This is a genomic window from Bhargavaea sp. GQ12 (genome assembly GCF_059758705.1).
The window spans coordinates 1-57516 of the sequence record NZ_JCAXEU010000007.1 but is presented as its reverse complement, the minus strand read 5'-3'; the positions used below and the strand labels follow the sequence as shown (position 1 = coordinate 57516).

At 54.9% G+C, this 57516-nt stretch carries 53 protein-coding genes and 1 riboswitch (1 of these 54 only partly in view); of the genes, 14 read left to right on the top strand and 39 right to left on the bottom strand.

Annotated elements, in window-relative coordinates:
* Positions 1-329: the 5' portion of a peptide-methionine (S)-S-oxide reductase MsrA gene (gene msrA / locus AC6CHQ_RS08455; protein WP_251240207.1), read on the bottom strand. Its footprint begins 208 nt before the window's first position; only the first 329 of its 537 coding nucleotides appear in the window; it begins with the start codon at positions 327-329; its stop codon lies beyond the left edge, outside the window.
* Positions 330-455: 126 nt separating this feature from the next.
* On the opposite strand from msrA, the gene AC6CHQ_RS08450 reads away from it, so the two are divergent.
* The 6 genes from AC6CHQ_RS08450 (at position 456) to dapB (ending at position 6618) form a co-directional block, all read left to right on the top strand.
* Positions 456-1442, top strand: coding sequence for an LCP family protein (locus AC6CHQ_RS08450; RefSeq protein ID WP_251240206.1), 987 nt, complete (start codon positions 456-458; stop codon positions 1440-1442).
* Between the two features lie 23 nt (positions 1443-1465).
* Positions 1466-2677 (top strand): AI-2E family transporter, encoded by a 1212-nt coding sequence (locus AC6CHQ_RS08445; protein ID WP_498081325.1) that lies wholly within the window; start codon positions 1466-1468, stop codon positions 2675-2677.
* Between the two features lies 1 nt (position 2678).
* On the top strand, positions 2679-3083 hold the full coding sequence (locus AC6CHQ_RS08440) for a sporulation protein (RefSeq protein ID WP_251240204.1): 405 nt from the start codon (positions 2679-2681) through the stop codon (positions 3081-3083).
* Between the two features lie 84 nt (positions 3084-3167).
* Positions 3168-3584, top strand: a complete 417-nt coding sequence (locus AC6CHQ_RS08435) for a MarR family winged helix-turn-helix transcriptional regulator (RefSeq protein WP_251240203.1) — start codon at positions 3168-3170, stop codon at positions 3582-3584.
* Between the two features lie 1076 nt (positions 3585-4660).
* Positions 4661-4839: riboswitch (Lysine riboswitch) on the top strand.
* Positions 4840-4997: 158 nt separating this feature from the next.
* Positions 4998-5879 carry a 4-hydroxy-tetrahydrodipicolinate synthase gene (dapA, locus tag AC6CHQ_RS08430; protein WP_092051032.1) on the top strand — a complete coding sequence of 294 codons (882 nt, stop codon included), beginning with the start codon at positions 4998-5000 and terminating at the stop codon, positions 5877-5879.
* 1 nt (position 5880) lies between these two features.
* Positions 5881-6618, top strand: coding sequence for a 4-hydroxy-tetrahydrodipicolinate reductase (gene dapB, locus AC6CHQ_RS08425; RefSeq protein WP_498081324.1), 738 nt, complete (start codon positions 5881-5883; stop codon positions 6616-6618).
* 306 nt (positions 6619-6924) lie between these two features.
* Here the strand turns inward: dapB and parC are convergent, their stop codons facing one another.
* Entirely contained in the window at positions 6925-9375 is a 2451-nt protein-coding gene (parC, locus tag AC6CHQ_RS08420) for a DNA topoisomerase IV subunit A (RefSeq protein ID WP_498081323.1), read from the bottom strand.
* Positions 9372-11333 (bottom strand): DNA topoisomerase IV subunit B, encoded by a 1962-nt coding sequence (gene parE / locus AC6CHQ_RS08415; RefSeq protein WP_251240239.1) that lies wholly within the window; start codon positions 11331-11333, stop codon positions 9372-9374. Before parE ends, parC begins: the two co-directional genes overlap by 4 nt.
* 264 nt (positions 11334-11597) lie before the next feature.
* Here parE and plsY point away from each other — a divergent pair, with 264 nt between their 5' ends.
* Together plsY and AC6CHQ_RS08405 are read left to right on the top strand one after the other, a co-directional pair.
* Positions 11598-12200 carry a glycerol-3-phosphate 1-O-acyltransferase PlsY gene (plsY, locus tag AC6CHQ_RS08410; protein ID WP_092051040.1) on the top strand — a complete coding sequence of 201 codons (603 nt, stop codon included), beginning with the start codon at positions 11598-11600 and terminating at the stop codon, positions 12198-12200.
* A 36-nt stretch (positions 12201-12236) separates the two neighbouring features.
* Positions 12237-12533 (top strand): HesB/YadR/YfhF family protein, encoded by a 297-nt coding sequence (locus AC6CHQ_RS08405; RefSeq protein ID WP_092051042.1) that lies wholly within the window; start codon positions 12237-12239, stop codon positions 12531-12533.
* A 14-nt stretch (positions 12534-12547) separates the two neighbouring features.
* Here the strand turns inward: AC6CHQ_RS08405 and AC6CHQ_RS08400 are convergent, their stop codons facing one another.
* From AC6CHQ_RS08400 to acnA, 3 genes are all read right to left on the bottom strand, one after another.
* Entirely contained in the window at positions 12548-12865 is a 318-nt protein-coding gene (locus AC6CHQ_RS08400) for a hypothetical protein (protein ID WP_092051044.1), read from the bottom strand.
* Positions 12865-13290, bottom strand: a complete 426-nt coding sequence (locus tag AC6CHQ_RS08395) for an acyl-CoA thioesterase (RefSeq protein ID WP_092051046.1) — start codon at positions 13288-13290, stop codon at positions 12865-12867. Before AC6CHQ_RS08395 ends, AC6CHQ_RS08400 begins: the two co-directional genes overlap by 1 nt.
* 124 nt (positions 13291-13414) lie before the next feature.
* A complete protein-coding gene (gene acnA / locus AC6CHQ_RS08390) occupies positions 13415-16147 on the bottom strand; it encodes an aconitate hydratase AcnA (protein ID WP_498081322.1) in 2733 nt (910 codons plus the stop codon).
* 570 nt (positions 16148-16717) lie between these two features.
* On the opposite strand from acnA, the gene AC6CHQ_RS08385 reads away from it, so the two are divergent.
* Positions 16718-16969, top strand: coding sequence for a GlsB/YeaQ/YmgE family stress response membrane protein (locus tag AC6CHQ_RS08385; protein WP_008298338.1), 252 nt, complete (start codon positions 16718-16720; stop codon positions 16967-16969).
* Positions 16970-17018: 49 nt separating this feature from the next.
* Here AC6CHQ_RS08385 and AC6CHQ_RS08380 read toward each other — a convergent pair whose 3' ends face one another.
* The 5 genes from AC6CHQ_RS08380 to AC6CHQ_RS08360 all read right to left on the bottom strand — a co-directional run bounded on the left by AC6CHQ_RS08380 (position 17019) and on the right by AC6CHQ_RS08360 (position 19128).
* The gene (locus AC6CHQ_RS08380) at positions 17019-17705 is read right to left on the bottom strand and encodes a lytic transglycosylase domain-containing protein (RefSeq protein ID WP_498081321.1); all 687 of its coding nucleotides are present in this window, start codon (positions 17703-17705) and stop codon (positions 17019-17021) included.
* A 46-nt stretch (positions 17706-17751) separates the two neighbouring features.
* On the bottom strand, positions 17752-18351 hold the full coding sequence (locus AC6CHQ_RS08375) for an SCO family protein (protein ID WP_498081320.1): 600 nt from the start codon (positions 18349-18351) through the stop codon (positions 17752-17754).
* Positions 18352-18450: 99 nt separating this feature from the next.
* Complete coding sequence (locus tag AC6CHQ_RS08370) at positions 18451-18579, bottom strand: YvrJ family protein (protein ID WP_008298335.1); 129 nt, start codon at positions 18577-18579, stop codon at positions 18451-18453.
* 70 nt (positions 18580-18649) lie between these two features.
* Entirely contained in the window at positions 18650-18868 is a 219-nt protein-coding gene (locus AC6CHQ_RS08365; RefSeq protein ID WP_251240199.1) for a DUF2922 domain-containing protein, read from the bottom strand.
* Positions 18869-18906: 38 nt separating this feature from the next.
* Positions 18907-19128, bottom strand: a complete 222-nt coding sequence (locus AC6CHQ_RS08360; RefSeq protein WP_251240198.1) for a DUF1659 domain-containing protein — start codon at positions 19126-19128, stop codon at positions 18907-18909.
* A 117-nt stretch (positions 19129-19245) separates the two neighbouring features.
* Between AC6CHQ_RS08360 and AC6CHQ_RS08355 the strand changes: the two genes are divergently transcribed.
* On the top strand, positions 19246-19686 hold the full coding sequence (locus tag AC6CHQ_RS08355; RefSeq protein WP_177168294.1) for a DUF2621 domain-containing protein: 441 nt from the start codon (positions 19246-19248) through the stop codon (positions 19684-19686).
* 228 nt (positions 19687-19914) lie between these two features.
* Here AC6CHQ_RS08355 and AC6CHQ_RS08350 read toward each other — a convergent pair whose 3' ends face one another.
* The 12 genes from AC6CHQ_RS08350 to AC6CHQ_RS08295 form a co-directional block, all read right to left on the bottom strand.
* Complete coding sequence (locus AC6CHQ_RS08350) at positions 19915-20430, bottom strand: CcdC family protein (RefSeq protein ID WP_498081319.1); 516 nt, start codon at positions 20428-20430, stop codon at positions 19915-19917.
* Complete coding sequence (locus AC6CHQ_RS08345; RefSeq protein WP_092051060.1) at positions 20423-20752, bottom strand: thioredoxin family protein; 330 nt, start codon at positions 20750-20752, stop codon at positions 20423-20425. Before AC6CHQ_RS08345 ends, AC6CHQ_RS08350 begins: the two co-directional genes overlap by 8 nt.
* 46 nt (positions 20753-20798) lie before the next feature.
* Positions 20799-21509, bottom strand: a complete 711-nt coding sequence (locus AC6CHQ_RS08340; protein ID WP_092051062.1) for a cytochrome c biogenesis CcdA family protein — start codon at positions 21507-21509, stop codon at positions 20799-20801.
* A gap of 219 nt (positions 21510-21728) precedes the next feature.
* Positions 21729-23522 carry an ABC transporter ATP-binding protein gene (locus tag AC6CHQ_RS08335; protein ID WP_092051063.1) on the bottom strand — a complete coding sequence of 598 codons (1794 nt, stop codon included), beginning with the start codon at positions 23520-23522 and terminating at the stop codon, positions 21729-21731.
* Entirely contained in the window at positions 23522-25276 is a 1755-nt protein-coding gene (locus AC6CHQ_RS08330) for an ABC transporter transmembrane domain-containing protein (protein WP_251240195.1), read from the bottom strand. Before AC6CHQ_RS08330 ends, AC6CHQ_RS08335 begins: the two co-directional genes overlap by 1 nt.
* Before the next feature lie 81 nt (positions 25277-25357).
* Positions 25358-25690: a YolD-like family protein gene (locus tag AC6CHQ_RS08325; RefSeq protein ID WP_177168296.1), complete on the bottom strand. Its 333-nt coding sequence runs from the start codon at positions 25688-25690 to the stop codon at positions 25358-25360.
* A gap of 240 nt (positions 25691-25930) precedes the next feature.
* Positions 25931-27184, bottom strand: coding sequence for a Y-family DNA polymerase (locus AC6CHQ_RS08320; RefSeq protein ID WP_498081318.1), 1254 nt, complete (start codon positions 27182-27184; stop codon positions 25931-25933).
* 276 nt (positions 27185-27460) lie between these two features.
* A complete protein-coding gene (gene argH / locus AC6CHQ_RS08315; protein ID WP_251240191.1) occupies positions 27461-28852 on the bottom strand; it encodes an argininosuccinate lyase in 1392 nt (463 codons plus the stop codon).
* Positions 28849-30075: an argininosuccinate synthase gene (locus AC6CHQ_RS08310; protein ID WP_092051070.1), complete on the bottom strand. Its 1227-nt coding sequence runs from the start codon at positions 30073-30075 to the stop codon at positions 28849-28851. Before AC6CHQ_RS08310 ends, argH begins: the two co-directional genes overlap by 4 nt.
* 136 nt (positions 30076-30211) lie before the next feature.
* Positions 30212-30772: a hypothetical protein gene (locus tag AC6CHQ_RS08305; protein ID WP_251240190.1), complete on the bottom strand. Its 561-nt coding sequence runs from the start codon at positions 30770-30772 to the stop codon at positions 30212-30214.
* A gap of 51 nt (positions 30773-30823) precedes the next feature.
* Positions 30824-31576, bottom strand: coding sequence for an SDR family NAD(P)-dependent oxidoreductase (locus AC6CHQ_RS08300; RefSeq protein ID WP_251240189.1), 753 nt, complete (start codon positions 31574-31576; stop codon positions 30824-30826).
* Positions 31563-32510, bottom strand: coding sequence for an MBL fold metallo-hydrolase (locus tag AC6CHQ_RS08295; protein ID WP_251240188.1), 948 nt, complete (start codon positions 32508-32510; stop codon positions 31563-31565). Before AC6CHQ_RS08295 ends, AC6CHQ_RS08300 begins: the two co-directional genes overlap by 14 nt.
* Before the next feature lie 388 nt (positions 32511-32898).
* Here AC6CHQ_RS08295 and proC point away from each other — a divergent pair, with 388 nt between their 5' ends.
* Positions 32899-33708: a pyrroline-5-carboxylate reductase gene (gene proC, locus AC6CHQ_RS08290; RefSeq protein WP_498081317.1), complete on the top strand. Its 810-nt coding sequence runs from the start codon at positions 32899-32901 to the stop codon at positions 33706-33708.
* A gap of 51 nt (positions 33709-33759) precedes the next feature.
* Entirely contained in the window at positions 33760-34776 is a 1017-nt protein-coding gene (namA, locus tag AC6CHQ_RS08285; protein ID WP_498081316.1) for an NADPH dehydrogenase NamA, read from the top strand.
* A gap of 117 nt (positions 34777-34893) precedes the next feature.
* Here the strand turns inward: namA and helD are convergent, their stop codons facing one another.
* The 6 genes from helD to mce all read right to left on the bottom strand — a co-directional run bounded on the left by helD (position 34894) and on the right by mce (position 42912).
* On the bottom strand, positions 34894-37230 hold the full coding sequence (helD, locus tag AC6CHQ_RS08280) for an RNA polymerase recycling motor HelD (protein ID WP_498081315.1): 2337 nt from the start codon (positions 37228-37230) through the stop codon (positions 34894-34896).
* A 211-nt stretch (positions 37231-37441) separates the two neighbouring features.
* The gene (gene rnz / locus AC6CHQ_RS08275) at positions 37442-38386 is read right to left on the bottom strand and encodes a ribonuclease Z (RefSeq protein WP_251240298.1); all 945 of its coding nucleotides are present in this window, start codon (positions 38384-38386) and stop codon (positions 37442-37444) included.
* Between the two features lies 1 nt (position 38387).
* Positions 38388-39599 carry a DNA polymerase IV gene (locus AC6CHQ_RS08270; RefSeq protein WP_251240299.1) on the bottom strand — a complete coding sequence of 404 codons (1212 nt, stop codon included), beginning with the start codon at positions 39597-39599 and terminating at the stop codon, positions 38388-38390.
* A gap of 160 nt (positions 39600-39759) precedes the next feature.
* The gene (locus AC6CHQ_RS08265; protein ID WP_498081314.1) at positions 39760-40881 is read right to left on the bottom strand and encodes a M20/M25/M40 family metallo-hydrolase; all 1122 of its coding nucleotides are present in this window, start codon (positions 40879-40881) and stop codon (positions 39760-39762) included.
* Positions 40882-40944: 63 nt separating this feature from the next.
* Entirely contained in the window at positions 40945-42492 is a 1548-nt protein-coding gene (locus tag AC6CHQ_RS08260) for an acyl-CoA carboxylase subunit beta (protein WP_251240301.1), read from the bottom strand.
* A gap of 9 nt (positions 42493-42501) precedes the next feature.
* Positions 42502-42912 carry a methylmalonyl-CoA epimerase gene (gene mce / locus AC6CHQ_RS08255; RefSeq protein ID WP_251240302.1) on the bottom strand — a complete coding sequence of 137 codons (411 nt, stop codon included), beginning with the start codon at positions 42910-42912 and terminating at the stop codon, positions 42502-42504.
* A gap of 128 nt (positions 42913-43040) precedes the next feature.
* On the opposite strand from mce, the gene prli42 reads away from it, so the two are divergent.
* A complete protein-coding gene (gene prli42, locus AC6CHQ_RS08250; protein WP_157295552.1) occupies positions 43041-43136 on the top strand; it encodes a stressosome-associated protein Prli42 in 96 nt (31 codons plus the stop codon).
* Positions 43137-43532: 396 nt separating this feature from the next.
* Here prli42 and AC6CHQ_RS08245 read toward each other — a convergent pair whose 3' ends face one another.
* The 10 genes from AC6CHQ_RS08245 to AC6CHQ_RS08200 all read right to left on the bottom strand — a co-directional run bounded on the left by AC6CHQ_RS08245 (position 43533) and on the right by AC6CHQ_RS08200 (position 57147).
* On the bottom strand, positions 43533-43973 hold the full coding sequence (locus AC6CHQ_RS08245; protein WP_092052110.1) for a BrxA/BrxB family bacilliredoxin: 441 nt from the start codon (positions 43971-43973) through the stop codon (positions 43533-43535).
* A gap of 70 nt (positions 43974-44043) precedes the next feature.
* A complete protein-coding gene (meaB, locus tag AC6CHQ_RS08240) occupies positions 44044-45087 on the bottom strand; it encodes a methylmalonyl Co-A mutase-associated GTPase MeaB (protein ID WP_498081359.1) in 1044 nt (347 codons plus the stop codon).
* A gap of 23 nt (positions 45088-45110) precedes the next feature.
* The gene (scpA, locus tag AC6CHQ_RS08235; protein WP_498081313.1) at positions 45111-47267 is read right to left on the bottom strand and encodes a methylmalonyl-CoA mutase; all 2157 of its coding nucleotides are present in this window, start codon (positions 47265-47267) and stop codon (positions 45111-45113) included.
* A complete protein-coding gene (locus tag AC6CHQ_RS08230) occupies positions 47264-48955 on the bottom strand; it encodes a methylmalonyl-CoA mutase family protein (RefSeq protein WP_498081312.1) in 1692 nt (563 codons plus the stop codon). The genes scpA and AC6CHQ_RS08230 overlap by 4 nt, the downstream gene beginning before the upstream one ends.
* 198 nt (positions 48956-49153) lie before the next feature.
* Positions 49154-50494 (bottom strand): dihydrolipoamide acetyltransferase family protein, encoded by a 1341-nt coding sequence (locus tag AC6CHQ_RS08225; RefSeq protein ID WP_251240305.1) that lies wholly within the window; start codon positions 50492-50494, stop codon positions 49154-49156.
* Positions 50495-50514: 20 nt separating this feature from the next.
* Positions 50515-51498 (bottom strand): alpha-ketoacid dehydrogenase subunit beta, encoded by a 984-nt coding sequence (locus AC6CHQ_RS08220; RefSeq protein ID WP_092051101.1) that lies wholly within the window; start codon positions 51496-51498, stop codon positions 50515-50517.
* Complete coding sequence (locus tag AC6CHQ_RS08215; RefSeq protein ID WP_251240306.1) at positions 51498-52505, bottom strand: thiamine pyrophosphate-dependent dehydrogenase E1 component subunit alpha; 1008 nt, start codon at positions 52503-52505, stop codon at positions 51498-51500. Before AC6CHQ_RS08215 ends, AC6CHQ_RS08220 begins: the two co-directional genes overlap by 1 nt.
* Positions 52506-52526: 21 nt before the next feature.
* Positions 52527-53954: a dihydrolipoyl dehydrogenase gene (gene lpdA / locus AC6CHQ_RS08210; RefSeq protein WP_251240307.1), complete on the bottom strand. Its 1428-nt coding sequence runs from the start codon at positions 53952-53954 to the stop codon at positions 52527-52529.
* A 45-nt stretch (positions 53955-53999) separates the two neighbouring features.
* The gene (gene bcd / locus AC6CHQ_RS08205; protein WP_251240308.1) at positions 54000-55103 is read right to left on the bottom strand and encodes a branched-chain amino acid dehydrogenase; all 1104 of its coding nucleotides are present in this window, start codon (positions 55101-55103) and stop codon (positions 54000-54002) included.
* 28 nt (positions 55104-55131) lie between these two features.
* On the bottom strand, positions 55132-57147 hold the full coding sequence (locus AC6CHQ_RS08200) for a sigma 54-interacting transcriptional regulator (RefSeq protein WP_251240309.1): 2016 nt from the start codon (positions 57145-57147) through the stop codon (positions 55132-55134).
* A 130-nt stretch (positions 57148-57277) separates the two neighbouring features.
* Between AC6CHQ_RS08200 and AC6CHQ_RS08195 the strand changes: the two genes are divergently transcribed.
* Positions 57278-57516, top strand: a 239-nt coding sequence (locus AC6CHQ_RS08195; RefSeq protein ID WP_251240310.1) for a DUF2627 family protein, incomplete at its 3' end; no start/stop codon positions are given.

The following is a 57516-nucleotide window of genomic DNA, read 5'->3' as shown; positions in this document are numbered from 1 at the left end:
TGCTCTTCCGTTGTATAGAATATTGCTGTCCTATAAGAGTCGCCTCGGTCGTGGAACTGGCCGCCGTCATCTGTGGGGTCGATCTGCTGCCAATAGATATCCAGCAGTTCCGCGTAAGGGAATACTTCCGGATCAAATTCGATCTCGACTGCTTCGTAGTGACCCGTATCACCGCGTTTAACGTCTTCATAGGTCGGATTTTCCAGTGTTCCTCCGGTATAGCCGGAAATCAGGTCCGAGACACCATCCCATTCCTTGAACGGCTTCACCATACACCAGAAGCATCCGCCGGCGAAGATGGCTTTTTCGTTGGTATTTTGTCCCGCCATTTCTGCACCTTCTCTTCCTGTAATTGACTCGGTTTGTATTGTAGCACCCGGGTTACGGGGCGGCAAGATGCAACCACCGGAAGGGAAATGGCGTCCTATACACGAATCAAGAAGTTTGGAGGAATCATGATGGATACACCGCATCCGAGGAGGAGCAGAAAGCGGCGGCGCAGGCTTCGTCCGTTCAGGACGCTGTTCGCGCTGCTGACGGTCGGCGTGATCGCCGCAGGACTGTACTCCGTTTGGCAATATAACCAGGGCCGTGATCTCGCATCAGGTGAAAAGCCCGATTCCGGGCCGTTCAGCGGCGATCCGATCGACCCGCAATACCCGTACATCGAGAACTTCCTGCTTCTCGGGATCGATAATGACGGATCGGGCCAATCCCGCTCCGATACGATGATCGTGGCATCTCTCGATAAGGAAAACAACCGTGTGAAGCTGGTCTCGTTCATGAGAGACATTTATGCGGACATTCCGGGCTATCAGTCCTATAAGCTCAATACCGCCTATTACCTTGGGGGTGTTCAGCTGGCCAAGGACACGATCTCGGGAATGTTCGGCATTCCGATCCACCACTATGCGGTGACGGATTTCGATAATTTTGAGAAACTGATCGATATCGCTGCCCCGGAAGGTGTGACCATCGATGTGGAGAAGCCGATGTCCGAGAAAATCGGCGTGTCGCTCACACAGGGAACCCATGACCTGAACGGCAAGGAACTCCTGGGTTATGCACGGTTCCGGGCGGACAGCGAAGGGGACTTCGGAAGGGTGGAACGCCAGCAGAAAGTGATCTCGGCACTAAAAGACGAGGTGTTGGCACCGGGTACGCTTCCGCGGCTTCCAAAACTCGCAGGAGCCGCGACCGGCTATGTCGAGACGGATGTCGGTGGGGTGGACGGGCTCCGCAAAGTGCTGAAAGCGGCAGTCACCGGAAAAATGGAGCTCGACAGGATGACTGTCCCGGTGGAAGGGACCTACCGATTTGGCAGCTATTCTCATGCAGGTTCAGTCATTGAATTGGACCTGTCCGCGAACAGGGAGGCGATCAGTGAGTTTCTCGGAACTCCAGGAGCTATGAAAGGCGCCTCCGCCCGGCTTACACCATAAAAGAGAGAATGAGGGGGAAGCAGATGGAAGGAGAAAAGGGGAATCTCGGCCGAAGCCGGGTGATCCGCTTTTTGGGCGGGCGCACGACGCTATTCGTCCTCGGAATCATCCTGCTGGCCGGACTGATCGTTCTGGTCTTTAACCAGATTCAATTCGTATTCACGCCATTAAAGGTACTTGTTCAGAACGTTGTCTTGCCTGTCTTGCTTGCGTCCGTACTGTTTTACCTTCTCCGGCCGGTGCTCCGGCTGCTTGAAAAGGCGAAAATCCCCCGGGTGTGGGGGATTCTTATTATTTATGTAGGCGGTATCGGACTGATCTCGCTTGCCATCTTTCTGATCTATCCGTTCCTGAAGACTCAGGTCATCAACCTGGTCCGTGAATTCCCGGATTACTTTAGGCAGCTGATCCTGAATATCGATGCTTATCTGAGCACATCACTGTTTTCCAGTTATTATAATGAGCTGGACGTCAACCTGGATTTGCTGATCGATTCGGTGTTTGAAGACATCTCCGGATTCTTCCGTGACACCGCCGGCGGCATCGCTTCGGGCGTCACGAACTTTATCTCTACGCTGACCGGAATCGTCATCTCAATCGTTACGGTGCCGTTTATCCTTTTCTACTTGCTGAAAGATGGGGACCGGCTGCCGGACTATATCATGAAACTGATGCCACCCCGCATGCGTGATGATGCCGGAGAAATCTTTGGTGAGGCGGATCAGCAGCTCAGCAACTATATTCAAGGACAGCTGATTGTCTCATTCTGCATCGGCCTTCTGATTTATATCGGGTTCGTGATCATCGGCATGGATTATGCGCTTGCACTTGGTGCGCTGGCTGCTGTAACGAGCGTTGTCCCTTATCTCGGCCCTGTGATTGCCATCACCCCGGCCCTGATCATCGCACTCGTCACTTCGCCATTCATGATTCTGAAGCTTGCTGCAGTCTGGACGATCGTTCAGCTCGTGGAGGGAAAGTTTATCTCTCCTCAAGTTATGGGTAAAACACTCCATATTCATCCGATTACCATTATTTTCGTTTTGCTTACCGCCGGTTCTCTGTTCGGAGTACCAGGAGTGATTCTGGGAATACCGGGTTATGCACTACTAAAGGTGATCGTGTCCCATCTGTTCAAACTGTTCAAGAAGCGCTACGATGAACATGAAAACAATCCTAATATGAAATACCAGACGGACAGCAGAAGGATTATCGAAAAAACGGGGAGAGAGTAACATGCTGAAATCATTCCTATCCAAAATTGGCATCGGAGGCCTGGAAGTCGACACGGTCGTGGACAATCAGACGCTGGAAGAAGGCGAAGTACTGAACGGTACGGTTTATATTGACGGCGGCGATGCCGATCAGATCATTGACTATATCACGCTTGAAGTGTTTGTGAGGATCCACCGGGAAGATGCGATGAGCGACTTTGAAGACGTGGACAAGACTCTTACCAAGCACTCAATCGAACTGATCGGAGACTCGAAGTCGAAGGAAACCCGGATGATTCCGTTCGAAATCGTCCCGGATGACCGCTGGCTGATCAATAAGGACAACGAAAAGCTGCTGCTGAAGACGACTGTCCATATTGAAAACGGCGTCGATGCCTATGATGAAGATGAATTCCATTACGCCTGAATCTTTCGCGGAACGCGCACCCAATCGGATGCGCGTTCCGTTTTTTGAATGTACAATCAATTCAAAGGGGAGGGGGGATCAGGCATGGAACAACTGCTTGCGACATTCCATTCGCTGAACGGGGAGCTCAATAAGATCCACAAAGAGGCCTGCACGGAAATTTCTGTGCAGCAAAGCACCATCATGCATGAAATCCAGTCAAGAAATGAACCGTCCATGCAGGAGACCGCGCGCGGGCTCGGCATGGACATCACAACGTTTTCAAGACAGGTCCAGACACTTGTGAACGGTGGCTATGTTAAACGGAAACCATACCCGGGAGATCGAAGGATCCAGATTCTTTCACTGACCGATAAAGGCAGCAAGAAGGTACAACAGGTGGATGCGGATATACTGAAACAGATGAAAGAGGCCCTTGCCTCAATGGGAGAATTCGAACAAGAAATCATTGTCCGATCCCTGCGGCAATTACATCGGATTCTTGGCGGAAACAACGGCTGATTTCCGCCTGACTAATAGATGCAATATGCAAATTCAATAATTGCAGAAAGAAAGCATTGGGGTTGAGAGCGTGAAAACCCTAAGTGATATTCTGATAATTGTAATTCGCAAGTATAATGGTTGCGTTAACGTGAGTATTTGATTTTGATTTGCAAACAAGTTGCAAATAATGATTGCATGCAGTGTTCAGCTAAGTAACTTCTAAATAACTTTGTGCAGCCAGCTAAAATATGAATCATACAAACAGCGGCTGAATATTGAGTGATACACAGCAAAACGACAAAATGAGAAACTGGCTTTGAGATATAGATCATATAGGGCGGGCCACCGAAATCAGCAGTCGTAAAGATTTTTATCTTAGTCCAAGTGCGTCAGAACTCGGAGTACTGAATTCACAGCGGACACTTATTTTATAGATCTGAATTCGGCAAAGCCATCAGTCCGGCTGATCATCAACAAGACAGCTATGCAGACGGGCAACTCAAGGAGCCATAAGACGTGAACAGACGGCAAACTTATAAAACTGGTCAGCCTTAAGGTTGGTGACTTAAAGACAAATGTATGTATGATGGGAGAGCAGCTTGAATGCTGTAAAGGGCTTCTCTTATTTTTAGTTTACATAATTTCTATTTTCGGAAGTTACGTATCATTAAGTAGTATACTTAAGACAGTGAGACGAAATTGAATTTTCGGGCCTGAAATCGGTTTTAGATACTGGGCTTCGCTGTTGTATGTACTATTATAAGACCCCATGGTGTCATGAACCCGGGTTCTTTTGGTCTCACAACTCAGATCTGGTGCTTCATCTCAATACCGTTTAATTGCTGCAGTCCCGTCTCATTTCTATTTGAGACGCATTCTGAAGTCGATTCAGCCTTTTTCTTTGCTGCATGATCTTAAATACCGATCCACCATGTTTCTGTCCGGACACTTGTTTTTACGGTCCTAACAGCTGTTTTCCATCTCATAAGTCGTGTTCTTTGATTTCTTTCGCTGAAAGTTTGCACAAAACACGTTGCATTCTTTGTTTCTTCATGTTAACGTAGTACACAAGATTCGAAATAACAAAATTTAATAGCAATGGATGAGGAGCAAAGATCATGAGTACCCCGCTGCAACGGCTGCAGACCGGTAGCGGGCGGAAAGGGAGATTTGCCGAAACGGGGTTTGGTTTGCAGACTGTCCCCCGTTGGACTGCATATGAACAATATGCAGGCTGTCATTATTCTCGTAATAATGGAGTGCTTCCACTTGTGACCTCAGGGTCGTGCATCATCGCCTATCACAAGCCGGAAACCTACCGTTTCCGGCTTTTATTTATGCCGATGCATGGGACATTTCATCCATTGTCCGGGCGTTTGTGCCGGAAACCGGGAGACCGGAATACATTATGGATAGAAAGAGGGATTTTACATGACACATCTATTTACTGGAGTAGCCGCAGCAGTCACCACCCCATTCACGAACGAGGAAGTCGATTACAACAGCTTCCGCCGCCACCTGGAGTTTCTCATCGAGAACAATATCCAGGCGCTCGTCATCAACGGCACGACAGGAGAAGGCTCGACGCTCACTGCCGAAGAAAGCAGACGTCTCCTTGAAATTGCAGTAGAAACGGCTGCAGGCCGTGTTCCGGTCATCGCCGGAACGGGTTCGAACTCCACCGCCGAGTCGATCCGTGCTTCCCGCGAAGCGAAGGAGATCGGTGCGGACGGCCTCATGCTGATTACCCCTTATTACAACAAGACGAGCCAGCGCGGCCTGATCCGCCATTTCGAGGCGATCGTGAATGCTGCGGAGCTCCCGGCCCTCCTCTATAATGTCCCTTCCCGCACAGGTATGACGATCACTTCTGAAACGGTGCTCGAACTCAGCCGTCATCCTTATATTGTCGGCTTAAAAGATGCCACCGGTGACCTTAATTACATGTCCCAGGTGCGCCTCGTGACGGATCCGTCATTCGCACTGTACAGCGGAAACGACGATACGGCGCTTCCGTTTACTTCCCTCGGCGGCCAGGGGGTCATCTCGGTTGTGGCAAACGCGGTGCCCGCCCAGTTCCAGGAAATGTACGAACAGACATTCACCAATCTGACGCGTGCACAGGAGCTTCACTACCGCCTGACCCCGCTGATCAGCGCGCTGTCGGTTGATGTGAATCCGATTCCGATCAAGGTGCTCACATCGCACCTCGGCTTCGGCGACTATGAAGTACGCCTCCCTCTCCTGCCGCTGGAAGAGGAGGAGCAAAGCCGCCTGATCCGGCAGTTTGAATCAATGATGATGGAGGTTTGACATGAAATTGCTGCTTTGCGGGTACGGCGCGTCGAACAAACGCGTCGCCGCCCTTGCCAAGGAACGGGGACATGAGATTGTGGGTGTGCTGCTTTTGCGCGGCCAGTCGGCTGACGGCTATCCGGTTTACCGGCCGGATGAACGCCTTCCGGAAGCCGATGCGGTCATCGACTTTTCGCATCCTGTCCTCACGAAAGCCCTGCTTGCTGCGGACACCGGACTGCCTCTGGTGATCGCAACAACAGGAGAAAAGGAAGTTCTGATTGAACAGATGAAGGAAAAGGCGGATCGCCAGCCGATTTTCTTCAGTGCAAACATGAGCTACGGGGTGCATATCCTGACGGAGATTGTCCGCTATGCCACCTCCCTCCTTCCTGCCTTCGATATTGAAATGACCGAGCGCCATCACCGCAAAAAGGTCGATGCACCAAGCGGGACGATCATCAAGCTGTATGATGCCATCGCATCTGCCCGGCCATCTGTCCATCCCGTGCATGACCGTTCCCAGACGGAAGGCGCGCGTACCGACGAGGAGATCGGCATCCATGCGGTACGCGGCGGCACGATTACGGGAGACCATGAAGTCCTCTTTGCCGGGCACGATGAGACAATCACCATCGCACACCACGCCCAGTCCAAGGACATCTTCGCATCCGGCGCACTTAATGTTGCAGAGCGCCTGATCCATAAGGAAAACGGCTATTATACTTACGATAATCTCGGAATCGGCGATTCCTGAAAAGATTAAAAGCGGAGGGCGCTTGCCCTCCGCTTTTTCTTATGCCTGGTAACATTGCTGCTGCGATTTCGTCATTCGTTTCAATAGTTTCGTCATTCGGCCTTCTGATTTCGTCATTCCACCGGATGATCTCGTCATTGGAGTTCCCGACTGGGGCGAATGACGAAATTGAGCCCGTGAATGACGAAATTGCGGGCGCGAATGCAGAAACCGACCCTATGAATGATGAAACCGGCAACATAATGATTCAACATAAACTCCCCCTGCCCGCTGCCTTGGTGGCCTGCGGACAGGGGGAGTATTCATTTATGCCTGTTCATTTTCTTTAGTTTCCATGTCGACGGCCAGATAGACCGCAGTGACATAACCGTCCTCTTTCTGGTCGACGGCAAAGCTGCCGTTTGAATAACGGTCGGCCATCCGGTAAGCATGAGGCAATACGGGTACTTCCGCATCCTTGTCCGTTCGCAGGATGACGGTGTCCTGTTTGTCGGCGAGGACGACACCTGCAATCCGATGCGGGTTGGATTTGAGTTCTTTTAATGACACGAGTCCCCGTTTTGCACGTGAACCGAGTTCATATTCACTGATCGGCATCCGTTTGACGGCACCCCGATGTGTTGCAAGAATCAGCGAGCGCTCATCATCCGCCGATCGGAGAATGGAAGATACGACATAATCGCCGTCTTTCAGGTTAATGCCTTTGACCCCCGCAGTACGGACACCTGTCGGAGCGACTTCCTCAAGCGGGAAGCGGAGCCCGTAGGTCAGATGGGTAAAGAGCAGCACTTCGTCCGAGGCCCGTGCAAGGTGGACAGACTGCAGGGCATCCCCTTTTTTGATGGACACCGCCTTGTACAAGCGGTTAGTGCGCTTAACCTGATAGTCGGCAAGTGCGGACCGTTTGATGAATCCGCCTTTGGTGACAGTGACGATATCGGTGTCCTCCCTGTCAAATGATTCGATGCCGATTGCGGCAATGATCTCTTCTTCAGGACTCAGCGGGATAATGCTCGAGATGTGCTGGCCGAGGTCTTTCCAGCGGATATCCGGAAGCTCATGGACAGGCTGGGAAATGTAATTGCCGGAAGACGTGAAGAGCAGGAGTGACTGCTGGGTGTTGAGCGTGCCGCCGTACAGCAGCCGGTCGGTCTCCTTCATCTCGAAGTCACGGCCGCCCGATGCCCCGTACGAGCGCTGGCTCGTGCGCTTGACATAGCCGTCTTTCGTGACCGTGACGACGACGTCCTCGCTCGGGATCAGGATATCGAGGTCGACCTTGATTTCCTGGATTTTCGCCTCGATCACTGAACGTCGGGGTTCCGAGAAGCGCTTGCGGATATCTTTGAGTTCGGACTTGATGACCCGCATCAGTTTTTTCTCGGAGCCGAGGATTTCCGTGAGTTCCTGAACGAGCGCTTTCAGCTCTCCTTCTTCCTTTTTCAGCTCGGTGATATCTGTGTTTGTCAGACGGTAGAGCTGGAGGGAGACAATCGCTTCAGCCTGCGGTTCAGTGAAGCTGTACGATTCGATCAGATTGTTTTTAGCGTCCCGCTTGTCCTTGGATGCCCGGATCGTCCGGATCACTTCATCAAGGATGGAGAGGGCCTTCATGAGCCCTTCTACGATGTGCAGACGGTCCTTTGCGCGCAGAAGGTCGTATTCCGAACGCTTCGTGACGACTTCTTTCCGGTGAGCGATATAAGCATCAAGCAGCATGCCGAGCGACATCAGCTTCGGACGGCGTTCATCGATTGCAATCATGTTGAAGCTGTAGCTTACCTGAAGGTCAGTGTTCTTGAAGAGGTATTGGAGTATGGCTTCCCCGTCGATGTCTTTCTTGAGTTCCACGACGATCCGGAGGCCGGTGCGGTCTGATTCGTCACGGACTTCCGAAATGCCTTCAAGCTTGCGGTCGATCCGGAGCTCGTCCATCTTCTTGACGAGATGGGCCTTGTTCACTTCGTACGGGATTTCGGTGATGACGATCTGCTGCTTGCCTCCGCGGATCTTTTCGATTTCGGTCTTCGAGCGGACAATGATCTTTCCGCGGCCCGTCTCGTAAGCTTTTTTGATGCCTTCCGCACCCTGGATGATTCCGCCTGTCGGAAAATCCGGCCCCTGCAGGACGGTCATCAGTTCATCCGTCGTCACGGCAGGATTATCGATCCTCATAAGAACCGCATCGATCACTTCGTGGAGGGCGTGAGGCGGGATATCTGTCGCGTATCCCGCTGAAATGCCCGTCGAACCGTTGATGAGCAGATTCGGCAGCATTGCAGGGAGAACTGTCGGCTCATTTTCGTTATCATCGTAGTTCGGGATAAAGTCTACGGTGCGCTTGCCGATATCACGCAGCATTTCTGAAGCGATTGCGGAAAGCCTGGCTTCCGTATAACGCATGGCAGCAGCGGGGTCGCCGTCGAGCGAGCCGTTGTTCCCGTGCATCTCGATGAGCGGATGCCGGAGTTTCCAGTCCTGGCTCATCCGGACCATGGCTTCGTATACGGAAGAGTCGCCGTGCGGGTGATATTTACCGATGACGTTCCCGACCGTTTTCGCCGATTTCCGGAAGCCCTTGTCGTGTGTATTGTTTTCTTCCATCATTGCGAACAGGATGCGCCGCTGGACCGGTTTCAGTCCGTCCCGTGCATCGGGAAGCGCGCGGTCCTGAATAATGTATTTACTGTAGCGCCCAAAGCGGTCGCCGATGACCTCTTCTAGCGGGAGGTCCTGGTATCGTGCTGTTTCCGTCATGCCTGTTCCTCCTCAGCTGTCTCGGCCGTCAGGAATTCATTTTCCAGGATCGTCGCGCCGTCTTCCATGCCGAAGTCGACGTTGTCCTCGATCCACTTCCTCCTCGGCTCAACTTTGTCTCCCATGAGCGTCGTGACGCGCCGCTCGGATTTTGCCCCGTCCTCGATCGTAACGCGAATGAGTGTACGGGTCTCGGGATTCATTGTCGTATCCCAGAGCTGGTCGGCATTCATCTCGCCGAGACCTTTATAGCGCTGGAGGATATAGCCTTTTCCGACTTCCTGGATGGCTGCATCCAGTTCGCGCTCTGTCCAGGCATAGGCCATCTTCTCTTTTTTGCCGGTGCCTTTGGAAACTTTAAAGAGCGGAGGCAGTGCGAGATAGACTTTTCCAGCCTCGATGAGGGGTTTCATGTAGCGGTAGAAGAAGGTCAGAAGCAACACCTGGATATGGGCGCCGTCGGTGTCGGCATCGGTCATGATGATGATCTTGTCATAGGCGATATCATCGACATTAAAGTCGGAGCCGACGCCCCCTCCGATCGTATGGATGATCGTCGAGATCTCTTCATTCTTCATGATGTCCTCAAGCTTCGCCTTTTCCGTGTTGATGACCTTGCCCCGAAGCGGCAGGATCGCCTGGAAAGTACGGTCGCGTCCCTGTTTTGCCGAGCCGCCGGCAGAGTCACCCTCGACGAGGTACAGTTCATTCTTCGCTGCATTTTTCGACTGCGCCGGGGTCAGCTTGCCGGACAGCAGCATTTCGGAGCGCTTCCGCTTCTTTCCGGAACGTGCGTCTTCCCGTGCCTTACGGGCCGCTTCGCGGGCCTGCTGGGCACGGATCCCCTTGCGTACGAGTGTCGCAGAAAGTTCTGCATGCTCCTCCAGGTAGTACATGAGTTTCTGCGATACGACGGCGTCCGCCGCTGCACGCGCCTGGCTGGTGCCGAGCTTGCTTTTGGTCTGCCCTTCGAACTGGAGCAGTGCTTCCGGTACCCGTACGGAGATAATCGCAGAAATCCCTTCACGGATGTCCGCGCCGTCCAGGTTTTTGTCCTTTTCTTTCAGCAGTCCCGCTTTCCGGGCATATTCGTTAAAGACCCGCGTCATCGCAGTCTTGACACCTGTCTCATGCGTCCCGCCGTCCTTTGTCCGGACGTTGTTGACGAAGGACAGAATCGTCTCTGAGTAGCCGTCGGTGAACTGGAAAGCGAATTCGAGCTCGATCCCGTCCTGTTCCCCTTCGATATAGGCTACTTTATGCATCGTATCTTTCTCTTCATTTAAATATCCGACAAACTCCATGATGCCGGATTCATAAAGAAACTCATCCGCCCGTCCGCTTTCCTCATCAGACAGGGTGATTTTCATTCCTTTTAGCAGGAAGGCCGATTCGCGCAGCCGTTCGCTCAGGATTTCATAATTGTATTTTACTGTCGAGAAAATGGTCGGATCCGGCTTGAACCGGAGAAGCGTCCCGCGCTCGCGTGTCTTGCCGATCTCTTCCAGTGTCGTGACGGGATGCCCCCCGCCCTCAAAACGCTGGCGGAACTTCTTGCCGTCCTTGAAGACGGTCACCTCGAGCCATTCAGAGAGGGCGTTGACAACCGATGCGCCGACGCCGTGCAGTCCGCCGCTTGTCTTGTATCCTCCCTGCCCGAATTTCCCGCCGGCATGCAGGACGGTCAGAATAACTTCCGTCGTCGGTTTACCGGTGCTGTGGGTGCCCGTCGGCATTCCGCGCCCGTGGTCCCTTACGCTGACGCTGCCGTCTTTATGGACGGTGACATTGATCTCTTCTCCGAATCCTGCCAGCGCCTCGTCGACCGAGTTGTCGACGATTTCATACACAAGGTGATGAAGGCCGCGTGTATCGGTCGAGCCGATGTACATGCCGGGCCGTTTGCGTACAGCCTCAAGTCCCTCAAGCACCTGGATCGAGTCGTCGTTGTATTTCATGGTTTTTGTAATTTTGGCCAAGAGGATTCCTCCATCAAACGTTTGTTCGTATATGTTCCTATTGTACTTGTTTCGCCGGCTTGTGTCCAACTGCCGGTCCGATAGTCCCGCACTTCATTGTAGACTACTGAAGCCCGCCGTTGCAATGTTTGCTGGGGATTCCAGTCGTTTGACCCTGTATTGAGGGCATTGTGCGTGTGTCTTGGATGATGTAAACTGAGACTGACTGTTAAGACCAACCCTTATATCGAAAAGAGGTTTGCTATGGATACGGCAATTGTGCTTCTCATCGCATATTTACTTGGCTCTGTGCCTTCGGGGCTTTGGATCGGGAAGCTCTTCTACAACAAAGACATCCGTGAATCGGGCAGCGGCAACCTCGGTGCAACCAACACTTTCCGCGTGCTGGGAAAGCCGGCCGGCATTGCGGTCACGCTCATGGACATCTTCAAAGGGACCGCTGCTGTGCTCCTTCTGCTGATACCGGCATTTGCGGATTCGGGTATCCATCCGCTGACACTGGGCATCGCGGCAGTTGTCGGCCATATGTTCCCCGTGTTTGCGAAATTCAGGGGAGGAAAGGCTGTTGCGACGTCCGGAGGCGTCATTCTCGGTTATAGCTGGCCGTTTTTCCTCGTACTGATCGTTTCTTTCCTCGTTATCCTGAAGCTGACGAAGATCGTCTCCCTCACCTCGATGGCAATGGGTGTCATTGCGCTGATTTATGCGATCATCAACTACGTCAGGACGGGCGATCTGTACCTGCTGATTGTCATCATCGTCCTGTCCGCATTCATCTTTTACCGCCACCGGGCGAACATCGGCCGCATCAAGGCGGGAACCGAGCCAAAGGTGAAGTGGCTTTAGTATACTGTAGGGAGACCACGGAAGGCGGTGTGTTCCATGGAGATCAGAATTTCCGATGACGCGCAGAAATGGTTTTATGAAGAAATGGGCTTGGAAGCTGGCGCTTCAGTACGATTCACGGTCCGCTACGGCGGCTCGGGCCTTCAGCCGGGCTTTTCACTCGGGCTGTCGGTGGAAGAACCGGAAAACCCGTCCGCGCAAGCGGAGTCGGACGGCATCACCTATTTTGTCGAGTCCGACGATGAATGGTACTTTGACGGACATGACCTCGTTGTCGGTTATGATGCCGCATTGGACGAACCTGAATACGGATACGAAAAAGAGAAAGCGTGAATCCCGCAGCGGATTCACGCTTTTTGTATACCGGTCAGCCTGAAGCGTTCAATCAGGTCTTCCCTTCCCTCTTTCTTCAGGATTTCATATTCCCTTTCTCCGAACAGGTCAAAGTGCGGATAACGCTCCTTGTGGTCGATCCAATCCGGATGAAGTCCGTACTGCCTGCCCCAGGCTTCCAGCTTCGCCAGATCTGCGCACCCGGCCTTGGTGACGGTCCGGCAGCCCGGAAAACGGTCATCAAGCCAAAAATGCGTCAGGAATGCAATTTCTCCCCTGCTGACGGCTTCTTTCCACTCGGATACTTCCTGCCGCTTGACGCCGAATGCCATCACACAAGCTCCCTGGCGAGTTCCCGGTATTTTGCATCCCATTCCGGATCGGCCTTGCGCAGTCCGACCGGCCGGAACGTTTCCTTATGGACAAGCGTGTGTACGGATTGTCCGGTCGCGGCAACCGTGCCGTCCCCGTGAAGGATCTCATAGCCGTATGTCGTCCGCAGCCGTCCGTGCGACTGGATCCACGTACGGATGATTGCAGATTCCCCGTAGCGCATTGCGTTTTTATAGCTGATGTTCAGGTCGATCACCGGAGAAAGAAAGCCTTCTTCCTCCAGCTTATCGTAGCGGAAGCCGATATCCTCGATCAGTGATGTGCGTCCGATCTCCATCCATACCAGGTAGTTGGCATGGTATACGACACCCATCTGGTCGGTTTCCGAATAACGTACCTTAACTGACGTTTCATTGACATACATCATCTTCACCTCCCTGCCATTATACCGGATAGCAGCCGGCGATGTCCGGAGCAGCATGATCTCGCCGCATACAAAAACAGCCTGGAGAGGATGTCCTCTCCAGGCTGTTGGTCACTCAGTTTGATCAGTTGGCTTTCAGGCGGTTACGGAGAACCATCTGAAGGATGCCGCCGTGGCGGTAGTAGTCAACTTCCACTTCGGAGTCGAAGCGTGCAAGTGCCTGGAACTCCTTGACGGAGCCGTCCGGAGCAGTCGCAGTGACCGTGAGGACATCGCGCGGTTTCACGTTGTCAGTGAGGTTGACGCTGATCGCCTCTTCGCCTGTCAGGCCGAGGGATTCCACGCTGTCGCCCTTCATGAACTGGAGCGGAAGTACGCCCATCATGACGAGGTTCGAACGGTGGATACGCTCGTAGCTTTCGGCGATGACTGTCTTGATGCCGAGAAGGTTTGTGCCCTTCGCAGCCCAGTCACGTGAAGAGCCCATGCCGTAGTCTTTGCCTGCGAGAATCGCGAGGCCCGTACCGTCTTCCTGATACTTCATCGCTGCATCATAGATCGGCAGGATCTCTTTGGTCGGCCAGTAAGTCGTGTAGCCGCCTTCTGTGCCTTTCGCGATCTGGTTGCGGATCCGGATGTTCGCGAATGTACCGCGCATCATGACCTCGTGGTTACCACGGCGGGAACCGTACGAGTTGAAGTAGCGTGGCTCTACGCCGCGCTCACGCAGGTACTTGCCTGCCGGCGTATCTTTGCCGATCGCGCCTGCAGGGGAAATGTGGTCAGTCGTGATCGAGTCGCCGAACTTGCCGATGACGCGGAGGTCTGCAAGCGTCTGGATCGGGCTTGCTTCCTTCGACAGGCCTTCGAAGAACGGCGGGTTCTGGATGTAAGTCGACTCTGGGTCGAAGTCATACAGGGAGTCATCCGTTGTTTCGATTGCGTTCCAGCGCTCGTTTTCCGTGAAGACATGTTCGTATTCTTTGCGGAAGAGGTCAGGTGTGACCGTCTTCTCGATTTCAGCCTTCACTTCTTCAGTGGATGGCCAGATGTCTTTCAGGAAGACGTCCGTTCCGTCCGCAGCGCGTCCGATCGGCTCTTTCTCGAAGTCGATGTTCACTGTGCCTGCGAGGGCATAAGCGACGACGAGCGGAGGCGAAGCCAGGTAGTTTGCCTTGACGAGCGGGTGGATCCGGCCTTCGAAGTTCCGGTTACCCGAAAGGACGGAGGATACGAGCAGGTCGTTGTCCATGATCGTCTTTTCGATTTCCGGAAGAAGCGGACCGGAGTTACCGATGCACGTTGTGCATCCGTAGCCGACTGTGTTGAAGCCGATCTGGTCAAGGTACGTGTTGAGACCTGCGGATTCGAGGTAGCCTGTAACGACTTTCGAACCTGGTGCGAGCGACGTCTTGACGTATGCCGGCGGGCGGATGCCCTTTTCGACCGCTTTTTTCGCAACGAGTCCGGCGCCGAGCATAACGTAAGGGTTCGACGTGTTCGTGCAAGATGTGATCGCTGCAATCGCGAGGTCACCGGTCTTCATTTCGACTGTACGGCCGTCTTCGAACTCGACTGTGCCTTTTTTGTCGATTTCTTTTTCGCTCAGACCGAAGCCTTGGTTGCCCATCGGAGCCGTGATCGCCTTGTTGAACTCTTCCTTCATGCGGGACATTGGGATGAGGTCTTGAGGACGCTTAGGGCCCGAAAGGTTTGGCTCGATTGTGGAAAGGTCGAGTTCGACCGTGTCTGTATATGTCGGGTCCACGTTGTCTGGAGTGAAGAACATATCGTTTTCCTGAAGATATTTCTTCGTGACTGCGATATGTTCTTCTTCACGGCCTGTCAGGCGCATGTAGTTGAGGGATTCTTCGTCAACCGGGAAGAAGCCGCAAGTTGCGCCGTATTCAGGTGCCATGTTGGCGATGGTCGCACGATCCGCAAGCGGAAGTTGTGCGACGCCAGGGCCGAAGAACTCGACGAATTTGCCGACAACGCCCTTTTCGCGGAGAAGCTGTGTGACACGGAGTGCAAGGTCAGTTGCCGTCGCGCCGTTCGGAAGGTCGCCAGTCAGCTTGACACCGATGACTTCCGGAAGCGGGAAGTACGAAGGCTGGCCGAGCATGCCGGCTTCCGCTTCGATACCGCCTACGCCCCAGCCGAGAACGCCGATCCCGTTAATCATCGTCGTGTGGGAGTCGGTTCCGACGAGCGTATCCGGATACGTTTCGAATGTGCCGTCTTCGTTTTCGATTTCGTGTACAACACTTGCGAGGTACTCGAGGTTAACCTGGTGGACAATCCCTGTTGCCGGAGGTACGGCACGGTAGTTATCGTAGGCCTTCTGTGCCCAGTTCAGGAACTGGTAACGCTCTGCGTTGCGTTCGAACTCAAGTTCCATGTTCAGGCGGAGTGCTTCATTCGAGCCGTAGCGGTCTACCTGGACGGAGTGGTCAATGACGAGGTCGACCGGGATTTCAGGGTTGATCTCATCCGGGTTTCCGCCGAGATCCGCCATCGCCTGGCGCATCGAAGCGAGGTCGACGACGACCGGAACACCTGTGAAGTCCTGAAGGATGACGCGGGAAGGCTTGAATGGCACTTCCGCGGACGGGTCTACATCCGTGCCCCATTTTGCAAGGTTTTCAACGTGTTCATCTTTGATAACATAGCCATCGTGCTGACGAAGGACAGATTCCAGCAGCACTTTGATGGAGTAAGGCAGGCGTGATACATCAGCGATGCCTGCATCCTGCAGAGCCTTCAGACGGTAGTAGTTGTACGTCTTGCCATTCAGCTCGAATGACTGGCGGCTGTTGTGCAGATTGCTTTTAACTTTTTGCGTGCTCTTAGCCATTGCTTTTCCTCCTCTATTTCTGCGTGAAAAGACGGATGGATCCACTTTTCTCTCCCTTATCTTATCGAATCCTGTCCGATAAGTAAATTACATTATGTTGATTGAAGGATATAAGGAAAACGAATCACTTTTGACGGAACCATTCAGAAAATGAACATTCCGCTTCAGTAAATGATACTCTTTGACTCGTTCGTTACTTTTTCGAATACATGAAAAATCCGGCCACCCATACGAATAACCGGATTTCCATCTGTGTTTTTTTGGCTTCAGTAGAAGCTGAGAAAGTCATAGGCAAGGGAAACGACGAACAGACTGTGCACCAGGGCAAACAGAAATGCGTGGCGGTCAAGAACCTTCATCCGTTCCATGTCCATCGCGTCCATCTCCTTATTGCTTTTCTCGATTATAAAGGAAAGAGATTGATATTTCAATATTTAAATCATTCAGAATCCATCTTTTTCTAAGGTTTTTTGTATTTGATTGGGGCATATTAGGTTTTAGCCCGAACACTTTTGGATATATAAAGTACTGTAACGGCATTATAAAAATTTTAGAAGGAGTGAAGGCAACATGGAATTCTTAATGTATCTGATCGTAGGCGGAATCATCGGCTGGCTCGCCGGTATGATCCTCGGGAAAGACATCCCTGGTGGCATCATCGGCAACATCATTGCAGGTATCATCGGTGCTTGGATCGGTGGTGCACTATTCGGTGACTTTGGACCGGATGTTGCTGGCATCGCCCTGATTCCTGCACTGATCGGCGCACTGATTCTTGTGTTCGTCGTCAGCTTTATTCTTAAAGCTATGCGCAGAGCTTAATTGAACAAACAAAAAAGAGGGCCGGAAACGGTCCTCTTTTTGTATGCCTTCATTTTCCTGTGATTTCATCTGATCGTTCCTCGTAGTCCCTGTAGAACGACATGACTTCCTCCACATAGCGTTCACTATGGTTATAAAGGAAGACTGCCTGCTCCAGCTCCCCTTCTGCCGCCCCGTTCCTGGAAAGGTAACTGGCGGCGCTGTAGAGAGAGTCGCTCAGGCTGAAGGGATCCGCCTTCCCGTCCCCATCAGCATCGAGTCCATAGCCCCCGTAGGATCGGATGGCTTCCGGATCAGTCTTCACATCTTCCGGGATGTCCCCTCTGCCAAGTTCGGAACAGCTCGGGTGCGACCAGCCCACCCATGTACATGGCATAAACTGCATATGGCCTTCCGCGCCTGCCGGGGAAACAAGCGGATCCATCGTGCTGAAACGGGTCTCCACCCGGTGATGGGCGGCAAGAAGCGTCCACGGAATTCCATATTCATCCGCTGCTTCTTTATAGAGCGGCACGTAGTTCTCCGGCACCTGGATGTCGAAAAGCCTGTCCGGCGTATGGGCGGCATAGTCATTCAGCTCTCGGATAAACGGAATGTCCCGGATCACTGACCAGAAAAGGGCCGTCATCATATAGACAACAATCAGTGAAGGTATAAGAAAGATGAATGCAGCAATGAGGCATCCGCCTTTTCGCAGTCGTTTACGCCTGCTCTTCATATTTAACCGTTTGCCCATCCTAGTTCCCCTTCCACGGCAAAAGCCGGCTTGCGCCGGCTTTTTTTCAGGATCTCGCCTTGATCAAGGCTTTCATGTCTTCAACAATGATATCATGCGGGACTTCCATATAACCATCATAACTCTTGACTGCTTTTCCTTCCTGGTTCACAAGGAAGAACGAGGAAGCGTGGGTGACCTGGTCCGAATCCTGCGGAGGTGCGATGACCGGAACTTTAAATGACTTTACCGCCAGGTCGGCGATATCATCCATGGTATATCCCGTCAGCATCTCCCATTTGGACTGATCCGAGACTTCAAAGGTATCCAGATACTCCTGCAGCTTTTCCGGTGTGTCGAATTCGGGATCGACGCTGAATGAAACGATCTTGTAATCTTCAACGCCTGCCTCAGCCAGGTGATCCTGGACTTCCGCCATGTTGAACATCATCGGCGGGCAGACCGATGTACAATTGGTAAAGACAAACTGCGCGAGCCATGGCTGGCCTTCCAGGTCTTCCAGCGAGACGGGTTCCCCGTGCTGGTTCGTGTATTCAAACGGCTTAACATCCCATGAGAAATCCCCTTCGAATTTCCCTGCGTTGCACGCTCCGAGCACGAGCGCAGCCAGGATGAAAAATGCCGCTGCTGCCGTGAGTTTCTTCATCAGCAATACCGCCTTTGCTTCATCATTTATCTCTCATCTTATCGGATACCGGTTCTGCCTTCAACATCAGTTGCCCCGGTTTTCCGACAATCCGATGAACTATCCGGCCTTCAGCGACACGAGTGCATCATGAATGGCGGTCAGCTTTGTCTCCACCCGGTGCATCAGATAAAACGATACGAAGATGGGGAATCCGAGATCCTGGATAAACGTCATCCACTCCTGCATTAAGGCGTCCTCCTTTCCGTTATTTCCCCAACCAAAACAAGGTTCCCCGGCTTTGCCGGGGAACCGTGGATCACGCAGTGATGATATCCGTCACGCCGCGGGAAACGATCCGGGCGGCTTCGGTCGATTCGGCCGGATGCCCGTCCGTGCCGAATACGCCGCTTGCGATGACTTCGTCCATCGCCTGGCGCACCTCCGCTTCCGTGAGGCCTTCCCTGGGATTGTCCACAGTGAGGGTCATCCGCTTCCCTCCGGCCGTCTTGAATACAAGTTCCAGTGTCTCGTTCATTCTCTTTCCCCCTTTCTCTTATCCGTCTGATGATGCGGTCAATATTCCGTGATTTCTGCAGTCTCAATCTTTTCCGCTGCGATGTACGGGTAATCCGACAAGCCTCCGAGCGCACTTACCGCAGCAGCCAGGGACGCCGCGTCAGCCGATCCGGACACATTCCGGTACGTTTTCAGCTTGACCACAGGCTTGCCATCCCCGTCCAGGCCGGCGTCAAAGTGGAGCCGGATGGATGCGTTTTTGAAGACGATGTTTGCCATGTTTTCTCCCCCCTTTCACCCGTTACATAGGGCAGTTTGGTGAAAAGAATACAACGGAGGTGAAAAATATCGGCCGCGGCCTTATAATTGTTGGAGAATGCAAAAGAGGTGAGAGTGTTGCTGGAAGGCTGGTTTCTCTGGTTTATCCTGTTCTGGGCGGTTGTCCTGATCGGCCTATTCGCGATCGGCGGATATTTCATGTTCCGCAAGTTCCTGAAAGCCCTGCCGAAGGAAGACGGACGGTCAACGCTCGACTGGGAAGAGTATTATGTCAATAAATCGCTTCATCTGTGGACGCCTGAGTCCAAGGAAATGCTGAACGAGCTCGTGTCCCCGGTGCCGGAACTGTTCCGGCCGGTCGCCAAGCAGAAGATTGCCGGCAGGATCGGGCAGCTTGCACTTCGCGAAAAGGCGAAACGGATTGAGTTCGACCATATTATCCGCGGCTATATCCTCGCGACACCGAAGCGTGACCATAAATTCCTCAAGAAAAAGCTGGAAGAGTTGCAGATTGATGATACGCCGTACAGGAATCTGTACCAGTTCAGCAGGGATTGATGACAAAAGCGCAAGCGCCTGTTCAGCAACGGACAAACTGGAGCCCTTCGCAATGAGATAAAGGAAACACGGTGAGGAACGAGCCGATGTTGACTGATCGCAATGGAGGAGGGTGAAGTTTGCGAGTTGCTGGGCGCTGGAGCTGGATGGTGCTTGAGCGGAAATCATCATTTATCTGCAGAGTAAATTTAAAACCGCCATTCCGGAATTGACCGGGATGGCGGTTTTTCATGCTGCCGCCCCGATGCGGGACTGCAGCTTTCTGTATTTCAGATACATGGCAATACGCCATGGCAGGATCATGCCGAACGCGAGAAGGAAGAACATCCCGGCCAGTTCTCCGACATCGATTGTGCTGCTGAGGACCAGCTTTCCGGCCACCCTCAAGATGAGCAGGCCGGCAAGAATGAAAATAAATGCCTTTGAGGGCTTCAGATAGATTTCCCCTCCACTTTCCTCAAACCTGGATGTTCGGATAAGGAGGATTGAAAACAGGGCTCCGACAGCCAGCGCCTCGAATACATGCGGCCAGGCGACGCGGAACGGCTCGAAAAGGAACATGAGCGCGCCCGTCGACATCATGACCGGGGGCAGGATGATCTTTTTGGCGCTTGCAGGGCGGTTCGAGGCCCTTGAGCGCATGATCACCGCGCCAAGACCCGCCATCGCAAAGATCACCGTGGAGCCGATGATCAGGATGGGCGCGGGAATATCGGTGAATATCCGGTTGATAAAGTCATTCATACTGTCCACCCGCCTGCTCGAGTTCGTCCATCCGGTGCTTCAGATCCGCCATCGGGACGAAACGGGCAAAGCGGGCGAACTCCCGGCCTTCCTTGAACAGGAGAACGACCGGTGCGGTGAAGAGGGACAGCTGTCCCGCCAACTCAGAAACTTGGGCGGCATTGGTCAGATAAAAAGGAAATGCGTATTCTTCTTCAAGGGCGGCGACCTGCGGAAGCAGGCCTTCGCAGACCGAGCAGTGGTCGGTCTTAACGAAGAGGAGAAGTGTACCTTCCCCCTCAAGCGTTTCGATCCACTCATCGAAAGTATGGATTTGTTCCATTGCCGAATCCCTCCTCTCCTGCGGCAATGCTGATGTCTTCATGATATCAGAACCCTTGGAAATCGCCGAAGATCGGGCTCAGCCATCCGATGATCATCGTCATACCGTCAAAGAACAGGAGAATCCCGACAAAGATCATAACCCATCCGCCGATTTTCATGATGATGTTGCTGTATTTCCGGATGACGGCAAGCTTCGTGATAAAGAAAGACAAAATAAAGAACGGAATCGCAAAACCGAATACATAGGCGAGCATATACCACATGCCGGACCCTGGGTTCTGCCCGGCCAATGCGATGATGGCACCGATGATCGGGCCGCTGCACGGCGTCCATCCCGCAGCGAATGCCAGTCCGATCACCGCAGAGCCGAAATAGCCGGCCGGCCGGTTCTTGAACTGGATCTTCCGCTCCTTCATGAGGAACTCCGGCGTCAGGAGCCCGACAATCATCAGGCCAAATGCAACGATGAAGATGGCGCCGATCTGCCTGAGCAGATCATCATACCTGACGAAAAACGAACCGATGAACGAAGTGCCGAATCCGAGGGCTATGAAAATGGCCGAGAAGCCCAGCAGGAAAAAGACTGTATGCAGGATCCCGCTCTTCGACATTTTTCTCTCGTCCGATTTTAGGTCATCGAGTGACATGCCCGTGATGTAAGAGATAAATGCAGGATATAGCGGCAGCGTACACGGGGAGATGAAACTGAGGAAGCCCGCTCCGAATGCCAGTAGGATATTGAGGTCTGCCGACACGACAATCCCCCTTTCTGTTGCTGTCCTTATACTATCAGAATCCGCAGGGGTTTTCGCCATTCCTGTCTGTGACAGTTTGTTGTCTTTATAACATATTCCCGCATGCGGAAAGGATGTCACCCGGAAAGAAGCGGATAGTGAACAAAATAAGCAAATGGCAGGCGGTGGACCGCTGCCATTTGCTTATTGGGTTATTCGTTTTTTCGGCATTGCTTCCGATCAGCTGATTTCATTTCCTTCCAGGATGCCGTTCTGGAGACGGAACATTTTGTGGTAAAGGCCGCCTTTTGCCAGGAGTTCCCGGTGGGTACCGCGCTCCACAATCTCGCCCTGATGAAGGACGAGAATCAGGTCCGCGTCCTGGATGGTGCTGAGTCGGTGCGCGATGGCGATCGTCGTCCGGCCTTTCCGCATTTGTTCCAAGCCTTTCTGGATTGCGACTTCAGTCTCGGTATCGATATTCGCCGTCGCCTCATCAAGGATCAGGATCTTTGGTTTCTTGACCATCGTACGGGCAAATGCGATCAGTTGCCGCTGTCCGCCCGAGAAGGTCGAACCCCGCTCCGTCACCTTCTGATCATAGCCGTCCGGCAGGCTCCGGATAAACGGGTCCGCCTGGACAAATTCGGCAGCCGCGCGCACCTCGCCGGGATCGATCGACTCATCAAAGAGCCGGATGTTGCTCCCGATGTCTCCGTAGAAGAGGAATGGATCCTGCAGGACGAGTCCGGTCTTTTCCCGGAGCTCCGCCTTCGGAAAGGACTTGATCGGCCTGCCGTCGATCAGGATCTCGCCCCGTTCGAATTCGTAGAAGCGCATAAGCAGGTTGATGATTGAGCTTTTCCCGGAACCCGTGTGGCCGACAAGCGCCACCGTCTCCCCGGGATTGGCGGTGAAGCTGATGTTTTTCAGAACATCGTTTTCCCTGTCATAGGAAAAGGAGACATTCCTGAACTCGATCTTCCCTTCATCGATTCGCGATTCCCCTGCCTGCGGCTGTGCCGGTTCCAGTTCCGGATCGTCCATGAGGCGGAAAACCCGGTCAGCCGCGACGATGGCCTGCTGGAAGATCGACAGGCGTTGCATGACCTGGTTAATCGGTTCGAAAAACCGGTCGATATAGGTCACGAACGCATAGATGACCCCGATCTCGACAGGTTCGCTGAACGATGTGATTCCGAAGTAGGACAGGAGCAGGATGATTCCGAGTGCGTAGACGATATCAACTGCGGGGCGCAGCAACAGTCCGTCCAGCTTGATGTTGCGCATGCCCGCCTCGTAGTGCTTGTCATTGATCTCCCCGAATTCTTCCCTGAACCGCTTTTCCTGCCTGAACACCTGGACCATACCCATGCCGTTCAGGGATTCGGCGATTTTGCCGTTTAGCTGGCTCAGCCGCTCCCGGAGGTCCTGATAAAACTCGGAACTATACTTCCGGTAGATCCACATGATGAGGAAGATGAGCGGCAGCAAGAGGAGTGACAGCATTGCGAGCCGGACATCAAGCACGAACATCGCGATGTAGACACCGATGATGAGCAGGCTGCTCTGCAGGAAGCCGACAAGCACATCGACGAACATCTCGAGGATCGCTTCGGTGTCGTTCGTCACCCTGGAAACGGTGCCTCCAGCCGGCGTCTTGTCAAAATACCGCATCCCGAGGCGGTGCACCTTCGTGAACGCATCAATCCGGATCTGGCGGACGATGCGCAACGCGATCTCCTGGAATTTCAGAAGCTGGACATAGCCGAACACCGCGTTCAGCACGAGGATGCCCAGATAGGCACCGGCAAGGATCATGAGCGGACGTTCCGGGAAGTTGGCCGGTGTCAGGTAATCATCGATGAAGGTCTTGATGAGATATGGCCCGAGAATGTCCCCGAGTACGGTCAGTCCGAGCAGGAGGAGGGCTGCCACGGCCGCCCCCCTGTGCGGGCGGATGTAGCGGAGCAGCCGCATGAGGACGCGCCACTGGTCGCGCCCGCTCAGTTTCTGCTGTTCAGGTGCTTCCATCATGCATCCCCTCCCTGTTCGACGAGTGCTTCCAGCTGCTGGAGCCGGTACATCTCATGATAAAGCCCGCCCAGTGCCATCAATTCCTCATGAGTGCCCTTCTCCGCGATCGTGCCATCCTCCATGACGATGATCTGGTGGGAATGCTGAATGGCGCTCATCCGGTGGGAGGTGATGATTGTCGTCTCCTCCGTGCGTGTTTCCTTGAGGGCAGCAAGAATCGCCTCCTCCGTCCGGGCATCCACCGCGGACAGCGAGTCATCCAGGATGAGCAGCTCCGGCTCCATGAGCAGGGCGCGCGCGATGGAGATACGCTGCTTCTGGCCGCCCGACAGCGAAACGCCCCGCTCGCCGACGACCGTGTCATAGCCTTCCGCGAATCCGAGGATATCCTCATCGATGTGCGCGAGCCTGGCTGCTTCCCTGACTTCATCAAACGGCGCATCCACGTCAGTGAACGCGATGTTTTCCCGGACGGTTGCCGAGAAGAGGAAATGGTCCTGCGGCACGTAGCCGATCGCTTCGAGAAGCCGTTCCTTGCGGTAATCGGTGATTGGGTTGCCCCCGTATGTAATCTCACCGTCGTATCCCTCGAACTCGCGCAGGAGCAGCTTGAGGATTGCCGTCTTGCCGGAACCGGTCCTGCCGACAATCCCCAGCGTCTCCCCTTTTTTCAGTGTGAACCGGACGTCACGGAGTGCCGGGCGCCCGTCTTCGGGGAACCGGAACTCACGGATGTCGAAGGTGATATCCCCTCCGGGTGCCAGATCCGCCGCTCCGTCCTTATCCCCGATGTCGGGCCGGACGGACAGGAGCTCACGGATCCGGCCATAGGACGCCCTGCCGCGTTCGACGATATTGAACAGGAAGCCGAATGCGAGCATCGGCCAGACAAGCAGACCGAGATACGCGTTGAAGGCGATCAGGTCCCCGAGCGTCATGTCACCGCTCATGATAAAGCGCGCGCCGAAGATGATCGACAGGAAAAAGGACATGCCGACGATCAGGGAAATGGTCGGATCAAACAGGGCATCCACCCTGGCGACGCGGACGTTTTTCGCCACGACATCCGCTGACAAGTTTCTGAAGTCCTCAATGTCCTCCTTTTCCTGGCCGAACGTCTTGATGACTTTGATGCCGGCGATGCTTTCCTGTGTCTTGTCGTTCAGATCCGAAAAGGCTTCCTGTGCCGTTCTGAAGCGCTCGTGCAGCAGCTTGCCATACCAGCTGGTCAGCACGGCCATGAGCGGCATCGGGAGAAGCGCAATGAGCGTCAGCTTCCAGTCGATCGTCACCGCCATCGCGATGATGACCGCCCCGCCCGTGGTGACCGAGTCGACGAGCGTCAGCACGCCATGCCCCGCTGTCTGCTGGACGGCGCGGATGTCATTGGTCGCATGCGCCATCAGGTCGCCGACACGGCGCTGCTGGTAGAACGAGGAAGACATCTTCGTAAAATGGGCGAACAGCTCACTGCGGAGCCGCCGCCCGAGAAGCACCGACGAGCCGAAGATCATGACCCGCCAGTAGTAGCGGAGCACATACATCGCGAGCGCCGCTCCTGCAAGGATCAGAAGCCATCTGCCGAGCCCCGCTCCCGTCAGCGTGCCAAGCCGGATTTCATCGACGACATAGCCGATGATCCTCGGCGGTAGCAGCTGGAGCACGGCCACGACAAGCAGCATCAGGATGCCGATGAAGTACTGCTTTTTCCGTTCTTTGAAAAACCATCCCAATTGCATGAACACATTCACGGATCCCGTTCTCCCTTCTGTATTTGGGCCGATATCCAGTGTAGCAAATGTTCTGAAATTCGAGAAGTGCCGGAATGCAAATTATCCGGATACTGAAATACCGGTGACATCCGAAGTCCGGATGACCGCCGGTTCCCCGTCCGCGCCGACCATCCGGATGGTTCCCGAAATCGGATCGAAATGGTGGACCGCCCCCGTGCAGCACACATCCCCGCCCGGTGTCCGGCTGGAGACGGCAAGAAGCCCTCCGTATTCGAGCGCTTCATGCAGCATCCGGTCCCACTCCTCCATCTGCTGGGGATCCGGGGCGAGCGGCTCCCGCCTGCCCTCCTCTTCCTGCCATTCCCTCAAAAGCTTCAGGTGCTCCGGCAACATCATCGCCGTCCATTTGATGTTCCCTCTGTCGCGGATCATCCGCATCACGCTCCTTCTTAATGTTGTCGCCGGTTGCCGGACGACTTGCACTTGCTGTCCGGTCTCGTCATTGGGTCTGTTGATCTCGTCATTGGAGGCGCCAGTTTCGTCATTTACCTGCGAATGACGAAATCGGGGCCGCGAATGACGAGATTTCGTCGCCGAATGATGAAATCGGGCGCCTCCAATGACGAAACCGTCATCCGGCCGCGGCGCCCATCTGCGGTGCCGCAGACAACTTTACATCTTATGGCCGCCGATCAGCTTCGCCCTGCCGACGGCGGTCCCGGCGTCCGTATAGGAGACGGCCCTCAGAATCGCGGCAGGGCCGTACTTGGACCGGATCGCATCCATGGCGGCGCCGAGCTTGCGCTCCTCCCAGCTGCGCGTCTCGAACAGGCTGAGCTGCATGGAATGCTCCTCCTCCAGATTGGACAGCGAGAGGGCAAGCCGCCGGACCGGGCGGCCGTCGTGAAACTCATCAAGAAGCGCGGTGCACACCCGGTAAATCGCCATCGTCGAGTTGGTTGCCGTTTCCACCGAGCGTGACCGGGAAAAGCCGCCCCCATACGCGTTTTCGCTGTAGCCGGCGGACAGGTGGATGGTGCGGCCGGCACGGCCGGCTTCCCGCGCCCGCCGCGCCACGTCCTCGCACATCTCCAGGATGACGGCGAGGATATCCTCCCGCTTCACATAGTCGCGGTAAAGCACCTGGCCCTTCCCGTAGCTGACCTGTCCCGCGATGAGCGGTGCGCCGAGCTCCGACAAGTCGATGCCCCATGCATGGTGGTACAGTTGGTTGCCCATGACGCCGAACTCCTTTTCCAGCAGCTTCAGGTCGGCATGGGCGAGGTCGCCGACGGAAAAGATGCCGAGGCCGTTCAGCCGGCGCTCCATCCGGCGGCCGACCCCCCACATTCCTGACAGCGGCGCGACCGGCCAGAGCTTCCCGGGAACATCTTCATACGTCCATTTGGCGAACCCGGTCTTTTTCGCGTCGAGGTCAAGGGCGATTTTCGCCAAGAGCATGTTCGGCCCCATGCCGATCGCGGCCGGCATCTGGAACTGGGCAAGCAGCTGGTCCCGGAGCCGCCTCACGGTCTCCTCCGGCGGCCCCCACAGCCGCTCCGTCCCGCCGAGGTCGACGAACGCCTCGTCGATGCTGTACACATGGATCGCCTCCTTCGGCACGTATTCGCCAAGGAGGCGGGTAATCTCCATCGACACCCGGACGTAGAAGCCCATCTTCGGTTCGATGAGCCGGATCGCCGGATCATCCGGGATCTCATACAGCCGGTGCCCAGTCCGGACACCGAACTCCCGTTTGAGCCGGGGTGAGGCGGCGAGGACGACACTCCCTTTCCGGTCGCGGTCCCCGATGATGGCGATCGGCTCCTTTAAAACGTCCAGCCCCTCATCCGCCGCCGCGCAGCTTGCATAAAAACTCCGCATATCCAGGCAGATGATTTTCCGGTCCGGCAGGCCCTCATACATGCGCGCATCCTCCTTTTTGATGATTTATTCGATATAGAACAAATGTTCCCCTCCTTCAGTATAGCCAAACCGGATGCAATCATTCAACGGCAATTTCGGGAAATCGAGGGGATGGGATGAAAAAAGGCGGGTTAATATTCGGGAAGACAGGACGAGTATGTCCCATCAGCCGCGAGTGCCTTTAAAAAACGGTTGGAGCGGGATCTGCCCTGGCCGGATGAACAGGAACGAAAAGACCGGAACGCACGATGGCGTTCCGGTCCGGATCATCAAATATTATTTTGTGGTTGCTTCACCGAGGAGCTCCCCGGCTTTTTCGATCTGCACGCGCACCTGGTCGAATCCGGTGCCGCCGTAGGAATTTCTCCGGCGGACGGCCGCAACCGGTGCGAGGACATCATAAATGTCCTCCTCAATCAGCGCGCTTTCCTGCTGCATGTCGGAAAGGGACAGATCCTTCAGGACGCAGCCTTTCTGGATGCAGGTGAAGACGAGCTTTCCGGTCACTTCATGCGCTTCACGGAACGGCATGCCCTTGGCCGCCAGGTAATCGGCGAGCTCGGTGGCATTGGAGAAGTCTTTGCTGACTTCCTGTTCCATGACGTCCGTGTTCACAGTCATCGTTCGGATCATGCCCGCGAAGATGCGGAGCGAGCCGGTGACAGTCTTGACCGTGTCGAACATGCCTTCCTTGTCTTCCTGCATGTCCTTGTTGTAGGCGAGCGGCAGGCCCTTAAGCGTTGTAAGGAGGCCAACCAGGTTGCCGTACACGCGCCCGGTCTTGCCGCGGATCAATTCCGCCATGTCAGGGTTCTTTTTCTGCGGCATGATGCTGGAGCCGGTCGAGAAGGCATCGTCCAGCTCGATGAATCCGAATTCCTGGCTGGACCAGAGGATGATCTCCTCTGCGAGGCGTGACAGATGCGCCATGAGAAGCGACGAGGCGGACAGAAACTCGACGATAAAGTCCCGGTCGCTCACCGCATCCATGCTGTTTTCATATACACCCGCAAAGCCGAGCAGCTCAGCCGAGTAATGCCGGTCGATCGGGAACGTCGTCCCGGCAAGCGCTCCGGCGCCGAGTGGTGACAGGTCGACACGCTTCAGGGAGTCCGTGAAGCGGCCCTTGTCACGCTCGAGCATCCAGAAGTACGCCATCAGATGATGGGCGAACGATACCGGCTGCGCGCGCTGGAGGTGGGTATAACCCGGCGCAAGCGTTTCGACATGGGCGTCTGCCTGCTCGAGAATGGCCTTCTGGAAGTCTTCGGTAAGCGCGATGATCTCCTTTGTGCGCTCCTTCAGATACAGATGCATGTCTGTCGCGACCTGGTCGTTCCGGCTGCGTCCGGTGTGGAGCTTGCCGCCGACCGGGCCAATGTCATCCGTCAGCTTTTTCTCGAGGTTCAGGTGGATGTCTTCGAGCTCGACAGAATATTCCAGCTCATCCGCCTTCGCCTGTTTCTTCAGCTTTTCCAGGCCGCCGAGGATTGCTTCCGTCTCGTCTTGCGTCAGGATGCCGCATTTGCCGAGCATTTTCACATGCGCGGTGCTGCCTTCCAGGTCCTCCAGGACAAGCTCCCGGTCAAAGCCGATGGATGCGCCGAACTCGTCGACCCATTCCTCCGCGCTTTTCTGGAAACGTCCGCCCCAGAGCTTTTCGGTCATGACTGCACCTTCTCCGGCTGCTTCGCGGATTCGGCAGCCTTGTTAACGGATGCATGGACTTTTGTCGGGAGGCCCCACAGCTCGATGAAGCCGACTGCGGAGGCGTGGTTGAACTCGTCTTCCTTCGTGTAGGTCGCGAGTTTTTCATCATAGAGCGAGTTGTCCGATTTGCGGCCTTCGACGATCGCATGGCCCTTGAAGAGCTTTACGCGGACCGTGCCGTTGACGAACTGCTGCGTCTCTTTCAGGAATGCCTGGAGCGCTTTGGTGAGCGGCGAGAACCAGAGCCCTTCATAGATGAGTTCTGTCAGCTTCTTGCTGATGACCGGCTTGAAGTGCGCGAGTTCCTTGACGAGCGTGATGTCTTCCAGCTCTTTGTGCGCCGTCAGCAGCGTCATTGCAGCCGGGCATTCATACACTTCACGGGACTTGATGCCGACGAGGCGGTTCTCGACGTGGTCGATGCGGCCGACGCCATGCTTGCCTGCAAGTTCATTAAGCTCAAGGATCAGCTCATGCAGTTCCTTTTTCTCCCCGTTCAGCGATACCGGAACCCCTTTGACGAATTCCAGTTCGATGACGTCCGCTGTGTCCGGCGCGTCTTCGATGGAAGCCGTCAGGTCGTAGGCATCTTCCGGAGGCGCGATCCACGGATTTTCGAGGATGCCGCATTCGTTCGCGCGGCCCCACAGGTTCTGGTCGATCGAGTACGGGCTGTCGAGATTCACCGGGATCGGGATGTTGCGTTCTTTCGCGTATTCGATCTCTTCCTCACGGGACCAGCTCCACTCGCGCACCGGTGCGATCACTTCAAGGGACGGATCCAGCGCATTGATCGACACTTCGAAGCGCACCTGGTCGTTCCCCTTGCCTGTGCAGCCGTGTGCCACGGCAGTCGCGCCGGTATCGTGCGCAATCTCGACGAGCTTTTTGGAGATGAGCGGGCGCGACAGCGCGGAGACGAGCGGGTATTTGTTTTCATACATCGTATGTCCCTGAAGCGAAGTAAGGACGAACTCCTCTGCGAATTCTTTTTTCGCATCGATCATGTAGCTTTCGGAAGCGCCGACTTCAAGCGCCTTGTTTTTGACGAACTCCAGGTCTTTTCCTTCGCCGACATCGAGGCAGACCGCGACAACGTCATAACCTTTTTCCTTGAGCCATGCAATTGCAACCGATGTATCCAAACCGCCTGAGTAGGCGAGAACGACTTTCTTACCCATAGTGAATCCCTCCGTGTATGTTTATTCATAATATACATGTTTTATTCATGAGAGAATCATAACATGTAATAAACATCAGTGCAAGTAAATGTTTATGCAATCGACAGAAAAATTAAAAGAGCCGCCCTTAGGCCGCTCAATCCTGTTTCGGTTCTAGCGTATAATCATGGCTTTCAACATCCAGTTCCACCGTGTAGGACTCATTCCCGGTGACCATCGTGAAGTCAAACCGGATGGTCTCACTGCCGATTTCCGGCTTGCCGAGAATGACGAAATCGTCCCCTTCCGCTTCAATAAACGCCTGGAATGCCTCCGTCTGGCTGAGTGACTGTCCGTCCTTCGGCACGGCGAATACAGTGGCATGGCCCTGAGCAGGAAAGGATTCGGCCAGCATGCCGGAATGATAGACATCGGCCCGCATCCCCAATTCAAGATCTTCGATCGACAGCTCCCGCTCCGCCCCGTCACCGATGCCGACAAGATGAGTTTCCTCATCTATTGTGTAAAACACCTGATTGACCAGCACCCGTTCGCCATCAATGGCTGTGATGAAACCTTTTGTTTCTTCCATATCTTCGACCTGCACCGACAGTTCGTCCGGTGCAGGCTGTCCCGCTCCCCCGCCGCTTCCGCCGTCACCCGTACCGCAGGCCGCAAAAAAAACAGCAGCAACAGCACCAAGCATCAACTTCTTCATCTGATCACCCCTTCATGAAATCAGACGGGTCAGAGCTTTGATTGTTACGCTTCACTTCTTCTCAAAGAAATTCCGTCCGAGCCGCTCGGTGAGTCCCGGAGCGATGCCATGCATCCGCGAAGCGGCCGACATATACCACGGGAGGTCGATCTCCCGCACTGAACGGCCGATCACACCGATGGTTGCCTCGGCGACTTTCCCGGGAGGCGTCAGATAGCCTGCCATCGATTCCCTGTAGCCCGACAGCGGAGAGGCGATGTCGAGGAACGGGGTGTCAACCGGCCCGGGGTTGATCGAGGTGACGGTGATGCCGTACGGGGCCATTTCCAGCCGGAGGGCGTCGGCATAGCCGAGAAGGGCCGCTTTGGACGCTGCATACACCGAGGCTTTTTTTGTCGACACTTTCCCCGCTGCGGAAGCGATCAAGACGACCTGGCCGCTTCCCCGTTCCATCATGCCCGGCAGGATCCGCCGGAGCAGTTTCATCGGCGAAGCCGCATTCACATCCATCATGCGGTCGATCGATTCATCGGACAGCTCGTGTGCATGGAGAAACGCCCCTACACCGGATGCCGAGATGAATACATCCGGTGCGCCGGCAGCAGCCGCGACCCGGTCAAGGCCTTCGGCAGTCGACAGGTCTGCCGGGATAACGCCCGCGCCTTCTCCATGGATTTCTTCAAGGATTTCCCGGTTGCGTCCGGTTGCCAGCACCAGATGGCCTTCGAGGAGCAGTCCGGTGACAATCGCACGTCCGATGCCGCCCGTCGCCCCGGTGACAAGTACCCGCTTACGCCTGTTCATAATGAAGCACACCGTCCCCGTCCCGGATTTCCGTCGCCAGCCCTTCCGCGACCAGCCAGTCGGTCTGCCCGATCGTTTCGGAAAGCGTGAGGCCAAGTTCCCGTTCATAGGCGTGGGGAAACAGCCGCTTTGTCAGTTCATAGATTGTCTTCGGACCGTCCGAAAGCATGTCCAGAACGGCATGTGCACGTTCCCTCTGCTGTCCGATCCGCTTTGTGACAAGTTTCCGGATGTCGCGGACTTCTTCGCCGTGGCCGGGATGGATAAGCTCGACAGGAAGGTCAGCCACACGGCGCATTGAATCATTATAGAGAAGAAGCGACCGCGGGCGGTCTTCTTCCGGGTCGAGCGGAGGTTCGATCAGCGGATTGGAAGAAATCTTTCCGAGAATGAGGTCGCCGCCGATCATCTCCCCGTCCCGTTCATTAAAGAAGGCGAGATGGCTCTGGGCATGTCCCAGAGTTTCCATCACCGTCCACCCGGGATGCCCCGGGACTTCGACTCCGTCCCCGAGGATGCCGTCAAGCGGACGCTTACCGATGTACTCCACCGGACGCTTCATCTTCCCCACCCAGTGATGATCGGACTCCGGCACGCCCTCTTCCTTGAGGCATTGCAGATAGAACCGGTCATGGCGCTCGAAAAATGCCTCGTCGCGGACCAGCCACGGTTCGTTGTACCGGTGTCCGAGCAGGCTTGCACGTTCAAAACGTTCGACAAGCCCGCTGTGGTCAGGATGGTGGTGCGTCAGGATGACCTGCTCGATATCACCGGGCCGGTAGCCTGCCGCCTTGAGTCCGGCATCCAGTGCTTCGGCAGCCTCAGGAGTATTCGTACCGGCGTCAAACAGCGTGAGCGCGTCCCCCTTCAGCAAAAATGCATTGACATCGCCGACGGCAAAAGGCGTCGGCATCGTGATTTTATGGATAGTCATCGGATCCCCTCCGGAAAATGAATGGTCATTCATCCATTTTACACAAGCGCCTGTCTCACGTCACCTGTTGACTTTGGCAGCCAAGCATGTCTATAATCGCACTAATCAAATGAACGGACGCTCCGACGAAGATCAGTACGGGCGGTGATGGCGCACAGAAAATGCGGTCACCGGCTGAGAGCCGCATCCCCTCTCCCGCCCCGAACCTGCTTCCGAGCCGCCATGGAAACATGGCCGTATCCCGCTGCGTTAAAGGGGAAGAGCTGCGCCGGCAAGTCCGGCGAAAAAAGGTGGTACCGCGGAAACCGATGCGTTTTCGTCCTTTTCATGATGGACATCATGAATGGACGAAAGCGCATTTTTATTTTTCCGGAGGAGATGATCGGATATGAAGAACGTACTATTTGTCGGCGCCGGTTCAATGGCGGAGGCCATAATCGCAGGCATTATATCGAACGGTGCCGTGGAGCCCGCCTCGGTGTTCGTCATGAACAAGTCGGACCGTACCCGCCTGGAGGAGCTGCAAGACAAGTACGGCATCACGCCGGTAAGAAGCGGCGACCCGGAAATCGGGCAGGCGGAACTTGCCGTATTTGCGACCAAACCGAAGGATGCACGCCAGGCGATGAAAGAAATTGCCGGTCAGCTTCATCCGTCCGCAGCCGTGCTCTCCGTGATGGCAGGCATCCCGATCAGCCTGTTCGAGGAAGGACTCGGCAGCCGGCCGGTCGCCCGCTCCATGCCGAACACGTCCGCATCGATCGGGCTTGCCGCAACAGGCGTCGCCATGAATGACGCGATCGGCGACAAAGTCCGCCAAGATATTCTTTCGCTTCTTGGATCGATTGGTCTCGTGAAAGAAGTCGAAGAGGACGAGCTTCATCTGATTACCGCATTGGCAGGAAGCGGTCCTGCCTACGTTTATTATTTCGCCGAGGCACTTGAAGAAGCGGCCACGACATCGGGACTCTGCGGCCCGGATGCCCGTGACCTGATCGTCCAGGTGCTTGAAGGCGCTGCCGCGATGCTGAAACGGCGGACTGCCGAGCCGGCCGAACTCAGGGAACATGTGACCAGCCCGGGCGGCACGACGGCGGCAGGCATCCGCGCACTCGACGATGCCGGTTTCCGCGAGGCTGTCGCTTCCTGCATCCGGGCAGCCGAAAACCGCTCCCGTGAGCTTGCGTCAGGACAGTGACCGGCCCGATTGATAGAATGGAAACGAATTCTATCGGAAAAGGGTGATTGGATGGCAAAGCTGTTTGAACCGCTTGAAATCAGGGGCGTGACGCTCCGCAACCGGATCGTCATGTCACCGATGTGCATGTATTCCTGTCCGGAACAGGACGGAAAGGTCCAGGACTGGCACCTCGTCCATTATCCGTCGCGTGCCGTCGGCGGAGCAGGACTTCTTATCGTCGAGGCGACCGCGGTCCAGCCGGAAGGACGGATCTCGAATGAAGACCTCGGCATATGGGAGGACGGCCATATCGAAGGGCTGAAGCACCTCACCAGCCTGATCAGGCAGCACGGGGCTGCGGCGGGCATCCAGCTGGCCCATGCCGGCCGGAAATCGGAGACCGACGGGGATATCTTCGCCCCTTCCGCCATCGCGTTCAGCGACCGCTATAAGACACCGAAGGAAATGACCGAAGACGATATCAAAAAGACCGTATCTGCATTTCGTGATGCAGCAGTACGGGCCAAGGAAGCCGGCTTTGATGTGATCGAGCTCCACGGCGCGCACGGCTACCTGCTCAACGAGTTTTTGTCCCCGCTGTCGAACAGACGGACAGACCGGTATGGCGGAAGCGCAGATAATCGCTACCGCATCGTGCGGGAAACCATCGATGCCGTGCGCCAAGTGTGGGACGGTCCCCTTTTCGTCCGAATCTCCGCAAGCGACTACACCGACGGCGGCATGACGCCGGAAGACTATGTGCAGATGGCATCTTGGATGAAGGAACAGGGCGTCGACCTCATCGATGTGAGCTCAGGCGCGGTGGTCCCGGCGAGGATCAGTGCATATCCCGGCTACCAGGTCCCGTTCTCGGAGACCATCCGGAACGGAGCAGACATCATGACCGGTGCGGTCGGTCTAATCGAAGAACCTGCACATGCAGAGGAAATCGTGCAGAACGGACGCGCGGACCTTGTCCTTCTCGGGCGGGAACTGTTGCGTGATCCATACTGGCCGAGACGCGCCGCAAAGGAACTGGGTGCGGAAATCCAGGCACCTGTCCAGTACGGGCGCGGCTGGAACTGATCAAAACCATATCTGGCCAAAACCGGCCAAGTAAAGCAAAAAACGTGATCCCGGCAATTGGCCCGGATCACGTTTTTTATTGGGAAGGCGATATGACGGAAAGTTTCATTGAGGGAATCAGACCTGCAGGGCGCCTTCCTGCAGCGCTCCCTCAAGGAACGGACTCGGCTCCCCGACACTGTACAGGTGAAGGGCATGCATGGCTCTCGTGCATGCAGTGTAGAAAAGTCTTCTCACGCTTTCGTCGCCATAGACATCCCGTGAAGCATTATAAATAATCACCGCATCAAATTCGATCCCTTTGGAGAGATAGGACGGGATGACGACGGTTCCCTGCTCGTATTCCCCAGTTCCGCTCTTGATGAGTTTGAGCCCATCGATGCCGGAAAGGGATCTGTATGCATTCAGGCTTTCTGCGGCAGATTGACAGATCACAGCTACACTTTGATGTCCCTGACGCCGCAATTCATCGATTTTCAGGATGATGCGGCTGTGCAAATCCTCAAAATCACCGGCCTGCTCCAACGATGGCCGTTCTCCATCACGGTCAAAAGGAATGATGGTATCTCCCTGCGGAATCAGCTTCTTGGTAAATCCGATGATCGGCCTTGTGGACCGGTAACTCCGGGTCAGATTGACCACTTCTGTCTGATCAGGTCCGTATAATCCGGACAATGCGCTAAAGTCCGTCCGCCCGTCGGCATGGGAATAAATCGCCTGATTAAAGTCACCAAGCACCGTCATCTTCGCTGAAGGAAACAGTCGCTTCAGAAACTCAAACTGGAACGGTGAATAGTCCTGGGCCTCATCAATGACGACATGCCTGATTGAGCTGTTTGACTGGAAACCGAGGATCAGTTCCTTTAAAAACAAGTAAGGGGTTGCGTCTTCATGGAAGAGCCGGCCCGCCTTCAACACATCGGTTGTCATCCGGCAAATGTCCTCCCATTCCACAGATGTCTCCCCATTGGTCCACCGGCCAATCTGTGAAGGTTCTTCAAACAGCTGACCATACATCGCTTTGTAATCGACGAACTGATATTCACGGATCTTGCGTCGGTGTGGCTTCAGCTTCTGGTGGACGACCAATCGCGCCAGCGCCTCGGGCTCCATTTCATAGTCGGCGACGGCTTCTTTTGTGTAGCCCCGTTTTCCGGCAAGATAACGGTGAGCCTTGTGATAGGCATCTTCACTTAAAAGCTCGATTTCATCCTGGACCCACGGCTTTTTCCATTCGGCTTTCTGGAAGTGCTTTAACTCTCCAAGCAGCCACTCTTTCAGCTTATCCAACCTGCTATGCACGCGAAGAGCAGGGTCCAGACTGTAGAACTGCTCTGCCATCTGTTCAGCCATGATGATCGGCCGTCCTCTGAAAGTCACATCCCTGAAGCGCATTCCTGATGATTTCAGCGATTCGCTATAGGATTTGATCACCTCGATAAAACGGACAGATGACTTGAATCGGATGCTCTGCACCCTCAGACTTTTGGCATCTGCATCTCCTGTACTCAGAACGGACTCCAATTGACCGTAGGAATTTTCAACGTCGAACTCATCGCCCAGCCGGTGTTCCAGATAGTCCTGGAAAGTGACCTGCTGCATATTTTCTTCGCCGAGCTCCGGCAGAACGTTGGACACGTAGCTGCTGAACATCATGTTCGGAGAAAAAAGAATAATCTGATCTGCGTTCAGCTGGTCCCTGTATTTATAAAGCAGGTAGGCGATCCGCTGCAGGGCGGCCGACGTCTTACCGCTTCCTGCGGCGCCATGAACGATCAGCAATCTGCCATGATCATGCCGGATGATCCGGTTCTGGTCCTGCTGAATGGTGGCAACGATGCTATGCATCTGTTTGTCAGACTGTTTGCCGAGCACTTCCTGGAGGATTTCATCCCCGATGGTGAGACTCGTATCGAACATGGATTGAAGGACGCCATCCCGGATGAGATACTGCCATTTGCCGTCCAGTTGGCCGTGCACTGCACCGCCGGGAGTTGAATATTCAGCCGGGCCCGGCTGGCAGTCATAGTAGACACTCGAGACCGGTGCCCTCCAGTCGTAGACCAGAAAGTCTTCCCCGTCTGCATCAGTAAGAGATGAAATCCCGATATAAAAAGATTCCGGTGCTGACTCACCGCTCTCAGTAAAGTCAATCCGGCCAAAATAGGGAGATTCCTTCATTCTTTGAAGTACCTTCAGACGCTGGGATGCATGCCTATGGGAACCTTCGCTGACGGAAAGTGCCTGAGCTTCTTGCCGCAGGCCAATGATGGTCTCCAGGTAATCATCGAATGTGTCGGTATTCACCTTCACTTCATCCCAGAAGTGCCTCCTGATCTGAATGACCTCACCTTTACGCCTCGCCGTTTCTGTTTCCAGCTTTCCGATTTCCTTGGAAATGGTGCCCATTACAAGATCCACACGGTTCTGTTCGTGCCTGAGTTCGCGGTTCATGGCAAACCTCCCTGAAAAATAGTGTAAAGGCTTGACTTATTGACTGATGCCGTATTATAATTAAATTAGGATAAGTGTATATATCCTTTCGATCTTAATGACATCTATACAACCATACCATAAATCACCCGTTCCCTTCAATCGGAACCGGGTATTTTCCGACTATAAAAACGCGGGCAGAAGGTGTTCCTCCACTGCCCGCGTTTTTTTGTTATGGATTAATCCGTCTCAGCATTCCGTTTTTCCATTCATATTCAGCAAGATCCTCCGCAATTGCTACTTGCGGGAAGATCTCTTCCGCCTCAGCTGCCAAATGGCCGGCATCCTCGGGAAGGAACCTGGCGCTGATATGGTTGGCAATCAGTGACCGGGCCCCCGCCTCCCGTGCTGTTTTTGCGGCATCCGTGATCGTGGAATGACCGTAAGGCCCTGCCAGATGGGCTGACTCTTTGTCGAACGTCGCTTCATGAATCACGATATCCGCATCCCGTGAAAGGTCGACGGCATTGTACGTGAACCGGGTGTCACCCAAGATCGCAACAGTGAATCCCGGTTGCGGCTGCCCGGTGACTTCCCGGCTTCTGATAACCGTTCCATCTTCGAGAGCAACATCCCTTCCTTCTTTCAGCTCCCGGAGCAGCGGCCCCTTCGGAACGCCAGCTTCAATTGCCAGGTCCACGAGAAGTTTTCCGGGCAGCGGTTTTTGTTCAATCCGGTAGCCGAAGCATGGCATCACGTGATCAAGCGGAAGCGCCCGGACAGTGAAAGAATCATCCTCGAAGATCGTGCCCGCTTCCACTTCATGGACAGCCAGCTCATAGTTCAGATGGGTCCGGCTGATCCGGAGAGTCACTTCGATCCATTCCTGCAGTCCTTTGGGCCCGTACAGGTCAAGCCGTCCGGATCCACCGAGGAATCCTCTTGAACCGAGCATGCCCGGAAGTCCGAAGATATGGTCTCCATGAAGATGCGTGATGAAGATCTTATCCAGTTTCCGCGGTTTCAGCGTCGTATGCAGCATGCGATGCTGCGTAGCCTCCCCGCAGTCAAACAGCCAGAAGCTGCCGCGCTCCTCAAGAAGCTTCAGTGCAAGTGCGCTCGTGTTCCGCTGTTTGGACGGCATGCCTGCGCCTGTCCCTAGAAATTGTATCTGCATGTCAACCCTGCCTTCCGCCGGATTTCGGTCCGGAAAACCCTTTTGTTACGGTTCCTTTTCCGAACTTCGATTCCAGCTCGCCGATCATTTTCAGGACCGGCTCTTCTTTTGCGTGTTTTTCGTAGTTGAAGATCGACAGCTGCTCTGTCGTTTCTGAGCGGTCAATGACCCGGCCGATGGTAACACCGAGAAGGCGCACCGGCTGTCCGCCATAATGCCGGTCAAACAGCAATTCCGCTTCCCGGCAGATGGCGTCAGCCGTATGGATAGCATTCGTAAGTGTCCTGCTTCGAGAGTGGTTCACCCAGTCCGCGTCACGGATCTGAATGGTCACGAGATCACCCGCGAGTTCGCGGCGGTCAAGTCGGAGGGCCACTTTTTCCGATAACTTGCGGAGTGTCTTCTTTAGTTCGGCCGGATCGGTCTCATCAATGGGAAGTGTCACGGACCCGCCGACGCTTTTTCGTTCATGGACAGATTCCGGGTCGACCGGCCGTGAATCAATGCCGTTCGCGCGGCGCTTCAGGTGGAGCCCCCGTTTGCCGAGATTCTCCTTCAGAAAGCCTTCGGGTGCCGCAGCCAGATCACCGATCGTTCTGATTTTAAGTGATTGGAGTTTTTCTTCGGTGCTTTTCCCGATGCCATGCATTTCGATGACCGGAAGAGGCCAAAGGACGGATGGCACATCGCGTTTCCTGAGAATCGTGATCCCCATCGGCTTTTTCATGTCGGATGCCGTCTTGGCAAGGAATTTGTTCGGTGCGATCCCGATCGAGCACGGCAGATCCAGTTCTGTCAGGATCCTGCGCTGCATCTCTTCCGCAAGCCCGACAGCACTCCCCGGCCATTCCACGTCCGACACGTCCAGATATCCCTCGTCGATCGACACCGGCTCAACCAATTCCGTATAAGTCCGGAGCAGGCTGAACATTGCATCCGAGGCGTCACGGTAACGGTTATGGTCCGGCGGGATCACGATAAGTTCCGGACATTTGCGGCGGGCCTCCCAGACGGGCATAGTGGTATAGACACCGTACGCCCTTGCTTCATATGAACAAGTGACCACGATGCCCTTGCGCTCTTTCGGATTCCCGGCAACCGCTACCGGTTTTCCCTTCAATGAAGGATCATGTGCCTGCTCGACAGATGCGAAAAAGCTGTTCATGTCGATATGGAAAATGATCCTGCCTTTTTTCGGCTTGCTTTCAATCATGTTCATCGCTCCGGTGTGTCATGCTGTCTCCATTATATCAACGGCCGGCCGAAAAAGGAAAAAGACGTGCGCAAGGGCCCGTCTTTTAGTGAATGATCCAAGTTGTTTCCTGCTAAGTCTGATTTCGAGAATCTAAATCCAAAATCTGCTTAATACAGGTTTACTGCTTTGCTGCAGTTTTCACGATTTCGACGAGCAGGTCGGCGAGCTTTTCCAGCTCTTCGACCGGCATGCGCTCGTTTGTCGTATGGATTTCCTCGTACCCGACTGAAAGTGTCACTGTCGGTACACCGAAGCCGTTGAAGATATTGCCGTCGCTGCCTCCGCCGCTTGTCATGAGCTTGGGCTCACGGCCGATTCCCCGGATTGCGTCCATCGCCGTCTTCACGACCTGATCTTCCTCACTCAGCGAGAATCCAGGATACATCAGCTGGACGTCCGTCTCGGCGGAGCCGCCCATCAGGCCTGCCTGGCGTTCGAACGTGCGGACCATATGAGCGGTCTGCTCGTCAAGTTTGACTTTGTTGATGGACCGCGCCTCGGACAGGATATGCACCTCATCACATACAATGTTCGTCGCCTGCCCGCCTTCGAAGCGGCCGATGTTCGCCGTCGTCTCGGAATCGATCCGGCCGAGAGACATGTTGGCGATTGATTTGGCCGCGATGGTAATTGCGGAAACACCTTTTTCCGGAGCCACGCCGGCATGGGCGGTCTTGCCGCGTACGGTTGTTTTCAGCTTTGTCTGGAACGGTGCCGCCGTCACAATGCCGCCGACTTTGCCGTCGGAGTCGACTGCGTAGCCATAATCCGCCCGGATCGCTGCCGGATCCAGCTCTTTTGCTCCGCGCAGGCCGCTTTCTTCACCTGCTGTGATAATAAACTGGATGTCCCCGTGCGGGGTCCCTTCTTCGTTGATGCGGCGCATCATCTCGAACAATGCGGCAATCCCGGCTTTGTCATCCGCGCCGAGGATGGTCGTGCCGTCCGAATAGATATAGCCGTCTTCCTTCAGCACCGGCTTGATTCCCTTGCCGGGTACAACCGTATCCATATGGCAGGTAAAGTAGATCGCATCCGCACCTTCTGCGCTGCCTTTTTTCGTCGCGATCAGGTTGCCTGCGCCATGTCCGGAACGCGCGGCAGAATCGTCTTCCTTCACATCAAAACCGAGGTCTTCCATTTTCTCTTTCAGGATGCCGACGATCTCCCCTTCATGCTTCGTTTCTGAGTCGATCTGGACGAGCTCCATGAATTCATTGATCAGCCGTTTGTTTGTCATACAGCATGCCTCCTGTCAAATCCGAAAGCGCACCGCAAGAACCCGGTGCGCTTCCTGTATCCATTATAGCGGAATGTTGCCGTGTTTTTTCTTCGGACGGTCTTCTTTCTTGTTCCGCATCATCTCGAGCGCCTGGATCAGCTTGATCCGGGTCTCCCGCGGATCAATGACGTCGTCAACCATGCCGTGGCTTGCCGCGACATATGGGTTGGCGAATTTCTCTTTGTACTCGTCGATTTTCGCTGCGCGTGTCGCCTCAGGATCATCGCTGTTGGCGATTTCCCTGGCGAAGATGATGTTCGCAGCGCCCTGAGGCCCCATGACAGCGATCTCCGCATTTGGCCAGGCGTACACGATGTCAGCACCGATCGATTTCGAGTTGAGCGCAACGTAGGCGCCCCCGTATGCTTTCCGGAGAATGACCGTCATTTTTGGAACAGTCGCTTCCGAGTAAGCGTAGAGGATCTTCGCGCCGTGGCGGATGATGCCCCCATGCTCCTGCTTGATGCCCGGGAAGAAGCCGGTCACGTCCTCGAATGTGATGATCGGGATATTGAACGAGTCGCAGAAACGGATAAACCGCGCCGCTTTATCCGATGAGTCGATATCGAGGCCGCCTGCCATGACTTTTGGCTGGTTGCATACGAGTCCGACTGACTCCCCTTTGATGCGGGCGAGTCCGACTACGATGTTACGCGCAAATTCAGGCTGGACTTCCATGAACGAATCCGCATCGACGACCTGGTCAATCACTTTCCGGACATCATACGGGCGGATTGTCTCAAACGGGACAATATCCGCAAGGTCCGGACGGTCATCTGCGTCCGCGCCGCCGTCGAGGCGTGGCGGCATCTCTTCATTGTTCTGCGGGAGATAGGAGAGAAGCCTGCGTACGTCTGCAAGGACTTCCTCTTCGCTTGCCGCACGGAAATGGGCATTCCCGCTTATGGCGTTATGTACTTTTGAGCCGCCGAGGTCCTCGGAGGAAATCTTCTCTCCAGTAACAGTCTCGATGACTTTAGGGCCTGTAATGAACATCTGGCTTGTCTGATCCGTCATAAAGACGAAGTCGGTAATCGCCGGCGAGTAGACGGCACCTCCCGCACAAGGTCCGAGAATGACGGAAATCTGGGGAATGACACCGGAATAGATGGCATTGCGGTAGAAGATATCCCCGTAGCCGTCCAGTGAGACGACGCCTTCCTGGATCCGGGCACCGCCGGAGTCATTCAACCCGATGAACGGGGCACCGTTTTTCGCAGCCAGATCCATCACATTCGCAATTTTCATCGCATGCATCTCACCGAGTGCGCCCCCAAAGACGGTGAAGTCCTGGGAGAACAGGTAGACGGGACGGCCGTTCACCTTGCCGTAGCCGGTCACGACGCCGTCTCCCGGGCCCTTCATCTTATCCATGCCGAAGTCCTGGTTCCGGTGTGTGACAAACGGGTTCAGTTCGACGAACGTCCCCTCGTCAAGCAGCAGATCGATGCGCTCGCGCGCGGTCAGTTTCCCCTTTTCATGCTGGCGGTCTATTTTGTCATCCCCGCCGCCAAGTTCGATTTCACGTTTCCGGTCATACAATTCATTGATCTTGTCATAAATATCCATGATGAAATATCACTCCTGGTCTCCGGATTTGTCGCACAGTTCATAGAGAACGCCGTATGAGGATTTGGGGTGCATGAACGCCACCTGGGCACCGCCGGCCCCGGGAAGCGGACCGTCCGACAGCAGGCGGACACCGTGCTCACGAAGCTCTTCAATCCTCTCCCGGATACCCGTCACGCCGAACGCAATATGGTGGACGCCTTCTCCTCGCTTTTCGATGAACTTGGCGACGGCGCTTGTGTCAGACACTGGCTCCAGCAGCTCCAGCTTCACGTTTCCGGCATTCAGGAATGCCACCTTCAGTCCCTGTGTGGGCACTTCCTCGATTCCGATGAGCGGAATACCGAGCGTGTCCGTGTAATATGGAAGGACGGCATCGAGGTCTTTAACCGCGATGCCGATATGGTCGACCTTCTCCATTTCCCTTGCCCCCTTTGTATGTATCCGATTACAATTGTACCGTTTTAGGGCGCAAAACTCTATATATTGCGCAAACGACCAAAAATCATTAAAATAAAGCCATCAGCAGTGAAGGAGCCAGAATAAAATTGAGCAATAAAAAATTTCAGAAAATCGTAATCTATACCATGGTCGCACTGATGCTTCTGTCAACCATCGCCATGGGACTCAGCCTGTTCATCTGACTACAGGAAACTAAATACAAAAAATCGCAGCGCCGTCAAACGGCTGCTGCGATTTTTGTTACTTAAAAAATTTCATGATTATTCCCGTGTCGGCCACGGCTAGCTCCAGCGCCCAGCAACTGGCAAACTTCACCCTTCTCCGCTGCGATAAGTCAACATCGGCCCGTTCCGCGCCTTGTTTCCTTTATCTCATTGCGAAGGGTTCCAGTTTGTACGTTGCTAAGCGGGCGCTGCGCTTTTGTTCCGGCTAGCTTCAGCGCCCAGCAACTGGCAAACTTCACCCTTCTCCACTGCGATAAGTCAACATCGGCCCGTTCCTCGCCGTGTTTCCTTTATCTCATTGCGAAGGGCTCCAGTTTGTACATTGCTAAGCGGGCGCTTGCGCTTTTGTTCAGATCAGACTTCCTTGCAATATTCCTCGAACATGCCCTGAAGATTGACGACGACAGACATCGGGTCGTGGCCCTCGATCTCGTGGCGGGGCACTTCGCCGACAACTTTCCCGTCCTTCACAAGCACGAATGACGGCGAAGACGGAAGGTGATCGTCACCGAAGTGCATGCGCGCCTGTGCCGTTGCGTCCTTGTCCTGTCCGGCGAATACTGTCACCAGGCTGTCCGGGCGCTTGTCGTAATGGACGGCATGCATGGCTGCCGGACGGGCGATTCCGCCTGCGCATCCGCACACAGAGTTGACCATGAACAGCGTCGTCCCTTCACGGTTGATCGCCGAATCCACTTCTTCCGGAGTCTTCAGCTGTTCGTAGCCGGAGGCTTCCATCTCGCTCCGCGCCTGGCGGATCATATCTTGCATAAACAGGTTCATATCCATGTTCATGACTGCATCCCCTTTCGGTTTATCCAAGAAAATCATAACAGGTCGGGACCTTTCCTGCAAAACCGGAGTCTCAGTCGCGGAATAATTCCTCAACCGCTGCGGTCACTGTGAGCCGGCCGTCAAGAATACGCCTCTCGAGGACACCGACCTGTTCTTTTCTGCCCTCTGACGCAAAGAACGTATCAATCAGCCGGTCCTCAATCGACTGGCGGAACCACGCCCTTAGCTGGTCACGGCGCCTTTTGTCCCATTCACCTGATCCGTACATGCTGTCACGAAAGCCGAGAATTGTCTCCCAGACGTCATCCAATCCGGTCCCGGCAAGAGAGGATACGGGATGGACGGTTGTCTGCCATCCCGGAGTCGCCGGCTGCAGCATGTGGAGAAACTGTTTGTACTCCCTTGCCGTCCTCTTGGCGGGAATGACATTATCCCCATCCGCCTTATGGACGATGATACCGTCCGCAAGCTCCATGATGCCTTTTTTGACTCCCTGCAATTCATCACCGGCACCGGTCAGCACGAGAAGGAGGAAAAAGTCCGCCATCCCCCTGACCGATGTTTCACTCTGCCCCACTCCGACCGTTTCGATGAGGATGACATCATAGCCCGCAGCTTCGCACAGCAGCATCGTCTCCCTCGTCTTCCGGTGAACACCTCCAAGTGTGCCGGAGGAAGGCGACGGGCGGATAAATGCGTTCGGATGACGGGCCAGTTGCTCCATCCTTGTTTTGTCTCCGAGAATGCTGCCGCCAGTGACAGTGGAACTCGGATCGATCGCGAGCACCGCCACCTTGTGGCCGGCTTCGGCAAGCATGAGGCCGAATGCTTCGATGAACGTGCTCTTCCCGGCACCGGGCACCCCCGTGATGCCGATCCTGACGCTATTCCCCGAATCCGGAAGCAGGCCGAGGAGAAGTTCCTGTGCATCCTTCCGGTCTTCCGGCGACCGGCTTTCCAGAAGGGTGATGCCCTTTGCAAGCGCCAGCCTGGATCCGGCCCTGATCTCCTTTGCCAGTTCATCCGCAGGGACGGACCGCCGCTTTTTGACAAATCGCTTTCTCGGACCCGCGGACATGCCGTCATGCGGCGGAACGCCGCCTTCGGTCCGCATGCGGGCCTCTTTTTCCCGTTCCGTCAATCGATGGCTTCCTCGTAACCGAGCTTGCTGTAGATGGCTTCAATGACTTTCTGTGCGGATACCGGGATGACGGTGCCCGGCCCGAAAATGGCGGCAACCCCCGCCTGGTAAAGGAAGTCGTAGTCCTTGGCCGGGATGACACCGCCGGCAAACACGACGATGTCCTCTCGCCCTAGTTTTCTGAGCTCCTCCAGCAATTCAGGGATCAGCGTCTTATGACCTGCGGCAAGCGAGCTTACGCCGACTGCATGCACGTCATTTTCTGCCGCCTGAAGAGCCGTCTCGGCTGGCGTCTGGAAAAGCGGACCGATATCGACGTCGAAACCGAGGTCGGCAAAAGCTGTCGCGACCACTTTGGCACCGCGGTCATGCCCGTCCTGGCCCATCTTCGCGACCATGATCCGCGGCCGGCGGCCTTCATTCTCAAGAAATTCGCCTGCCATTGTTTTTACTTCCGCAATCGCTTCAGTATCGGAGAAGTTGGAACTGTATACTCCGCTGATCGACCGGATAACGGCTTTGTGCCGTCCGGATGCTTTCTCGATGGCATCCGAGATTTCGCCGATCGAAGCCCGGGCACGGGCCGCGTCGACGGCAAGCTCAAGAAGGTTCCCTTCTCCGTTTTGCGCGGCTTCCGACAGTTTATCGAGTGCCATGCGGACAACCGCATCGTCGCGATCCGCTTTCATCTTCTCCAGGCGCTCGATCTGCTTGCGGCGCACTTCTGTGTTATCGATGTCGAGAATCTCGATCGGATCTTCCTGTTCCGGCCGGTATTTGTTCACGCCGATGATCGATTCCGCACCGGAGTCGATCTGTGCCTGGCGCCGTGCCGCAGCTTCCTCGATCTTCATTTTCGGCAAGCCGGTTTCGATTGCTTTAGCCATTCCCCCGAGTTCCTCGATCTCCCCGATCAGCTCCCAAGCCTTCTCCATCAGCTCACCTGTCAGCTTTTCGACGTAGTAAGACCCGCCCCACGGGTCGATAACGTTCGTCATCAGGGTCTCTTCCTGCAGGAAAAGTTGTGTGTTCCTGGCGATGCGTGCGGAGAAGTCCGTCGGAAGGGCGATCGCTTCATCCAGCGCATTAGTATGGAGGGACTGGGTATGGCCCATCGCCGCGGCGTTCGCTTCGATCAGTGTGCGGGTGACATTGTTGAACGGATCCTGTTCGGTCAGGCTCCATCCCGAAGTCTGTGAATGGGTTCGGAGCGCAAGCGATTTCGGGTTTTTCGGATCGAATGATTTCATCATCTGTGCCCATATGCGTCGCGCAGCCCGCATCTTCGCAACTTCCATAAAGTAGTTCATGCCGATCGCCCAGAAAAAGCTGAGGCGCGGGGCGAACGAGTCAACATCGATTCCCGCCTTGAGGCCGGTTCGGACATATTCCAGCCCGTCTGCCAGTGTATAGGCAAGCTCGATGTCCGCCGTCGCCCCCGCTTCCTGCATGTGGTAGCCGGAAATCGAGATCGAGTTGAACTTCGGCATGTTTTTCGACGTGTATTCAAAGATGTCCGCTATGATCCGCATCGACATTTCAGGCGGATAAATATAAGTGTTCCGGACCATGTACTCTTTCAGGATGTCGTTTTGGATCGTTCCGGCCAGCTTTTCCGGGCTGACGCCCTGTTCTTCGGCGGCTACGATGTAAAAGGCCATGACAGGGATGACCGCTCCATTCATCGTCATTGACACGGACATCTGGTCCAGCGGGATGCCGTCAAAAAGGATTTTCATATCCTCGACTGAGTCGATGGCCACTCCGGCCTTGCCGACATCACCCGAAACCCGCGGATGGTCGGAATCATAGCCGCGGTGCGTCGCCAGGTCAAACGCCACGGACAGGCCTTTCTGGCCCATCGCCAGGTTGCGTCGGTAGAATGCGTTACTTTCTTCAGCCGTAGAAAACCCGGCGTACTGGCGGACGGTCCACGGGCGGGATACATACATGGTCGGGTACGGTCCGCGTGTGTTCGGTGCGATACCCGGCATGTCGGAAAGATGGCCGAGCCCTTCCAGTTCATTTCCTGTATATGCCGGCAAAATGCCGATTCCCTCATAGGATTCTACAGGTGTTCCTTCAGGAGAAGGGTGTGTGCTCCCTTTCAGGACTTTTTCCGGGTCGATTTTCTTAAAGTCTGGTTTGTTCATCGCTGCGTTCCCCCTTCAAGAATCCCTTTCACTTCTGTCAGCTTGTCCAGAATATCCTGTCCTCTGTAGTGGAAGCCATTAAGTCCGGCTTCCCGGAGTGATGCGGCCGTCCCATCAGCAAAACGTCCAGCGGCATCAAGGATGGTAGCCGCAGGCTTGCCTTCCAGGACTGTGCGTACAGACTGTTCTGCCTGGTCGCCTGGTGCGCAGAGGATGGCATATCGCGGCTTTTCCGACTGCAGATACCCGAGGGCTTCTTCAGCCGTATCAAAAAGTGGAGAAAGTTCCGGACGGATGCCACCGACTGCAAGCACACCCGCTGCGAAATCAGCGACCGGCTTGACCGTTTTAAGCGTGCCGATACGGATCAGATGGACTGTACTTCCATGCAGTGCCGAACGCAGCGCTTCAAACGGTTCGGCAAACCGGCCTTTCGGTTCAACTGCTCCTGAAGCCGGCTGCACCTGTTCTTCAGGGTCTGCATAAATGTTCGTTCCGATCAGGGATTCTTTTCGCGCGGCAAGGCTGCGGATGCGCGCCTCCTTTTTCTCCGCGAGCAGACGGTCAAGTGTACAATCTGCAGCGAGGGCAGTGAGTCCGCCCTGTTCTTCGAATTGAAGGAACAGCTCCCAAGCACCACGGTAAAGTGATTCCGTCAGAGATTCGATGTAATAGGAGCCTCCGGCGGGGTCAAGTACACGGTCCGCATGGGCTTCCTCCTTGAGGATATGCTGGACATTGCGCGCTACGCGCTCAGAAAAGCCTGTGCTTCCCGTCAGGCTGTCGAGTGGCGCCACCATTATGGCATCCGCTCCGCCGATCGCGGCTGCAAATGCTTCATTTCCGCTTCTGAGCAAGTTGACATACGGATCGGCCAGCGTGAAAGTACGGAGTGAAGTCCGGGCAAGAACCGGAGCGTGTACCGGCTCCTGTTCCCCATACGCAGCAGAAAACGACTTGAAAAGCAGGCGGAATGCGCGAAGCTTGGCAACCTCCGTGAAAAAGTGGGTGTCCACATCAAATGTAAAGAACAGCTTCTTCGCCAGTGCGCCGAAATCGTCTTCTTCTGCAGCGATTTCAGCCGCCATGGAAAGGGCTGAAGCAAGCTCCGTCACGGCATCTGCGCCTTCCATATGTACAGAACCCGTATCCACGGCAATCGTCCGCAGTGACGGGAAACGGCGCGAAAGGTCCGCTGTCCTTTCCACGTCGGCATATCCCGTTACAAGCGCTCGGCGATCGTCCGGCACCCTGCCGAATACAGAAAGGAATGGATCATCCGGGCTGCAGCGGATGTATACCGGCACTTCGGTGATGAGCGCTGCCAGCTCGTCCAGGACTTCGCTGTCCGCTTCCTTTTCCCATCCGCCAGTATAGACGACAGCCCCGTTGCCCTTATTCAGGGCCGATTTTGTCTTTTCGAGGTAAGCTGCAGGTTCCGTTTCCGGAGTGTCCTGAAGCAGGGTCCAGTCTGAATGGCCGATTCCCCTGCGGATGGAATTTAACCGGGCCTCCTGACCGCCGGGAACATCATCTGCCGTATAAAGCGGCTTCAGTATAACCCCTTCGGGTGTCCGGGTTTCAAGCGATGCAAGCGGTTTCCCTTTTAGTGAAGCTTCGGCCGCTTCCTGCCACTCCCCGATGGCGGGCGGTTCGAATGATGTCTGTTTCATCGTGTGGATCGTCATATGGCTCTCCCCCTTTGTGAATTGTGCCTATTTTCATTCTACCGGAGAACCGGATGCCTTGAAAGTTGAAATGCTATTCAATGGTGATGCCTGCCTGAACAAGCGAAATTCCACCGAAATCATACAGATTCATCCACTTACTTCCTGTTGCAGGACAGAAAAAAAGCCAGGAAGCGGAAAGCTTCCCGGCCGGCACGATCAGTAGACTGACGTATTCTCACTTGTAATGTTCTCGAGAATCTCCTTGACGCGTGCGAGGAACCGTCCCGCAACAAGGCCGTCCAGAACACGGTGGTCAAGTGACAGGCAGAGGTTGACCATGTCGCGCGCCGCGAACATGCCGCCGTCCATGATGACCGGACGCTTGACGATCGATTCAACCTGAAGGATCGCTGCCTGAGGATAGTTGATGATTCCCATCGACTGGACAGAGCCGAATGAACCGGTGTTGTTCACCGTAAACGTGCCGCCCTGCATCTCCTCGGATTTCAGTTTGCCGCTCCGGACCTTGTCCGCCAGTTCCTTGATTTCCCTTGCGATGCCTTTGATCGTTTTTTCGTCGGCATCCCTGATGACCGGCACGAACAGGGCATCCTCGGTTGCGACTGCGATCGAGATGTTGATCGCTTTTTTCTGGATGATCTTGTCGCCTGCCCACATCGAGTTCATCATCGGGAATTCCTTCAGTGCCTGGGCTACCGCTTTTACAAAGAAGGCAAAATAGGTCACACCGAAGCCTTCCTTGTTTTTGAACTCGTTTTTGATGGAATCCCTGTACTGGACGAGGCCCGTCACATCAACTTCAACCATTGTCCAGGCATGCGGCGCTTCCTGTTTGGAACGCAGCATATTGCCCGCGATTGCGCGGCGCACACCGGATACCGGGATTTCGATGTCACCGGCAGCCGTCTGGACGCCCGCCGGTTGCCGTACCGGCTGTTTTTCCTGTGATGGTGCAGCTTCGGGTGTAGGTTGCCCGGACTCGGCTTCTGCCGGTTCAGGCTGCCGGACATCTGCTTCCTTCGGGATATTCCCCGACTCGATCAGCTGCGTCAGATCCTTCCGGGTGATCCTGCCGCCACGGCCGGAACCCTTGACCTGTGAAAGATCGATGCCATGTTCCTGGGAAAGTCGCAGCACGGCGGGTGAATACCGCGCTCCTGACGTATCGGCTTTGGCCGGGGTGGAAGACCCTCCGGTCCCCGACAGCTTTTCAGGCTGATCGGAGCCGGCAGCAGGCATCTCGTTCGAAGGTTCGCTTTCAGCGGGAGCGGCTTCCGCTCCAGATGGAACCCCGCCTTCTGTCTCGATCGTGCAGACAGCCGCCCCGACTTCGAGTGTTTCCCCTTCATTGGCAAGGAGTTCCTTGATGGTTCCTGAGAAAGATGACGGGATTTCAGCCGTCACCTTGTCCGTGTTGACCTCGGCGAGCGGGTCGTACTTCTCGACCGTGTCACCCGGTTTCACGAGCCAGCGTTCTATGGTGCCTTCTGTCACGCTTTCGCCCAGCTGGGGCATGGTGATTGTCTGTTTCGCCACTTGTTAGCCCTCCGTCCGTATCAGAATTCCGCGAGATCGCGCATTGCTTTCTCGACCTTGTCCGGATTGATCATGAAGTATTTTTCCATTGTCGGTGCATATGGCATCGCCGGGACATCAGGGCCGGCAAGGCGCTGGATCGGTGCATCCAGATCGAACAGGCACTCTTCGGCGATAATGGCCGCCACTTCACTCATGATGCTGCCTTCCTTGTTGTCTTCCGTGACAAGAAGTACTTTGCCCGTCTTCGATGCAGCTTCGACAATGGCTTCCCGGTCTAGCGGATAAACCGTTCTGAGATCGAGGATATGTGCGGAAATGCCGTCTTCGGCCAGCCGTTCGGCTGCCTGCAGAGCGAAATGCACCGCCAGCCCGTATGTGATGACCGTGATGTCTTCGCCTTCGCGCTTGATGTCAGCTTTTCCGATCGGGATGGTGTAATCCTCGTCCGGAACTTCGCCTTTGATCAGCCGGTACGCACGTTTGTGCTCGAAGAACAGGACCGGATCGTCGTCGCGGATAGCTGCCTTCAGAAGACCTTTGGCATCGTAAGGCGTCGAAGGGATGACAATCTTGAGTCCCGGCTGGTTGGCAAATACCGCTTCCACGGACTGCGAATGATAGAGTGCGCCGTGGACTCCGCCTCCGAACGGGGCACGTACGACAATCGGGCAATGCCAGTCATTATTTGAGCGGTAACGGATCCGTGCCGCTTCCGAAATGATCTGGTTGACCGCCGGCATGATAAAGTCTGCAAACTGCATTTCAGCAATGGGTCGCATGCCATACATGGCCGCACCGATTCCGACCCCTGCGATTGCAGATTCGGCGAGCGGCGCATCAATGACGCGCTCTTCCCCGAACTGGTCATAGAGCCCCTGTGTCGCCTTGAAGACCCCGCCCTTTTTTCCGACGTCCTCGCCCAGGATGAAGACGTTTTCGTCACGCTCCATCTCTTCTTTCATCGCGAGCGTAATGGCATCGATATAAGAACGTACTGCCATTATTCATCCCCTCCTTGTTCCGCATACACGTATTTCAGCGCTTCTTCCGGTTCTGCATAAGGAGCTGCTTCCGCATAGTCCGTCGCTTCATTGACAGTCTGCTTCACGCGTTCTTCCATTTCCTTCTCTGTTTCCTCGTCCAGAACGCCAGCTTCCTTCAGATAAGCAGCAAACCGCGGTATCGGATCTTTCTCGCGCTCCGCCTTCAGGTCTTCATCCGAGCGGTACGCACGGTGATCGTCATCCGACGAGTGGGCAGTCAGCCGGTAGCAGATGGTTTCGACGAGTGTTGGGCCCTCACCTGCACGTGCCCGGTCAGCGGCTTCTTTGACGACTTGATAGACGGCAAGCGGGTCGGTTCCGTCTACTGTAAAGCCCGGCATCCCGTAGCCCGGGGCGCGATCTGAAACATTTTCGCAGGCCAGCTGTTTCTCAAGCGGAACCGAGATCGCGTACTTGTTGTTTTCGACCATAATAATGGTCGGAAGTTTGTGGACACCCGCGAAGTTGGCCCCCTCATGGAAGTCACCCTGATTGGAAGACCCTTCACCGAGGGTCACGAAGGTGATGAAATCTTTTTTCTTGATCTTGCCCGCCAGTGCCACTCCGACCGCATGCGGCAGTTGTGTCGTAACAGGGGAAGATCCTGTGAGGATTCTGTTCTTTTTCTGGCCAAAATGACCCGGCATCTGCCGGCCGCCGGAGTTCGGGTCCTCGGCTTTTGCGAAGGCACTCAGCATCAGGTCCTTCGGCGTCATGCCGAAATGGAGGACGACTCCCATGTCCCGGTAATACGGGGCGATATAGTCTTTTTCTGCATCAAGCGCGAATGCTGCGCCGACCTGGGCAGCTTCCTGGCCCTGGCAGGAAATGACGAACGGGATCTTGCCTGAGCGGTTCAGCAGCCACATGCGTTCATCGAGCCTTCGGGCAGTCAGCATCGTCTCGTACATGCGCAGAACATCCTCATTGGAAAGGCCAAGCTGTTCATGACGGTTGTTGGTCATCTTTCGGTTTCCCCCTCTTGTTTACATATGGATGGCCTTGCCGTCGACGGCAAGTGCCGCTTCACCCATCACTTCACTCAGGGAAGGGTGCGGGTGGACAAGGGACGCGACTTCCCAAGGCGTTGCATCGAGCACTTTCGCAAGTCCCGCCTCAGAAATCATATCGGTGACATGCGGCCCGATCATATGGATGCCGAGGATATCATCGGTTTCCTTGTCGGCAACGATTTTCACGAAGCCTTCGGACTCCCCGTGGACCAGTGCCTTGCCGATGGCCTTAAACGGGAATTTCCCGATTTTCACAGAGAATCCCCGTTCTTTGGCCTGTTGCTCCGTAATGCCGACTGATGCCGCCTCCGGACTCGAATAAATGCATTTTGGCACCATGTCGGGATCGACGGGATGTGCATCAGTCCGGGCGATATGCTCGACCGCCGCAATCCCTTCGTGGGAGGCCACGTGGGCAAGCTGGAGACCGCCGATCACGTCTCCGATCGCATAAATATGGGACTCCTTTGTCTGGTACGTGTTTTTGACTTTGATAAAACCGCGATCCAGCTCAATATCGGTGTTTTCCAGCCCGATTCCTTCAGTGTTGGCCTGCCGGCCGACGCTGACAAGCACCTTTTCCGCAGTGAACGTTTCCGTGCCTTCGCCGATTTTTGCGTCAATGGAAACGGATCCTTCCTGCTTATTGAGGGAGTCGGGAAGCACTTCTGCGGAAGTCTCGAATCGGATGCCCCGTTTTTTCAGCAACTTCTCCATTTCCCGTGAAATGTCCGCATCCTCTGTCGGAAGAATCCTGTCGGCATATTCGACAACGGTGACATCCACGCCGAAATCATTCAGCATGGATGCCCACTCGATCCCGATGACACCGCCACCGATAATAACGATTGATGTAGGCAGCTGTTCAAGAGCAAGCGCTTCGTCTGATGTCATGACGTCCTTTCCGTCTATTTGGAGGCCCGGAAGCGAACGTGGCCTGGAACCTGTTGCAACTATCACGTTCTGGGGGATGAGAATGTCATTTTCCCTTCCGTCCTCGTATTCGACCGAAATCGTGCCGGGCATCGGAGAAAAGATGGACGGACCAAGAATCCTTCCGATCCCTTCATATACATCGATCTTCCCTTTTTTCATCAATCCCCGAACCCCGTTGTGCAGGCCGTCGACAATCGATTGCTTGCGCTGCTGCACCCGGTCAAATGCAAGTGAAACCTCTCCGGTAACAACACCGAAGGAATCGGCTTCATCTTTGGCAAGACGGTACACTTCCGCACTTCGGAGCAGCGCCTTGGATGGAATGCAGCCTCGGTGAAGGCAGGTGCCTCCGAGCTTGCCTTTTTCCACCACCGCGGTCTTTAGTCCGAGCTGAGCGGAACGGATGGCGGCGACGTAGCCGCCTGTGCCGCCTCCAAGAATGACGACATCATATTCAAGAGCCATTGGATGGCCTCCTTTTTTCTATGGATCTGCAAGTCCTGTTACAGGTCATCGGCGATGAAGCGTATCCTTGCCGTTTCGGAGAAATTGGCCGCGGGCTTTTGCGATGTTCGCGATTCGTTCTTCGGCGAGGCGGTCCGCTGCCGCGTAGGATGGAATGCCGTCACGTTTCGAGATTTCAAATACTTTTGCAATGGTGTCATAGATCTTCTCAACCTTTTTCATCGCACGCTCGCGGTTGTAGCCTTCCAGTTCATCAGCTACATTGATGACGCCGCCTGCGTTGATAATGTAGTCCGGCGCATAGACGATGCCCATCTCGTGGATTCGGTCACCATGTTCCGGTGTTTTCAATTGGTTGTTAGCGGAACCTGCGATGACTTTCGCCTTCAATTGAGGGATCGTTTCGTCATTGATGGTCGCACCAAGCGCACACGGCGCATAAATGTCACAGTCAACACCATAGATGTCGTTGATTCCGACCGCTTCCGCTCCAAATTCTTCCACTGCGCGACGTACGGCTTCATCGTTAATATCCGTAACGATCAATTTCGCGCCTTCTTCATGCAGATGGCGGCACAGTGTAAAGGCCACGTTGCCGACGCCTTGGACTGCAACCGTCTTTCCTTCCAGGGAATCAGAACCGAAAGCCTCTTTTGCGGCCGCCTTCATTCCCCGGTAAACCCCGTATGCCGTAACCGGGGACGGGTTGCCGGAAGAGCCTTCGTGCGTCGGAGAGATGCCGGTCACAAAATCGGTCTCCTGATGGATGATGTCCATATCGCCTTCTGTTGTCCCTACGTCTTCTGCCGTGATGTAACGGCCGTTGAGGCCCTGGATATAGCGGCCGAATGCACGGAACATCTCTTCATTCTTGTCAGTTTTCGGATTACCGATGATCACGGTTTTGCCGCCGCCCAGGTTTAATCCTGCAGCCGCATTTTTGTAAGTCATGCCTTTTGCAAGGCGGAGGGCATCGATGACTGCTTCTTCTTCCGTCGCATACGTCCACATTCTTGCACCACCGAGTGCAGGGCCGAGCGTCGTGTCATGGATGGCGATGATCGCCTTTAGTCCGGATGTTTTGTCTTGGCAGAACACCACTTGTTCGTAATCGCTTTCTTCCAGGTAGCTAAACAGTTCCATCTTCATTCTCCTCCTTGGTCGTGGGTCCGGCCGGTCACACCAGCCGGTGCTTTTCCAGTTTGTAATATAGAGTGCGGACAGATATCCCGAGTTGCCGGGCGGCATCGGATTTGTTCCCTCCGCAGTTTGTAAGCGCTTCCTTTAAGATCAGGCGTTCATGGGCATCCAGCTGTTCTGCCAGAGTGCCTTCTGTGCCGCTTCCTTCTGCCTGGAACACGGCGGAGAGATCAGCATTTTCGAGCAATTTATCCGTGGGTTTCATAAAGATGAGGGCACGGCTGATGACGTTTTCCAACTCCCGTACGTTGCCGGGCCAGTTGTGTTGTCTGAGAAGTCCTGCAGCATCCTCGGTGATTTCCGAGACGGAACGTCCCAGATCCCGGTTCAGCTTTGGCAGCAGTTTCTCTGCAAGGAGCTTGATATCCCCTTTGCGGTGGCGGAGCGGTGGAATGTGGACAGGCATCCGGTTCAGACGATGGAACAGGTCTTCACGGAACTTTCCTTCCTTCATGAGCTTCTCAAGATTCCGGTTGGTCGCGGCGATGACCCTAAGTGAAACCGGCACGGGCCTGCTGCCGCCGGCGCGGAAGAATTCATTTTCTTCGAGCACTCTTAGAAGCGCGACCTGAACATCCATCGGAAGCTCACCGATTTCATCGATAAACAATGTCCCGCCGTGAGCTTCCTCAAACAGTCCTTCAGTGATTTCTGGACCACCTTCACCTGCTGGCACTTCTGAACCGAAAAGTTCCTGTGACAGCCGCTCTTCAGGAATCGCGGAGCAATTGACGCGGACAAAGTTCTCTTTTCCAGCCTCATGGTGGATTGCCTGGGCAAACACTTCCTTGCCGGTGCCTGATTCCCCCCGCAGCAAGATCGGAAGCGGCAGGGTGGATGCGAGCCTTGCCTGCTGGATCGCCAATTGCATATCCGGAGATTCGCCTGCAAGGTCCTCAAATGTGTAGCGGGTCTCCAGAGAGCGGATAATGCGTCGCGCATGGTCAAGTTCATCGGCAAGTTCCCGCATTTCTGTCAGGTCATGAATAATGCCGATGCTTCCTTTCAGCTCGTCACCGACAAGGATCGGAGCTACGTTGACGACGACTTCCCTAGCCGCCGGGCCTACGCGCATCCGGACGCCTCGAATCGGACGTCCGGTTTCGAGTACCTTCATATGGATACTCTCGCCCTCGGTGATGTCGACTGTTGCCGGCTTGCCGATGACATCAGCTTCCGTAAGGCCGGTAAGCCGGGTGTAGGCCGGGTTAATCATGATGCCGCGACCTTTCTCGTCAACGACAGAGATGGCATCATCGCTGGAATGGATGATTGCTTCCAGCATGGATTGGATTTCTTTCAGGTTGGTGATTTCCTCGGCGAGTTCCACCACTCCGGTAATATCCCGGAAAACAGCGAACGCGCCGGCACGATTGCCGGCCGGGTCATTGATCGGCCGTCTGGACGTCACGACCCGGGTGCCGTTTGTAAGTGTCAGTTCACGGTTCAGCTCCGGAATTCCCGTCTTTGCGACATGGAGCAGGTTGCTGTCCGGAATCACATCGAGGATATGGCGGCCGAGTGCACTTCGTACCGGTGTGCCGGTGATCAGGGAGGCGCTGCGGTTAAAGAACCGGATCACTCCATCCCCGTCTGTCCCGATCATTCCCTCGTCAAGCGAGTCGAAAATCATCTTGTTCCGGTGTGTCTCGGAACGCAGCCGCTCGATGTAAGCAGTGTTTTCCTCAAGCAGGCTGACGAGCAGCTTTGCGATTGTGCCGGGAATCAGCACCGCGTGTGCTGGCCTGGCCTTCAGCAACTCTCCAAACACACCCTGTTCACCGGTTACATCAAAAATCATATGAAGATCATTTGTGATAAGGGGGCGCCAGTCTGCGCCGTGCGGAATGCCGTTTTCCTCTGCAATCCGAATGCCGGGGGCTTCCGGATTCGGGTCGACAATTCCCGTGACATTCATATAGTCGAGTTGTAGAAGAAGCTGCAATATGGCTGTGCCGCCGGCGCCGGCCCCTACGACCAATACATTCTGCAAAATCCTTCAGGCCCTTCATGAGATTTGTGCAATGCTTTGCATAATCAGCTTTATCATACCCGATAGCAGTCTTCTTGACAATCCTCTTGTTGAAAAGGAAAATAAACTCGAGAGAAAGGGAGAGATCAACATGCAGCGGCTTGCCGCCTTTATCGTCCTGCTGATCCCGGGCATCGGTGCCGCTTGGGGCATCAAGCTCATGCGCGATGCCATGTTTGGCGTGCAGGCATCGGTGTTTCCCGTCTGGCTCCAATTCCTGTTCGGCCTCATTATCCTGATTCTTTGCATCGGGTTCTTCGCGGGGTTCTTGTACAGGCGTGACCAGCGAAACGGAAAAATCCCGAAAGATCGCTTTAAGCGCAAAAATTA

What these genes read in the sequence shown, in the direction of transcription:
- AC6CHQ_RS08450 (WP_251240206.1), top strand. Translation starts at nt 456, where the DNA reads ATGATGGATACACCGCATCCGAGGAGGAGCAGAAAGCGGCGGCGCAGG.
- AC6CHQ_RS08445 (WP_498081325.1), top strand. Translation starts at nt 1,466, where the DNA reads ATGGAAGGAGAAAAGGGGAATCTCGGCCGAAGCCGGGTGATCCGCTTT.
- AC6CHQ_RS08440 (WP_251240204.1), top strand. Translation starts at nt 2,679, where the DNA reads ATGCTGAAATCATTCCTATCCAAAATTGGCATCGGAGGCCTGGAAGTC.
- AC6CHQ_RS08435 (WP_251240203.1), top strand. Translation starts at nt 3,168, where the DNA reads ATGGAACAACTGCTTGCGACATTCCATTCGCTGAACGGGGAGCTCAAT.
- dapA (WP_092051032.1), top strand. Translation starts at nt 4,998, where the DNA reads ATGACACATCTATTTACTGGAGTAGCCGCAGCAGTCACCACCCCATTC.
- dapB (WP_498081324.1), top strand. Translation starts at nt 5,881, where the DNA reads ATGAAATTGCTGCTTTGCGGGTACGGCGCGTCGAACAAACGCGTCGCC.
- parC (WP_498081323.1), bottom strand. Translation starts at nt 9,375, where the DNA reads ATGACGGAAACAGCACGATACCAGGACCTCCCGCTAGAAGAGGTCATC.
- parE (WP_251240239.1), bottom strand. Translation starts at nt 11,333, where the DNA reads ATGAAATACAACGACGACTCGATCCAGGTGCTTGAGGGACTTGAGGCT.
- plsY (WP_092051040.1), top strand. Translation starts at nt 11,598, where the DNA reads ATGGATACGGCAATTGTGCTTCTCATCGCATATTTACTTGGCTCTGTG.
- AC6CHQ_RS08405 (WP_092051042.1), top strand. Translation starts at nt 12,237, where the DNA reads ATGGAGATCAGAATTTCCGATGACGCGCAGAAATGGTTTTATGAAGAA.
- AC6CHQ_RS08400 (WP_092051044.1), bottom strand. Translation starts at nt 12,865, where the DNA reads ATGGCATTCGGCGTCAAGCGGCAGGAAGTATCCGAGTGGAAAGAAGCC.
- AC6CHQ_RS08395 (WP_092051046.1), bottom strand. Translation starts at nt 13,290, where the DNA reads ATGTATGTCAATGAAACGTCAGTTAAGGTACGTTATTCGGAAACCGAC.
- acnA (WP_498081322.1), bottom strand. Translation starts at nt 16,147, where the DNA reads ATGGCTAAGAGCACGCAAAAAGTTAAAAGCAATCTGCACAACAGCCGC.
- AC6CHQ_RS08385 (WP_008298338.1), top strand. Translation starts at nt 16,718, where the DNA reads ATGGAATTCTTAATGTATCTGATCGTAGGCGGAATCATCGGCTGGCTC.
- AC6CHQ_RS08380 (WP_498081321.1), bottom strand. Translation starts at nt 17,705, where the DNA reads ATGGGCAAACGGTTAAATATGAAGAGCAGGCGTAAACGACTGCGAAAA.
- AC6CHQ_RS08375 (WP_498081320.1), bottom strand. Translation starts at nt 18,351, where the DNA reads ATGAAGAAACTCACGGCAGCAGCGGCATTTTTCATCCTGGCTGCGCTC.
- AC6CHQ_RS08370 (WP_008298335.1), bottom strand. Translation starts at nt 18,579, where the DNA reads ATGCAGGAGTGGATGACGTTTATCCAGGATCTCGGATTCCCCATCTTC.
- AC6CHQ_RS08365 (WP_251240199.1), bottom strand. Translation starts at nt 18,868, where the DNA reads ATGAACGAGACACTGGAACTTGTATTCAAGACGGCCGGAGGGAAGCGG.
- AC6CHQ_RS08360 (WP_251240198.1), bottom strand. Translation starts at nt 19,128, where the DNA reads ATGGCAAACATCGTCTTCAAAAACGCATCCATCCGGCTCCACTTTGAC.
- AC6CHQ_RS08350 (WP_498081319.1), bottom strand. Translation starts at nt 20,430, where the DNA reads ATGAATGACTTTATCAACCGGATATTCACCGATATTCCCGCGCCCATC.
- AC6CHQ_RS08345 (WP_092051060.1), bottom strand. Translation starts at nt 20,752, where the DNA reads ATGGAACAAATCCATACTTTCGATGAGTGGATCGAAACGCTTGAGGGG.
- AC6CHQ_RS08335 (WP_092051063.1), bottom strand. Translation starts at nt 23,522, where the DNA reads ATGGAAGCACCTGAACAGCAGAAACTGAGCGGGCGCGACCAGTGGCGC.
- AC6CHQ_RS08325 (WP_177168296.1), bottom strand. Translation starts at nt 25,690, where the DNA reads ATGATCCGCGACAGAGGGAACATCAAATGGACGGCGATGATGTTGCCG.
- AC6CHQ_RS08320 (WP_498081318.1), bottom strand. Translation starts at nt 27,184, where the DNA reads ATGTATGAGGGCCTGCCGGACCGGAAAATCATCTGCCTGGATATGCGG.
- argH (WP_251240191.1), bottom strand. Translation starts at nt 28,852, where the DNA reads ATGACCGAAAAGCTCTGGGGCGGACGTTTCCAGAAAAGCGCGGAGGAA.
- AC6CHQ_RS08310 (WP_092051070.1), bottom strand. Translation starts at nt 30,075, where the DNA reads ATGGGTAAGAAAGTCGTTCTCGCCTACTCAGGCGGTTTGGATACATCG.
- AC6CHQ_RS08305 (WP_251240190.1), bottom strand. Translation starts at nt 30,772, where the DNA reads ATGAAGAAGTTGATGCTTGGTGCTGTTGCTGCTGTTTTTTTTGCGGCC.
- AC6CHQ_RS08300 (WP_251240189.1), bottom strand. Translation starts at nt 31,576, where the DNA reads ATGAACAGGCGTAAGCGGGTACTTGTCACCGGGGCGACGGGCGGCATC.
- AC6CHQ_RS08295 (WP_251240188.1), bottom strand. Translation starts at nt 32,510, where the DNA reads ATGACTATCCATAAAATCACGATGCCGACGCCTTTTGCCGTCGGCGAT.
- proC (WP_498081317.1), top strand. Translation starts at nt 32,899, where the DNA reads ATGAAGAACGTACTATTTGTCGGCGCCGGTTCAATGGCGGAGGCCATA.
- namA (WP_498081316.1), top strand. Translation starts at nt 33,760, where the DNA reads ATGGCAAAGCTGTTTGAACCGCTTGAAATCAGGGGCGTGACGCTCCGC.
- helD (WP_498081315.1), bottom strand. Translation starts at nt 37,230, where the DNA reads ATGAACCGCGAACTCAGGCACGAACAGAACCGTGTGGATCTTGTAATG.
- rnz (WP_251240298.1), bottom strand. Translation starts at nt 38,386, where the DNA reads ATGCAGATACAATTTCTAGGGACAGGCGCAGGCATGCCGTCCAAACAG.
- AC6CHQ_RS08270 (WP_251240299.1), bottom strand. Translation starts at nt 39,599, where the DNA reads ATGATTGAAAGCAAGCCGAAAAAAGGCAGGATCATTTTCCATATCGAC.
- AC6CHQ_RS08265 (WP_498081314.1), bottom strand. Translation starts at nt 40,881, where the DNA reads ATGACAAACAAACGGCTGATCAATGAATTCATGGAGCTCGTCCAGATC.
- AC6CHQ_RS08260 (WP_251240301.1), bottom strand. Translation starts at nt 42,492, where the DNA reads ATGGATATTTATGACAAGATCAATGAATTGTATGACCGGAAACGTGAA.
- mce (WP_251240302.1), bottom strand. Translation starts at nt 42,912, where the DNA reads ATGGAGAAGGTCGACCATATCGGCATCGCGGTTAAAGACCTCGATGCC.
- AC6CHQ_RS08245 (WP_092052110.1), bottom strand. Translation starts at nt 43,973, where the DNA reads ATGAACATGGATATGAACCTGTTTATGCAAGATATGATCCGCCAGGCG.
- meaB (WP_498081359.1), bottom strand. Translation starts at nt 45,087, where the DNA reads ATGCGGACCGAAGGCGGCGTTCCGCCGCATGACGGCATGTCCGCGGGT.
- scpA (WP_498081313.1), bottom strand. Translation starts at nt 47,267, where the DNA reads ATGAACAAACCAGACTTTAAGAAAATCGACCCGGAAAAAGTCCTGAAA.
- AC6CHQ_RS08230 (WP_498081312.1), bottom strand. Translation starts at nt 48,955, where the DNA reads ATGACGATCCACACGATGAAACAGACATCATTCGAACCGCCCGCCATC.
- AC6CHQ_RS08220 (WP_092051101.1), bottom strand. Translation starts at nt 51,498, where the DNA reads ATGGCAGTACGTTCTTATATCGATGCCATTACGCTCGCGATGAAAGAA.
- AC6CHQ_RS08215 (WP_251240306.1), bottom strand. Translation starts at nt 52,505, where the DNA reads ATGACCAACAACCGTCATGAACAGCTTGGCCTTTCCAATGAGGATGTT.
- lpdA (WP_251240307.1), bottom strand. Translation starts at nt 53,954, where the DNA reads ATGGCTCTTGAATATGATGTCGTCATTCTTGGAGGCGGCACAGGCGGC.
- bcd (WP_251240308.1), bottom strand. Translation starts at nt 55,103, where the DNA reads ATGAAGATGGAACTGTTTAGCTACCTGGAAGAAAGCGATTACGAACAA.